Source organism: Acetobacterium wieringae, assembly GCF_026646375.1.
Lineage (GTDB): Bacteria > Bacillota > Clostridia > Eubacteriales > Eubacteriaceae > Acetobacterium > Acetobacterium wieringae_A.
In genome coordinates this window covers 1-57671 of record NZ_JAIPPU010000001.1, presented here as the reverse complement: position 1 = coordinate 57671, position 57671 = coordinate 1, and the positions used below count along the sequence as shown (strand labels likewise).

Sequence of the window (57671 nt, the reverse complement as noted above, 5' to 3'; positions counted from 1 at the left end):
AATATAAATGACCGGAATTCCCCGATTATCCGGGTCTTTGCGTAATTCTGAAAGGGTCTCGTAGCCGTCCATTCCCGGCATAATGATATCCATCAGAATTAAATCTGGCTGAATTCCCTTTTTAACCGAATGAAGCAACTCCGCTCCGGATTTATAAGCCCGAATCTGAAAAGAGGGACTCAGCAGTTTTTTTAAAATCATTAAATTGATGGGTTCATCATCGACAATTGCGATTTCATCCTTTTTCATACTTCCCTCTCAAAATTCTCATTAACGAATCCGTTTTTGTATGTGCGCGCCTGCAATGATCGGAGTAATCAAAAAATCTGATCATACGCCCAAACAAATGACCCGCATCACTTACTACAAATCACCCAACCTCGATGTGTTGCCAAAAGGACGTCACCGTTTTAGTGGTCTGGTCCTAAAATTTTGGCCAGATCCTGAAGATCCGCTGCATGAATGATTGCCAATACCTCATCAGCAGGCAATAACCGGGTATCCCCATGCGGAATCAGCAACTGACCGTTTCTGATAATGGCCACCAACACCGATTCAGTGGGTAAACCAAGCTCCCTGACCATCTTTCCTGCTGCCCGGGATGACGGATGAACCTTTTCTTCGACCAACGAAAACTGTCCCTGGTTAAGCTTAAGCAAAGTCATCATATCTCCCACTGACATTTCTTCAGCCACCAGCGTCGCCATCAGCTCAGCCTGATTTAACGCCACATCCACGCCCATTTCCGGGGTGAACAGCCAGGCGTTTTTGGGATTTTTGATCCGGGCCAGAATTCGTGGCACCTGATATTCCAACCGGGCAATCGTCGCCGCCACCAGATTAATCTCATCGGCACCAGTCACCACTGCCAGCACATCCGCCGAACGAATCCCGGCGGCTTCCAGCACCTCAGGATCGGTGCCACTTCCTGATATCAGCACGTCTTTGGGCAAATCACAGACCAACCGTTCCAGCTGATGGGTTCTGATTTCAATCAGCTGGACCTGATGGCCACCGTTTATCAACAATGATGCCAGATAACACCCCACCTTGCCGCCACCTACAATTATTACTTTCATGATCGGCTCCTCTTTTCTATCCTAATCCCAACAGCATCTTTAGCCGGTCTCCTGAAGTCGCAGCTACTGCCAGATGAACCAGATCGCGATTTTCAAATACCATATTAATCGCCGGTATAATCGAGCGGTTCCCGCGGCTGATCGATACCACGCTGATTTCTCCGGGAATCGTCAGCTCCCCAACCCGGCGTCCGACTAACAAGGCTGGAACCTCGATTTCCATAATATCCACATCACCATTGCCAATACTCATCGCCACATTAACCGGTGCAAAACTAAGCAGATCTGCCACCCGGTTGACGCCCCAGGACATCGGATCGAAGACCTGCAGTCCCAAGCGCCGATAAATCTCGGCTTTCCGGGGCTCATGAAGTGCCGAAACCACTCGGGGCACTCCAAAGATCTGACTGGCGATTCGGGCGGTGAGCGCGTTGGCCTCATCATTGGAGGTCACCGCCGCTAACGAGTCCGTCCGCTTTATCCCGGCGGCAAGCAGCACCTCCCGATCAAATCCCACTCCAGCAATGGTTTTTCCTGTGAATCCGGTGCCCAAATGCTTAAACGTCAGCGGTTCATGATCGATAACAACGATTTCATTGTCACCTTGGCTTAGCTTCATGGCTAGACCGGAACCAATTCGACCACAACCGACGATAATGATTTTCATTTAGCTCTCCCCTTTCATCATTTCAGTTTTTCGTTGCGACTGGCGCCGATCCCAATATCGTAGGAATGCTTTGCGCAGTTCATCAATCAGAATCATTACCGGTACCCACATAAACAAATATGCCCAATCAATCAAATCGATTGGGGCAGTATTAAAGATCTCATGCAAAAATGGAGTGTAGACCAGAATCGAGAAGACCGTCAATTCACAAACAATCCCGATTAGGATCATATGGTTACTGAACAGTCCCACCTTAAATACCGAAGCACGTTCGGTTCGGCAATTAAATACAATCCCGATTTGTGTTACCACAATGGCACCCAAGGTCATGGTCGTGGCCATCCGGTAAATCTCTCCGGAATCTGCCATCGGGACCCCCGGCCAGCCATTTTGCCAATACAGAAAGAAAAAGGCAGACATCGCAATGGCACCTTCCATAATCCCATAGAATAAAAATGCCCGAATCAGCAGGGGACGATTGAGCAAATGTTCTTTTCGGGAGCGCGGTGGCCGCTGCATGACACCTTCCTCGGGGAGTTCGACCCCCAGGGCGATCGCCGGAATCATATCCGTCCCCAGATCCACTGCCAGAATCTGCATCACTGTCAGTGGCAGCGGGATCTGACCTTTGGCAAATAAAAATACAATAAACGGTACCGCCTCGGGAACATTACTGTTTAAAATATAGGTCGCAAATTTGCGAATATTGTTATAAACCCCCCGGCCTTCTTCAACCGCATTAACAATCGAGGCAAAATTATCATCAGTAAGAATCATATCGGCGGCTTCCTTGGCCACATCGGTTCCGGATATCCCCATGGCAATACCAATATCAGCTTTTTTAAGGGCTGGCGAATCATTGACTCCATCACCGGTAACTGCCACCACATTGCCCATTTCCTGAAGGGCGGAAACGACCCGCAGTTTTTGTTCCGGGGCCACCCGGGCAAAAATAATCTCCTCGGACAAGGCCTTTTTAAGGTCTGCGTCATTAATTTCATCCAACTCAACGCCAGTGAGAATTCGGGGCTGAGCACCATGAATAATGCCAATCCGCCGGGCAATGCTTTCGGCCGTCAAGCCATAATCCCCAGTAATCATAATAATTTTTATCCCGGCCTGATGACATTTTTCGACCGCTGCTGCCACTTCCACCCGGGGTGGATCAGCCATCACAGTCAGACCTAAAAAGATCATGTCATTTTCAATCAACTCCGGAGTATAATCACTGAGGCGCTCCGGCAAACCCATGTCAGTGGTTAATCTTCGCATTGCCACTGCCAAAACCCGGAGTCCTTTGCGAGCATAATCGTCATTGGCTCCCATGATTTTTTTTCGAATCTCTCCATCCATCATCACCGCTTCGCCGTTGCTAAGATAATAACTGCACAAATCCAACACTTCTTTGGGTGCTCCTTTGATATAGGCCAGCTTTTCCAAATCTGAACGTTCTCCAGCAACCTTGTGAATCGTCGTCATTCGCTTGCGCTGGGATTCAAAGGGCAACTCCCGGAGCCGGGGGCTTAATTTTAGTTCCTGATCCAGATCAATTTTCCCCTTCCGAGCGGCCACCACCAGCGCCGCCTCGGTGGGATCCCCCAGAATATTCCAATGATTGACTTCCGGTGATGGCGGCAATAAGCGGGAATTATTGCAAAAACTGGCTGCTACCAATAAGGTACGCATGTCGCTATTTTCGGCCAGCGAAATCGGAACATCGCCTGACAGCATTTCCCCTTCCGGAGCATAGCCAACCCCGGTTACCTTAATCTGTTGATTGACCATCCAGCAGTCGCTGACCGTCATTTCATTCTGGGTCAGGGTTCCGGTTTTATCCGTACAGATCACCGTGGTACACCCCAGCGTTTCGACTGCCGACAAACGCTTGATTAAAGCATTACGTTTGGCCATTCGTTTGACGCCCATCGCCAGAGACAGGGTCACGGTTGGTAATAAGCCCTCAGGGATAAAGGCCACAATCATCCCCATGGCGAAAATAAAGCTTTCCGTCACATTGACATGGGCAAGCAATACCGCCAGCACAAAAAAGATGATCCCCATACTGATGGCCATGGCTGAAACCAGCCGGGTAATCCGCCCCATTTCAATTTGTAGTGGACTGGGTACTTCGACCATGTTCTGGGTCAAATCGGCAATTTTACCAAACTCGGTAGTCATACCAGTCGCAAAAACCACTGCCTTACAGGCCCCTGAAGCCGCATTGGTTCCGGCAAAAATCAGGTTGGGCTGCTCAGCCCGCCCCAGATCGGTACGGTGTCTGGCCTCTTTTGTTTTATGGGCCGGATGGGATTCCCCAGTCAATACCGATTGATCAGCTCTAAAATCATTATCCTCAACCAGTCGGCTATCAGCCGAGATCCGATCGCCTTCGGCTAATATAATCAGATCCCCCGGCACCAGTTCTTCAGCCAGAATTTTTACTTCCGTGCCATCGCGAATCACGCGAGCATAGCTCGGCAACAATTGTCCCAGAGCTTCTACCGCCTTTTCGGCCTGAAACTCCTGCCAGAAACTGAAAAGCCCATTAATAACATTAACCAGCCAGATGGCAATCGCCAGTTGGGGCAGCTGAGCCATCAGGGCAACGACCCCGCCAATCCATAAAAGAATGGCCATCAGGTGGGTAAAATTCGCTAAAAACTTCCAAATCAGTGGCTTCCCCTTCTTCTTCTGAATGCTGTTTTCGCCAAAAAAAGTCCGTCGCGCTGCCGCTTCTTCTGTTGTCAGCCCATCTGCACTCGATTTTAACGCTTCATAAACTTCAGCAACGGATAAGCCTTCAATGGGTTTTTCCGGAGCCGCTTCCATTGATTTATAATCAATCTGCTGCATCATCATTCACCCTCTTTTGTATTTACTTCTGCAATTTTTTTAAATCTTTTGGAAAGATTAACTTTCTTTTTCAATATACCCAAGATTTCAGCGATCCAATCAAATTTTTTTAGCTTCATTCTGATCCTATTGATTTTTATGTTTTTGACACTTTCTATAACATCACTTATCCCTTACAATAATGATCACTCTTGTTTGAAGGAATAATTATAGAGGAGCGATGATCACATGAATAACCGTTATGAATTAAACAAGAACCTGGCTCAAATGTTAAAAGGTGGCGTAATTATGGATGTAACCACTGCCGAGCAGGCGCGTATTGCCCAGGAAGCCGGAGCCTGCGCTGTGATGGCGTTGGAACGGATTCCTGCTGACATCCGTTCGGCTGGCGGAGTTTCCCGAATGAGTGATCCAAAAATGATTAAAACAATCCAAGCTGCGGTTTCCATTCCAGTAATGGCCAAAGTACGGATTGGTCATTTTGCCGAAGCCCAGATTCTGGAAGCTATCGAAATTGATTATATTGATGAGAGTGAAGTTCTTTCTCCTGCTGATGATACCTACCACATTGATAAGAGACACTTCTCCGTACCTTTTGTGTGTGGTGCCAAAGATTTGGGCGAAGCGCTCCGACGAATCAGCGAAGGCGCTTCAATGATTCGGACAAAAGGTGAACCGGGAACCGGCGATGTCGTGCAGGCGGTACGTCATATGCGCCTGATTAACCAGCAGATCCGCACCATCCAAAACACCAGAACTGATGAACTTTATCAGATCGCCAAAGATTTGCAGATACCTTATGACCTGGTAAAATCTGTTTTTGAAACTGGCAAACTGCCAGTTGTTAATTTTGCTGCCGGCGGTATTGCCACTCCGGCAGATGCCGCTCTGATGATGCAGCTTGGAGCGGAAGGTGTCTTTGTCGGCTCAGGTATCTTCAAATCTGGCAATCCGGCCAAGCGGGCTCATTCGATTGTCAAAGCTGTTACCAACTTCAATGACGCAAAACTGTTAGCTGAACTTTCGGAAGATTTAGGCGAAGCCATGGTCGGGATAAATGAACAGGAAATAGAATTATTAATGGCCCAACGCGGCATTTAAAGGGGATCTTATGACAAAAAAAATTGGTGTACTGGCTGTTCAGGGGGCATTTTACGAGCACATCCGCACCTTGGAAAAATGCGGTGTTCAGTGTATCGAAATCAGAAAAAAATCGGATTTAACCGCGCTTCCCCTGGATGGCCTGGTTTTACCCGGTGGTGAGAGTACTGTCATGGGAAAGCTCATGGGCGAGCTGGAACTCCTTGAACCGATCAGAGCTCTGATTGAAGAAGGTTTGCCGGTTCTTGGCACCTGTGCCGGTCTGATTCTCCTGGCTAAAGAAATTGCTGCAGACCCGGTGGTTCATTTAGGAACCATGGCCATCGTTGCCCGACGCAATGCCTATGGCCGCCAGCTGGGCAGCTTTCAAACGATAGCTGAATTTACCGGTGGCAGAAAAATTCCCATGGTTTTTATCCGGGCCCCCTTTATCGATGCTGTTAGCGCTGACGTTGAAATTCTGGCTCAGGTCGATGGCCACATCGTCGCCGCCAGACAAAATAACATGGTAGTGACCGCTTTTCATCCGGAGCTGACCGATGATCTCACCGTCCACTATTACTTTTTAACACTTGTCGATAAAGCTTTGCAAAAAAAGAAAAACCTGCATCGCTTAACAGCAATACAGGTTTCAGACTGTCGATAATGGTGGCAAAATCCGGCTGCCCCGTAATCGGGCAGAGACTTGTAAACTCCGGAGCGTTAAATTTGACAAAATAGTCATTCTCCTGATACTTATTGATAAATGTTTCCAGAATTTCAGGATTATAATCAAAGCTGTAGGCTACCTTCTGGTTTCCAAGCAGTGAGATATTTTCCATTCTTTTTTCATTATCCGAATTCTGTTGTTGCCAGTGTTACACCATTAGACCTGGCCTTTATTTTGTCAAGAAGATCTTTGGCTAAGGTAGAATTAAATATCGGCTTCAGGCAGACATAGGTTTTATCAGTTTTGCAATGGCCGCATTTTCCCACAATGCAGGATATTTTCCGCTCGAAGGATACCCCGATCTGATCAGATTCCATTTTTTAAATGATTTAATCTGCAAGCAACGGACTCGGTTGACCTTCCCACAGCAGATACAACCGATGCAGAGCCCGGGTACAGCTGATATAAAGCAGTCGGGCATCTGCCGCACTCTGGTAATTGGCCTGGTTGACATCACAAATAAACACAGCATCAAACTCCAGCCCTTTGGACAGATACACCGGCATGATCGAGACCCCCGCAATCTCCGCCACCGTTTCATGGCGAATCAGATTGACTTGCATTTTTTTTGATAAGGCATCAAAAAGCACGGTGGTATTTTTCTGGGTTTTTACAATCAGCCCAATTGATTGGTAGCCTTCTTGTTGGCACTGACAGATCGCTTCCCCAAGCCGGTCAACCAGCTCCGTAAAACTGGTTGCTCCCAGCAACACTGGTTCTGCGCCACTGCGGTTAAAACTCTCCACCGGAATTGCATCATCAATAAATTTCTTACTAAAACGCAAAATTTCACTGGTACAACGATAACTCTTGTTCATTGTCACCAGGGCACTTTTCTTGCGGTTTAAACGCTTTATGACCTGCTGATAAAAGCTGAGATCTTCACTTTTTTGCAGGGTCTGGTTGATATCTCCTAAAATAGTGAGCTTTGATTTTAAAAACAACCGGTTAATAATTTCATAGTGAAGGGGATAATAATCCTGGCCTTCATCGATGATCACCTGTTTGATACTACTGTATTCTTTGGCACCAAATAACCGTAAGCTTAAGTAACCCAGGGCTAGGGCATCATCATAGTTCAGGTTTTTAAAAGCCAGGTTCCGTTTTGTTCCCGTTAAAATTTTATTGATGCCATCCGGCAGCTTAATCCCGGTGGCCATTTTAGAAAAGGTGCCCTCGTTTTCATAAAGCTGTTGATACAGATAAAATGCGTCAATTTCGGCAAAACGCATCATTTCACTGCGCAGCGAACTTTTAAGGGGACGGCGCCATTTTTGATAGACTTTTTCATTAATGGCTTCTTCCAGATAACCCAGTTTGGTTTTTAAGGGCGTATCGGGATTAATTTGCAGACGGCTGATTATTTCGGCCCGGGTAAATATTATTTCACCTTTATAGTTGATATCCCGAATGTTCATAAAACACTCAGGGATTTCGGCAATAAAACGATCAAGAATTGTGATAAAATCGGCCGACCCTTTAAAGGCCATCACTTCCTTTTTTAACCAACTCTGCGAACCATTTGACAAGACCCGTTCCAAAAATATATTCCTGGTTTCAAATTTTCTGTTGATCAGATCCTTAAGAATTTCATCAAAGAGAAACGTTCGAACATTTTCTTCACCCAACTCTGGAATCACGTTAGCGATGTACTGCTCAAAAAGTTTATGCGGCGAAATAATCAAAATTTCCCGACCTTCCAGCCGATCTGACAATCCCTGATACATCAGATAGGCCGCCCGATGCAGGGCAATCGACGTTTTGCCACTACCCGCCACGCCCTGAACAATCAACAGGTCATTTTCCATATCCCGAATGACCAAATCCTGATCCCGCTGAATCGATTCCACAATGGTTTTCATTTTGGGAGAAGTATTGTGAGATAACAATTTTCGCAGAAAATCATCAAAAACCTGCAGATCCGCATCAAAAAAATATTCCAGCTGGCCCTCCTTTATTTCAAACTGTCGTTTTAACAGTAGTTTGCCCTCAATCCGCCCAACCGGCGCATTATAATAGGCATTCCCCGGTGCAAAACGGTAAAAAACACTGGCAACCGGTGACCGCCAGTCATGGATAAGCAGTTTGTAGACATTTTCTTTTTTGAGTGAATGGTGGCCAATATAGATTTGTTCGGTATGGTTCTCCTCACTGAAGCAGAAGTCAATGCGGGCAAAATAGGGCGTTTCCATTATGCTTTGGAGTTTATTAATCTTGGCTTCAGTAAATTCGTATATAGCCGTTCGTTCGGTCACCGGATTCATCGCCTGACTTAATTCAACCAACGCTTCAAAGCCATCAGATCCCCAAAGATTGCCAATACTATGGGAGGTGTTTTCGCGTATTTCTTTTTTTGCCGCCTGAATCATTTCCCGGTTTTTATCGTTTGCATTGATAGCATCATCCAACTGAAGTCTGGCCTCCGCCAAGGTTTCCTTCAGTTTTTCTTCTTCAATCGGCCAATCTTTTTGTTTTTCGTTCATCTCGATACCCCTTTTTATGAATCGGCAATGCTCATGCAGCAGCTTAGATTGGTAGTTTACCATAATCAGGCTATTTAGAACAGTCTTGTAGTTTTTGAGGTTTCATGCTATCATATAAGTGAAGAAAAGTTGGCCTACCGCAATAACTTTTTTTGATCTCAGTCCAAAGCAACCGTGACAAGCCTGATAGTTTTGCCAAGCCAACGTTGCGTGAAAAAAATTAAACCCTGGATCGCCAATCTAAATGCGATCCAGGGTTTTTTTTATGCGCTTATTTAAAACAGTTCCTTGCTCATTTCATCGATACATTCATCGATATAAGCAATAACGCCTTCAAAGTTTTCAATTGGCAGACCAGATGTCTGGCACGGAATGAAGTATTTATGGCCATTGGCTTTACAGGTTTCTTCAACCTGTTTTTTAACCACTTCTTTTTCCCAGCCGGGATAATCAACGGTACCGCTGTGAAGGCCGCCCATGAACGTGATCTTTTCGCCGTATTTTTCAATCAGTTCAGGAATATTATTGGTGTTCATGACTCCCTGCCAGATATCAATGCCTACTTCGATCATGTATGGCACTAAATTAGCTGCGTAGGAGTCACTATGGTGGATAATCAGTTCCACTCCGTTGTCTTTATAAAACTTATATATTTTTTTATATGAAGGTACAAAGAACTCTTCAAACATCTCTGGCGAAATAAAGGAAGAAATCTGGCTGCCCCAGTCATCATGATGCAAAATCGCTTCTGGCTTCAATTTTTCCATCATAACAGCGGCAAATTCCAGTTCATATTCGGTCAGATAGTCAATCAACTCCTGCATCGCTTCTGGCTCTTCGTAAAGGGCCATCAGGGCGTTTTCCATGCCCATCAGGTGATGCGTCATTTCAAAGAGGCCCGGTGCAAAGAATGCCGTTGCATACTTTTCTTTACGGTCAACTGCATTGGCGTGGGCAATGGCTGGCGCCCAGGCTTCATCTGAGGTGGCAATGGCTGGTTTTTTGACGACACTTTTCCACTCGGTAATATCCTGAATGACCGCCAGGCCGTCATGATGAACCGGGAACATACCGAGCTGTCCTTCTGGCCATTGCCAGGTGATCCCCCAATGATCTTTCCATGTTTGGCCATATTTAAATTCAATACCAGTTGGTACTTCCATGATCAGATCAATGAATTCATATTGTTTGACAAAACGATCCGGGTTGCCACCCTTCATTGTTTCCAGTAAATTTTCTCTGATTGTTAACATAATTTCTCCTTTGTCTGCTATTTTTAGCAACTACTCAATTAATTAAGCTTTGATGTGTATTTAAATTAAGCGCCAATCAGTTCTTTGGCTTTGGCTGCGGAGCTACCAGCGTCTGGAGCATAACCGTCCGCACCGATTTCAGTGGCATATTCCTGAGTAACTGGCGCACCACCAACAATGACCTTCATGTCAGGATAAGCCGCTTTAATGGTTTGGACTGCTTCTTTTAACGCTGGCATGGTGGTTGTTAACAGACCTGAACAGGCAACCAGAACCACATTGTTATTTTCTTTTACAGCTTCAACAAACTTATCTGCTGGTACGTCGACGCCCAGGTCAACCATATCAAATCCGGCACTTTCAAGCATCATCACAACCAGGTTTTTGCCGATATCGTGAAGGTCTCCAGCAACGGTTCCCATAATACAGGTACCCAGTGAGCTGGATCCATCTCCAGCCATGACTGGTTTTAATACTTCGACGCCTTTTGACATCGCTTTAGCAGCAATTAACATTTCTGGAACAAAGATTTCGCCAGATGAGAATTTATCCCCAACCACACCCATGGAAGCGATCATTGCATCCAGAATATCCTGCGCTTTATCACCAGCATCCAGTGCTTCCTGAACGGCTGCAGCAACCTTCTTCGATTTACCTGTTTCGACCAATACTTTTACATCTTCAATTTTTGACATCTTCAATTTCTCCTTGATTTTTGATTTAAATGCAATGCACTTATTTTTATTTAACCACCCGGAACCTGTGTGAGTAACGGGTTTTGTTGTAACCTGTTTTAGCTGTTATTTATTTTACGAAAATACCTTCACGGAACGCGCCAATATATTCCATACAGTATTCATCTTCACCCATCATTGCTTCAGTGGCATAGAGCATTCCCATCATATCCTTGTTCAGGGGATCGAGAATAAAGCTGTCCATTCCGGCACTCATGGCCAAAACCGCAAAGGCCTGATTGGCAATCCGACGGGCTGGCAGGTTGAAGGAAATATTGCTGACGGCACCGGTGACATGAATGGTTGGATATTGTTTTTTAATTTCGCGGATTACTTCAGTAACCATGGTAATACCATCTTCTGATGTACACAGCATTTCAATCAAAGGATCGATGTGCATGCGGGATGGATCGATATTGTATTCTTTGCATTTTGCCATTAAGTCACCAAACACTTCCAGACGATCCTTGGCGGTTTTAGGGATACCCTTGTCACTGTTAAGCAAAGCCACGCATTCCCATTTGGTATCAGCCAACACCTTAAAAGCCACATCGACTTTGTCACCTTCTAATGAAACCGAGTTGAACAGTCCTGGCTTATTGCAGTATTTCATTGATTCAATGCAAGTATAGACATTCGGGCTATCCACCGCAATTGGTGTGTCCACGGCATCCTGAACGATGTCAATTAACCATTTCATCGTTTCCAGTTCGATGTCATCATCCACTGAGGCACAGACATCGATAAAATCAGCTCCGGCTTCCGCCTGCTTGATGGCCAGGTTTCGGATAAACTCGGCATCTTTTTCCGCAATTGCCTTCCCGGTTGAGGGAATGGCGCCGTTAATTTTTTCGCCAATAATAATCATTTTTTACTCCTTCTTTAACGTGCTGGTTTTTTACTCGAAACCGATTTCACACGTTCTAAAAATTTCCCGGGTGATCAACGTTTACAACCCTATTATGATGCCTACTCTCCGCCACGTTTCACTGTCCGCTTTATTTTGCACCATTCTTTTTTTGATCCGTTTGAATTTAACCGGTAAAGTAATTGCAGTATAGTATTATTTTTACGAATTGTCAATCATTATTTTACCGGTAAAGTTTTTTTCTTCACTTTCTAGTTTTGCCTTGATCTCCCCATGATTAAACGCTACAATAAATTAATCAAACAAAGAGAGACGCCAATGAAAAATCAAAAAGAAAACATCCTCCAGACTGCCACCAAACTTTTCTATGAGCAAGGCTATACGGCTACCTATCTGGATCAAATCGCAGATATCTGCAAAATTACCAAACCCTTAATAACCTATCATTTCAAATCAAAATCGAATTTAGCCCGGGAAGTGACTGAAAAATTTCTAATTGAGCACAAAAATAATGTGGCATTAAAACTTTATTTGGAATATTTTCGAGAAAGAGAAACTGATTTACAGGTGAGTACCGCAGTGGAAATTCGTTTATATGATCGGCTACACCTGTGTGATCCTAATGTCATGCGCTTTGTTAGGGAGCACGCCGATGAAAAGCATGAAGATACCTTTGCCCGAAGTGCTGTTCATCTTTATAAAATCCACGACCGCCACTATGGCTTGAAACTAAAACGCTGTCCCGATGAAATATCAATGATTGCCCGATCGGCCATGGCTTCCTCCTTAGCGGTTAAATTAGCTTATGCCAATGGTGAGTTTAACTGTTCTCTGGAAGAATGCCTGGACTATCTGACCAGCCTTCATTTTGTCCTGATGCACATTGAAGAAAACCGTATTGATGAGATCATTGCTGAAAGCAAACGCATTTTGCAATTAATCCCTTTTGAGATTAAACCATATTTCCGGGTTGTTTAATTGATTATTTATATCTCCTGCAAATAAAAAACTTAGCCATGGCTGCTACTCGCAGAATGGCTAAGTTTTTTTGTGTAGTTTAATAACACTTTTCCGGTAACTTTAATGCAAATGCCGATGATGCACATCCGGCAGATGGCAATGGCTGTGTACCGTATTATTGTGGGTATGCTCATGACAATGCTCGCCTTTAACCGGCGGATGATCCGTATGAAGATGGTGCTCATCATCATGGTTATGACTGTGATCATGCGTCTCTTCAAGATGCGTATGGGCATGTTCGTGATCTTCTGACAAGGCCAGCCAGGTTCCCAGAAGCATAATAGCCAGGGCCATTAGAAACGAAACAGTGATCGGTTCCTTAAGTACCAGCCAGGATATCAGAACCCCCATAAACGGAGCCGCCGCATAGTAGGCACTGGTTCTGGAGGCTCCCAGCCCCCGCTGGGCTTTGACATAGAAAAAAATACTCAAACCATACGCAACAAAGCCTAAGGACATGGCCAGAATGATATAAAGAAGGGAGCCTGACAGCTCGCCCCAGATTGCGGCAATCAGCAGCGCACCCAGCCCTGAACCGAACCCTTTAAGGACAACCACCTGAACCGGATCTTTGATTGATAAATTCCGGGTACAGTTATTTTCAAATCCCCAACAGATACACGCAAGAATCACAAAAACTGCCCCAATCGATAAGTTAATCGTCGTCGCATCACTTATTGTCAGGATGATGCTGGCCAGGGAAATAAAGCCAATGGCCATCCACATCCGTTTACCAATGGCTTCTTTAAAGAAAATCATCGCAATTATTGAGGTTGCGGCAATCTCAAAATTACCAAGCAGGGCAGCCGTACTGGAATTGGTCAGACTGATTCCCAGCAATAATAATATCGGTGCCGCAATATCCAGTAAAATCATCATAATGACCGCTGGCAGTTCCTTTTTTGTGAGTCTGGCTTCTTTGGACGCTGTTCGCCGGGTTTTGTTTAAGGCTGTCAGAATGGTCATCCCCAGCCCTGCGCCCAGATATAAAAGCGCCGCCAGAAACAAAGGATCTATTTCTTCCAGCAAGAGCTTTGAAAAAGGCGCATTCATCCCAAAAAGCAGCGCTGCCAGAATGGCATACACCACCGCAGTATTTTTTTTCATCGATCACTAAACCTCCTAACGCTTTTTTTTAAACAGACCAATGGCTGAAAAAACGCTAAACATCAGCAAATTGATCACGACCACGCTGGCACCAGTAGGAAAAGAGAAAATAAAGGACAGGACAATTCCCACCACAAAACAGATCACCGATAAAATAGCTGAACTGATTACCACCTGCTTAAAGGTTTTAAACAAGCGCATTGATGTCAGCGCCGGAAAGATTATCAGACTGGAAATTAACAGCGCACCCATCATCCGCATTCCCACCACGATCGTCATTGCCGTTAACAAAGCAATCAGGGTATTATAACGGCTGGCATTGGTGCCGGTGGCTCGAGTGAAACTTTCATCAAAGGTGACGGCAAAAATTTTATTGTAAAACAATACATACAATACGATTACCACAATCGAAACCGCCACACTGAGAATGACATCGCTTTTGCTCATCGCCAGAATACTCCCAAACATATAATTGCTGGTATCGGCATTCATCCCTGATGTGTAGGAAATGATCATCACCCCAATGGCCAGTGAACTGCTGGAAATCAGGGCAATCGCCGCATCGCCTTTGATCCGGCTATTTTCACTGATACGTAGCAGCACAAAGGCGGCCACCGCCACCACCGGAATTGCCACTTCCAGGGGCGACAGATTTAACGCCATCGCCAGGGCCAGAGCTCCAAAACCGACATGGGACAAACCATCCCCGATCATTGAATAGCGTTTTAGCACCAGGCTGACACCCAACAGGGCGGCACACAGCGACACCAAAACCCCAACAATCAGGGCTCTGACTACAAAGGTGTAAGACAATAATCCAGTCAGCAATTCAATCATAGCTTAGCCCCCATCATCCGCTGGCACAGCTCCGTTTTAAGGTAATCGGCAGTTGAACCAAAGAAAGCCGTTTCGGTTTTCATATGCAATATTTTATTGCCATACTCAAGGGCACTTTCCAGATCATGAGAAACCATTAAGACCGTGATTCCCCGGGTTTGATTAAGCTCTGCTACCAGTTGATACAAATCGGCGGTCATCACCGGATCCAGACCGGAAACCGGCTCATCCAACAGCAGCAGTTTTTCAGTGGCACAGAGGGCCCGGGCCAGCAACACCCGCTGCTGCTGGCCGCCTGACAAGTCCCGATAGGATTTCTTTTGAATCTCGGTGATACTCAGCTGCTTCATTTTATCCGCAGCCCGATCTTTTTCGGCCCGGGAGTAAAACGGCAACAGCCCGCGCCGATTAAGGCAGCCGGAAATTACCACCTCACCAACGCTGGCCGGAAAGTCCCGCTGAATCACCGTCTGTTGCGGCAAATAGCCGATTTCATTTGGCGCAATGCCATTAAAGGTGATGCTGCCCTCCTGAGGTTTAATCAACCCCAACAGACCTTTTACTAGGGTACTTTTTCCGGAACCATTTTCGCCCACAATACAAAGATAGTCACCCTGCTCCAGATCAAAGCTGACCTTGTTTACAGCCCGTTGTCCATCATATCCGATGGTGACCCCTTCACAGGAAATTAGTTTCATTGGTTGGTCAACCCCTTTCGCAGGTTTTCGACATTTTGCTGCATAATTGAAACATAGGTTGCACCAGCATCAAAATCGTCCTTTGTCACATTATGAGCCGAATGCAGTTGCAGCAGCCCAGCTCCGGTTTGTTCGCTGATGGCTTTGGCAATGTTCTGATTGCTGAGCTCGATATAATAAACATACTTAATATTATTCTCTTTGATGGTGTTCATCAGATAAGCCAAGGTGCCCGCACTGGCCTCGGTATCGATACTACAACCGGGAAATGCGGCTTTATAGTCAAGCCCGAATTCATCAACAAAGTATCGGAACGGAAAGCGATCCCCAAAGACCAGCAGTTTATTGGGAGCGGCTGCCACAATTCCAGCGATTTCATCATCCACGGCCTGAATCTGGGCCGTATAGTTATCGGCATTTTGGGTATAGACAGCAGCATTTTGGGTATCAATTTCAGCCAGTGCAGCAGCAATTTCATTAACCATTAAGATGGCATTTTTAGGTGAGGTCCAAATATGTTCGTCATACTCAATTTCTTCTGTTGAGGCGGTTTTATTCGTTTCAGCAACCACTTCCTCTTCTTCAGCCTCCATCCCTTCCACCGTTTCCTCTTCAACCGGGTTAACCGCATCCATCAGCCGAATAATTTTCTTATTGCTGGTATCCATGGATTCCAAAATGCTATTGACCCAGGCATCATTTTCGCCGCCAATGTAGATAAATACATCCGCTTCCTGAATTTTTATTATATCTGCCGGTGACGGATCATAGGAATGGACTTCTGCCGCAGGTTTTACCAGCATCGTCAACTCAGCCTGATCCCCGGCAATCGCTCTGGCAAAATCATAAACGGGAAAAATAGTCGTGACAATGCTGAGCTTTCCTGCACGATCAACATTTTTTGCCGACGTATTCTGGGTACAGCCGGTTACACCCACTGCCAAAATTAGTAGGACAATAAAAGCAACAATCCTTTTTCGCATCATAATGCCTCCGTATGGTTTTTTTTATCTGAACAGCTTTTACATAAACCATAAAAAACTGTTTTGAATGAATTAATATCAAAGGCGTGGTGGTTTAGCACATGGGTGTAGAGATCATTCATATAGCCACATTCCAGATGAATCAGGGTTCCACAGTTTTCGCATTTCAAATGAAAATGTTCATGGCAATGGGTTTCATCGCCGATATACTGAAAACAGGCGCTGGTTACTCCATCGATGATATATTTTTGCAGTTCGCCCTGTTCCACCAACTTGTCAAGATGGCGATAAATGGTCGTCACACCCACCGGTGTGCCCTGCTTTTCTAAAAATTCGGCTATCATATTGACGGTAATGTGCTGATTTTTTTTGGAAATTAAATATTTCAGGATCGTATCCTGTTGCTTCGTTTTGTAGTAAGACGGTTTTACCATTTCATCCCCCGCATAAAATGAATTTGAAAATCATTTTCATATTACAGCAAAATCCCACTGCTGTCAAAGTAATTTGAAAATCATTTTCATATTAGCATTTTTGATGATCGATGTTTCTTTTTATCAAATCGGGATATAATAATCATTAATAATCCTTTTTTAAAATGCGGGCATCTGTCGTTACACGTGATCCGTCTTCATCCAATGAGAGGCAACTATGAATATCGATCTGGCTACCATTGCCCTGATTTTAGTTATTTCCAGCATTTTTCAGGCAATCTTTATCTTTTTTTTGTCTTCCAAATATCCTGGCGTTGATCACTTTGGAGCCAGCTGCTCCTTTTTTGCCCTGGGGTTTCTTTTTGTGATGCTTCAGGGCAATAGCGCCAATGTTCTGGTCACAGTTGTGATTGGAAACGCTTTGCTTCTACTGGCGCTGATTTTTCAGTATCTGGGCCTGGTGAATTATTTAGGTCTGCCGGAAAATAAATGGCTTCCGCCTATTGTTTTTGGATTTTGTCTGGTCTCGCTTATCTATTTTGCGTTTGTATTTAACAGCATTTCGCTACGCATCTTTTTTCTTTATTTATCTTTTGGTACAATTGCTCTGCTGATTGCTGCTACGCTTTTCACTATTCGAAAGCCTCCGTTCCCCCGCCAAATTTCGCTGCTCTTTATGATGTTTACGATAATCAGTGTTTTTTCCGGGTTAAGAGGCATTTATGCATTGTTTTCCCCACCGATAAATAATGCCCTGACGCCAACGCTTTTTCAAATTCTTTCTTTTTCCGGAGCCTTTATTATTAACATCATTGTGACCTTCACTTTTATTGTTATGAACAATGAACGGATGAGTGCCGATATTCGCACTGCCAAGGAACAGTTTGAGCAAATCTTTAACCTCAGTCCCGATGCCAGCCTGATCACCAGTCTGCCCAACGGCAAAATTATCAATTTCAATCTTGGCTTTTTAAATTTTACGGGTTTCTCCCGGGAAGAAGTTGAAAACAAGAGTTTATTGGAGCTAAATCTATACGAACAGCCTACCGACCGGGAAAAGCTGCTCAAAGCCATCACCGACAATCAGTCCGTTGATGACTACGAACTGAATTTTCGAACCAAAAATAAAGATATCCGCATTTGTTCCGTTTCTGCCAAAATTATCATGATGAACAACACCCCTCACATCATCAGCATTATTAACGATATCACCGACCGCAAAAACGCTGAATTGGCGCTGATTAAGAGCGAAGAAAAATACCGTTTTCTGACGGAGTTCGCCTCTGATGTGATTTGGCTTTTCAATCTTACCCATAACACATTTACCTATATGAGCCCCTCAATTTTTCAGCTGCGGGGTCTTACGCCCGAAGAGGCGATGGCCGAAAATTTGGCTGACTCAATGACGGCCGACTCGCTTCAACGCGTCCGGGCGGATCTGCAGAAAAATGTCAAAACGTTTATTGCCAACCCCACAGCCCCCAATACCTACCTGATTGAAATCCAACAGCCGTGTAAAAATGGCAGTCTGATCTGGGTCGAGGTTTCGACCAAATACCGCTACCACAGTAGCGGCGATATTGAGCTGGTCGGGGTCAGCCGCAATATTGAAAAACGTAAAAAAGCTGAAGAAAAAGTGCTTTACTTAAGCTATCATGATCAGTTAACCGGACTCTACAATCGTCGTTTTTATGAAGAAGAGCTTCTTCGTCTGGACACCCTGCGCAACCTGCCAATTGCCCTGATTATGGCAGATGTGAACGGGCTCAAGCTGATTAATGATGCCTATGGCCACCAAATGGGGGACAAGATTTTAATAGAATTTGCCCAGATCTTAAAAAGTGAATGCCGCCACGATGAAATTGCCTCACGGGTGGGCGGTGATGAGTTTGTGATCCTCTTTTCAAAAACTGACCGCAACAGTGTCGAAAGTATAATCAAGCGACTCAATGCTGCGATCAGCAAGGTCCGAATTGATAACATCATCCTCTCTGTTTCGATGGGCTATGCCATTAAAACCGATCCGCATGATGATCTGAATGATGTTTTTAAGCGCGCCGAAGATGCCATGTATCAACATAAACTGACCATCAGTCCCAGCATCAAAAAAGCCACCATCGAACTGATTGTCAACTCTATTTACGAACGCAACCACCAGGAGGTGATTCATTCCCAATTAGTCTGTGATTACTGCCAGGCCATTGGCCAGGAACTGGGTTTCGAATCGGAAGCGCTCAATCAGCTTGGTCTGGCCGGATTGCGTCATGATATTGGTGAAATTGCCATCGATACCGCCATTTTAAACAAGTCTGAAAAACTAAGCGATGCCGAATGGGCCGAAATCAAGCGCCACCCTGAAATCGGCTATCATATTCTCCGTTCTGTCAATGAATTGGCTGAGATTGCCAAATTTGTGCTGGAGCACCATGAGCGCTGGGATGGCAAGGGCTACCCCAAAGGCCTGAAAGCCAATGAAATAACCTTGCAAGGTCGGATCATTGCCATTGCTGATGCCTATTGCACGATGACCACCGAACGTCCCTACTGCCGGGCCTTGACTGATGAAGAGGCGATCATCGAAATTAAAAAATGCGCCGGCCAGCAATTTGACGAGCAGCTGGCCCGAACTTTTGTAGAAAAAGTCCTTAAGAAAGAATGGCCAACATTTTAAAAAGCCAATTGCTTACCATCAAGATGACTAAACAATTGGCTTTTATTTATTTGCAGATAGTTTTATAAAAAACGTCGGGATTTTTTTACGGTTCCCGAATCATCCAAAAACCATGATCCAGAGGGCCGCTGCCTGCTCCCAAATCGAGGTTGGCTGCCAGTGCTCCAGATACATAGTCTTTGGCTTTTTTTACAGCCTCTTTTAAATCCTCGCCAGCGGCCAGATTACAGGCAATTGCCGTGGAAAGGGTGCAACCAGTGCCGTGAGTATTGGGATTCTTTATTCTTTCCCCAGGCAACCAGATTTCAGATCGTTGATTACCATTCTGAAGCAACAAAAAATCATCAGCGGACTCAACCAGATGTCCACCCTTAATCAGAATGTTACCAGTATAGGTTGTGGCAATTTTTTTTGCGGCGCTAACCATCTCGGCTTTCGAGCGAATGTCAAAGCCACATAAGCATTGGGCCTCGGGAATATTCGGCGTGATCAGATTAGCCAACGGCATCAGCTCGGTTTTTAATGCTTCAATGGCATCATTACTCAACAGTTTTCCCCCACTGGTGGCCACCATCACCGGATCAAGAACAACATTTCCGGCCTGGTGTTGCTTTAGTTTTCTGGCAATACTTCCGATGATTTCGGCACTATATACCATCCCAATTTTAACGGCATCCGGAAAAATATCAGTAAAGATACAGTCCAGTTGTTGTTCCACAAATTCACTGGCTACTTCGGCGATCCCATACACTCCGGTGGTATTTTGGGCGGTCAACACGGTAATTGCCGTCATCGCATAGCTACCATGAGCCATGATCGTTTTGATATCGGCCTGGATACCAGCGCCACCGCTGCAATCCGATCCGGCGATGGATAAAACTTTCTTTTTCACAGCAACTCCTTGAAACTCATAATACTCAAATCCGAAAGCTTCCGGATCTCATCCCAATCATTTTTTGAGGCTTCATCATAAACCCCCACCAACTGGCAGCCGGTCGCTCTGGCAGCCCGGATACAATACAGAGCATCTTCAAAAATGGCGATCTGTTGAGCCGGTATGTTTAGCTGTGACACCGCCCGATGGTAAATCTCCGGCTGACTTTTGGGTAAACCAGTCATCCCGGAAGTCAGAATAAAAGCAAAATGATCCAACAGACCAAAGCGCTCCAAAATCAGTTCTGTCAAGGACTTGTGAGTAGCGGTTAGAATTCCCATTTTGATGCCTTGATTAAAATACTGATCGAGCACTTCCCGGACAAAGGGTTTTAGTTTGATGTGTCTGGCATAGTTATCCCGGATCATCGCATTTATTTCATCCCCCACCTGTTCTTCGGTCATGGCGATCCCATAAACTTCAATAAAATACCGGGCTGATTCGGCAAAACTCATGATCTTGATGGTCTCATTTAAATCATCCGGGGGAGTAATTCCATGTTTTCTTAAAAAATCACTGCCAATGTTTTCCCAGGCTGACATCGAGTCAATCAAGGTGCCGTCCAGATCAAAGATGATCCCCTGAGTGTTGATACTTACCTGATTCATGTCCTGGTCATCGCCTCAGATAATTGTCGAAGTTCTCTGGTTGCCTTCTGGATATCCGCTTTTGAAAAAATCGCCGATACCAGGGCAACCCCGTCCACCCCCGTACCAGCTAAGCGATGAATATTGGTTTCGTTGAGACCACCGATGGCTACCACCGGAATTGACACCGCCTGACAGATCGCCGCAATCGTATCAAACGCCACCACCGTTGCATCGGCTTTGGTGTCCGTCGCATAGATGGCCCCGACCCCGATATAATCCGCTCCATCGGCTTCAGCTTTTAATGCCAGCTCCACCGTATCTGCCGAAACGCCGATGATTTTATCCCCGATCCGTTTTCTAAGCTCTCCGGCATCCAGATCGTCCTGGCCGACATGTACCCCGTCAGCATCCACCGCCAGAGCCACCTCAACGGCATCATTAATAACAAAGGGAATTTTGTAAGCATCGGTCAGTTTTTTAATCGCCCGGGCTTCCCGGATAAAGTCCTCAGCTTCCAGCTCCTTTTCCCGCAGCTGAATAAAGGTGGCCCCACCTTTTAAGGTTTCTTCCACCTGCTGAACCAGGGTTTGATCACCCAGCCAACTGCGGTCAGTAACTGCATAGAGTAACATTGATTGCTTATCGAGTTTCAATCTTGATTCCTCCTGCTAATGATTGGGCGTCCATTCGGCTCATGGCATCGATCAGGTAGGTGCGGAAAGATGCCGTTCCAGCTTGAGCGGCCTCAACCTTGGCAAAGGCCAGCTCACCACACAAGCCCATGCAACTAACAGCAGCAGCGGTAGCCAGCAGCAGACTATCAGGATTGGCGCCACAATAACTGCCAATCACCGTGGTCAGCATACAACCGGTGCCGGTAATCCGGGACATCATCGGGTGGCCGTTGCGAATCACCATGGCTTGTTGGCTGTCGGCAACAATATCGATGGCACCAGTGATGGCAATAACCGCCCCCGTTTTTTGGCTGAGGGCGTTGGCAAAAGCGACCATCCCGTCCAGATTATCATCACTGATGGCATCGCTGATATCAGCATCGACTCCTTTGGTTCTGCCACTGCCCTGATCGATGGTCTTAATTTCTGAGACATTGCCTCGGATTACACTAAACTGGACTTCCTTTAACAACTTAAAGACTGTCTTTGTTCGCAGCGTCGAAGCACCCGCACCGACCGGATCGAGAATCACCGGCCGACCAAGACGGTTGGCTTCTTTCCCGGCCTTAATCATTGATGCCACCGTCCGTTCGTTAAGGGTGCCAATATTAATAACCAGAGCATTGCAGATGGCAATAATTTCTTCCACCTCATTGATATCGTCAGCCATAATCGGGGCCCCACCACAGGCCAACACGATGTTGGCGCAGTCGTTCACGGTCACATAGTTGGTGATGGAATGAACCAGCGGCGGCTGATTACTGACATTTTTAAGGATTTTTTCAAACATAAGCTTACCTCTTTCTATTCATTAGGTTTTTGTGAGAATAAAAAACATCGAACAATCATTGCTTTGGGTGCAGTTTCCACAAACAATTTCGTAACGTGTAGGCGAACAGTTCATCGAACTGTCCGCCGTACAGTGTAGAAATTCGCGAAGGCAACGAGCCAATCACAAGCTTGCTTGTAGTTGGCGACTGCCCGCGACCTTGAAGAAATTCGCATAGCGATTTCTTCTGGTGTTTCGTGCGAAACTGGGCCCAAAGCTCACGGAACTTTCGCAATGAAGTATTAATTAAATCAGTTTCCTGATCGTGGCGATCCTGATTTAAACAAAAAAAACTGTACACGAATGCACAGCAGTTTGACATAAATTCCCTACGCCGGCATTATCCGTATCAGGTACATGGGTCGAAGCAGCGATTTACTTCCTCTCAGCCTAAATGCATAAGCTCCCCAACTCTTTAATTGTGATAAAGGTTATCATACCGGCTGATTTTTGTCAACGGGATTCCAGTCTGATTTAACTGTTTAAATCAATCCATTCAATTCTTAATTTAACTTAAACTTAACCTCTTTCAAAGTTTGGCTAAAGGTTCAAGGCCTAAGATAAGCACAAGAGATAAACATCTCCTCTTTTTCTTTTCATTCCTAATATAAAAAAACAGCACGGTCATTCGGGCCGGCTGTTTTTTTATGCCCGGGTTATTAAAATTTGATTAATTCTGCGCTTTTTTCAAATTAAAATTGCATCTCGTCACACCCTGGTTAGTGCTTTCATCAGGCTCACCAGTCTACTTTTTAAATTAAGATTCAATTGTCATAATATAATAAATGTGATCTGATCACGGATTCTAAAATGAGCTTTTGATAAAATTAAAAGAATTAATTGCTCTATATTATTAAGGTTACACTGATCCTAACAAGGAGGTTTCATGGATTATTTTATCGCCTTTCTGGAAGGCATTATCACCTTTATATCACCCTGTCTCTTGCCCATGCTGCCCATTTATATCTCCTATTTCGCCGGTCAAACCCCTGGCAACAATAACCGCAATGTTATCATCAATGCCCTGGGCTTTGTGCTCGGCTTTACAGTGGTCTTTGTTTTGCTTGGCGCGTTTGCCGGAAAACTTGGCAGTATCCTGATTGAATACAGCACCATTGTCAATGTGGTCGGCGGCATTATCATTATCCTGTTTGGCCTGAATTTTATGGATCTGCTGAGCATCCCGTTTCTGAATACCAATCGTCAGATGAACCTCGATCATTCGCATCCCGGTTTTTTTTCGGCTCTGCTTTTGGGGATCGTCTTTTCCATCGGCTGGACACCCTGTGTTGGCGCTTTTTTAGGCTCGGCCCTAATGATGGCGGCCTCCAGCGGCGATACGCTCACGGGTATTTTGATGTTGTTGTCATTTTCCCTCGGCCTGGGAATTCCCTTTGTGATTTCAGCTATTTTGATTGAGCGGATGAAATCCACCTTTGATTTTATCAAACGGCATTATCTGATCATCAATCGTATTTCCGGCGGACTGCTGGTTGTCATCGGCCTACTGATGGCCTCCGGACTGTTGGGAACTTTTCTATCACTTTTAACATTTTAAGGAGCTTATTATGACTAAACAAACGAAAACAATTATCGCCATCGTCGTCTTTGCGGCTTTTCTGACCATCGTTTATTGGGGGTACACGGCCTTATCGCAACGGTTTAAGCCACAAACGCCAGCCGCTAACAGCAGCAACTCAGGGCAAACTGAAGAACTCCAGACAGCTCCAGATTTCACCGTCTTTGATGAAAACGGCAACCCCGTCAAGCTGTCCGATTTCGCCGGGAAACCCGTGGTTCTGAATTTCTGGGCCTCCTGGTGCCCGCCCTGTAAAAGCGAAATGCCTCATTTCAACATGGTCTATCAGGATCAAAAAGATGCGGTTATCTTTCTGATGATTGATCAGACTGATGGACAACGGGAAACCAAAGAAAAGGGGCTTCAATACGTCGCCAATCAGGGCTTCGTCTTCCCCGTTTATTTTGATACCCAACTGGAAGCCAGTACCGCTTATGGCATCTCATCGATTCCCACCACCCTGTTTATTAACCCCGAAGGTAAAATTGTCACCGGTTATCGTGGTGCCATTGATGAAGCTACCCTGCGATCCGGAATTGAAGCGATTAAAAATTAGGAGACTCTATGTATTTAAGAATAATCATCGGAACAATTATGGGAGCTGCTTTCGGCCTGCTCTATTACAAACTGGTCGGCTGCCAAAGCGGGAGCTGCCCGATTACCGCCAAACCCCATCGTACTGCCATTTACGGAGCGATTCTTGGTTTTATGATCAGTTCTTCATTTTAGGACAAACAAAAAAACGATTGATTATCAACCGTTTCAGAATGTTAAAGATAACCCAGTACCGACAATTGTTATATCATGTTGTGTGCCTCAAGGCGAACAGTTGCGGCGAAATGCTTAGTTAGCCGAATCTTCTATTGCAACTGTACGAATTGCGCGCATACAGCAGATTAACAATTGTTCGGTACGGTAGTTTATCGACAACCGTTTTTTTATTTAAATATAATCCGAGAAATAAATTTTCTCATTGGCAATAACACTCTCCAGAATCGCCACCGTTTTTTTGCTGGCCTCCAGCCGTTCAATTTGCTGCAGGTAGGTGGGCCGCTTATAACCCAGCAGCATACAGGTTAAAATCCCGATTTCTAGCTTGACCCGGTTTTCTGAAGGTTCATCAACTAAAACCGGGTCCTGACCAGGACTGAACTTGACGGTAAAGCTGCGATTATTCCACTCTAATACGGTGTCGATAATCTCAAAGGTCACCGCTTCATTGATATCGGTATTGGAAAAGTGATACTGCCTGAAAAACCCTTCGAAGTCCACAATCCGGGCCATAATATAAGGACGGATGGTTTCTTTCATATCACTGTCACCAAACAAAAACGAAACGGTATGGTTGTTGTAATTGCTGCCAACCACCTCGTTGATCATTGATTCATGGGCCGCAATATAGCCCCACAACCCTTTTCGGGCCTCCTGGTTTAAATAAACCATTTCTTTGACATGAAAGACATCATTTTCGATCAGGTACACCAGATAGCCCAAAGGGCGATCATCTTCGCCATAATAAATCGCTACCGTGACATCTTCAACATCCCAGCGCCAGTATTCCTCCCAGACCAGTTCATTGCGAATCAGACAACCATGGGTCTGCCGGGCAAAGGTGTCATGAAGGGTAATGAGATCCGGGCTGTTTTCCTTAACCCGTTTCACTCGTCCCGGCACATCAATATCCCGGGGCAACTGGTTGTCCCGGATCTGATAGGTCATCTTGTCCGAGACCACCTCCCAACCTTTATGCCGATAGAGGGGATGCGAATAGGGATACAAAAAGGATATACACTGATTGCGTCCATACATGGTTTCCAGACTTTTTTTCATCAGTCCGGACATGAGCCCCAAACCCATATATTCCGGATAGGTAGCCACTCCAGTAATATAGCCCATCTCGTAGATACTGCCGCTGATATTGACCTGTAGCGGGTAAACGGCGATCTGGGCTGCCAGCCGCTCATCCTCAAACCAGCCGATGACCTCGGCTTTTTCCAGAATCGGAAATTTTGACCGCTTAATCTCGTCATGCTTCCAACCGACCTTTAGCAGCTGTTCATCCGTCACCTGAAAGGCATATCTCAAAATGTCATTAAACTGAGTTAAATCCTTTGCTTCCAGCCGCTTAAGATGCAAATCTCTTTTTATCGCTTTATTCATCAGACACTCCTTAGTGTTATCATATTATTTTATTCTATACCCAAAATATTAATTTAGACTCAAAGTCAACTATGATATACTAGAAAATATTCGATTAAGCGAGGTATCAACATGCTAAAAGAACACGATCAGAAATTCCTTCAATCCGTTCTGAGTTTTTGGGATCATTTAACGCCACAACAACAGTCTCAGCTAACTGATAGCGCCATCCCCATAAAATACCGCCGGGGTGAAAACATCCATCGTGGCGAAAATGATTGTGTCGGGGTACTTCTGATTAAAAGCGGTGAATTGCGCACCTATATTTTATCCGAAGACGGCCGGGATATCACCCTTTACCGTTTGGGCCCTGATGAGGTCTGTATCTTATCGGCTTCCTGTATCCTGGAGAATATCACCTTTGATGTACATATTGATGCCGAAACAGATTGTGAAGTCCTCCTGATTAACGCCTCGGTCTTTCAGCAGATCTGCACCGAAAATGTCCATGCCGAGAATTTTTCCTGTAAATCAATGATTGATCGTTTTTCAGATGTGATGTGGGCGATGCAGCAAATTCTCTTTATGAGTTTTGATAAGCGGCTGACCATCTTTCTGCTGGACGAGGTCGCCCGAACCGGTTCTACTACCATTGTGATGACCCATGAGCAAATTGCCAAATACGTCGGTTCTGCCCGGGAAGTCGTCTCCCGGATGCTTAAATATTTTGAGAATGAGGGTTATGTACACCTGTCCCGGGGTAAAATTGAAGTGATTGATAAGGTGCAATTAAAAGAAATTATTTAGCTTACTGCCTTGTAACCAAACGATGGCAATACCATCATATGAACATTTCTCTCGAAAATTGTGATGCTGTTGCGATTTGTCTTTTGGTGCATTCAAAGAAATAATACGATTCAATCAGATGTTTTAGAGGGATATTTGCTGATAATTAAAGTTGTGATCAACCACAACAGCGAAAAAATACTCAGCATGAAGATCCCGATATAGAGACTAACCGGCGCCCAAAGCCACATTCCCAGCCAATCACTCTTGAAAATTGTCGGTAATACAATGATTACTCCAGCCGTGACTATCAAAAGTAGCCCCGGAATGATATTCCCTGTAAATCGCTTTCGGTTTATCGTTGTTTTTTTTCGATCGTTGTTTTTTATCTGTCTGCTTATTACAAACAGCCTGGCAATCAGAAAGCCCGTCAGCAGTGCACAAATAAATGTAATCGTCGAAAAAACGGCGTCGATGATGAACCAGATATCATGCTGATACGGAGTAGTTTCTTTACCTTCAAGCATCAATAATATATTATCCGCAAGATAGTTTGTATTGGCTGAAGCATTCAGATTGGTTAATACACATACCCCGATCCCATCACTAAGTTTCATGGCTATTTTCGCGGAATAATTTGGCGTCCCGCCCGAGTGATAGATGACGGAGTTTAAATCATCGATAAACCAACCACTGGCATAACAGGTTTTCTCGTCAACAACACTCGCTGGATTGGCGATGTGGGACTTTTCAATGATTCTGGTAAACTGCGGTGATATTTCAATGATACCCATTTGTATTTGAAGCCACCGCCCCATATCGGATGCGTTCGATATCATATATCCTGAAGGAACCAGACCTTTTATTGCCGGTGTCTCAAGTAAATAGGTATTCCCAAAAGAGAGTTTGCGCCCGGTTACCATTCTTTCCTTTACCTCGCTAGTATAGCAGTCCGTATGGATTAACCCCATTGGTTGTAAGATCCGTTCCTTTATAAAACTCTGGTAATCCTGCTTGGCAACTGTTTCGATAATCAGACCCAGTAAATTATAGTTTGTATTGGCATAAAAAAATTGCTGCCCTGGCGCTGATGCCAATTCACGATTACTCAAATTTTGGATATTTTCCGCTAACGTCATTTCTGCGGTTGCACTGGGATAGTTACGCTCATCATTGGTGTATCCACTTGTCTGATACAGACAATCAGCAATTGTCAAGTCTTCAGCCGCGATTGTTTCACCCTGATAAGTTGCCGTAAACCAGGGAATATAGCAGCTCACCGGATCACTTAATGCTAGTTTCCCTTCGTCTTCCAATAGCAGGATTCCCAGCCCCGTAAAGGCTTTGGTTGTCGATCCAAGCTGAAATAAGGAATGCTCATTTATTTTTACATGATTACTTTCATCTCCAAAACCCAAAGACAAATATTCTATTTCATCACCACGAACCATTGCAATGCCGGCACTGGGAATCCGGGATTTTTCCATCACATCTTTTACCATACTATTTATTTCTACCTGCTGCTGCGGGTCTATACTGTGTTTAGCAATAACACAACCTGGTATTAACGACGCTGTCACGCATAAAACAATCATAAAACACAGCTGGCGGCATTTACTTTTTTTTAACTTCATATTGTTTCGCTTCGTCCATTTTAACGTTTAACCGTTCCTTTCTAAACTGGATTTGTTGATTGATGAATGCCACATCCTGTCTCATTTTAATTATATCCAATACATTGCCGACGAGATATGCCGGTATCACCATCGCCGGTATGATCCAAATATATTCCAGCGTGTACCATTTAAATAGCCATCCGAAGAAAAAAACGACTGTCAGCAGCATCAACAGCTCCAGTCCGATTTCTAAAAAACGATGGACATTGAGATATTTATTGATCAGCAAAAGTCCTGAGCGTGCGATAACCGTTATCAATAAGAATTCTAGAATAACGATGAAATCATCCCACTTGTTAGACACAATCGCCGGAACTAAAAATGCAACAATGATAATCAGCGAAAAAATCATAAGACACTGTTTAACGAAATTTTTCAATTGTTTTCCTCCTTATTGAATGCTTTTTTTATATTGGGAATATACGTTCTTGTGGCATTTAGTTTTTCCCCGTTTTGGAGGGTTACCTGAATTCTGCTATTGGCTAACATTTGCATGCTTTCAAGGACATTTATGTTTACAATAACAGACTTATTTATTTGCACAAAATCATGAGATTTTAATTCTTCCAATATTTGGTATAACTTTTTTTCGGTTCGAAAAACCTGCTTGGTCGAGTATATAAAAGTTTTTCGATCAACACTCTCAATATAAAAAATATCGTCAACATTAATATTATAGATTCGACCACTGTCATTACCACAAATGCTATAACGATAGTTTTCCAGTCGCTTCACTAGTTGATTCACTGTATTGTTCATTTCACAATATTTTATTTCAACTTCTATTTCGTTTTGTTCTTTTTGTTGGGTCAGTTTTATTTTCACTTAGCCTCCTACTTTACCACTTATCATAGCTTATTTCCTCAACAAATCAAGTGATGCTGACCTATGTTACAATTTTTCGTTCTCAAACTACATCAAAATTATAATTTTCAGTCATATCTGATGACAGGTGTCATGATCTTAACGCAATAAAAAAAGAGCAATCACCTTAGTGATTGCTCCTATTTTTGTTGCTATTGAGCCACTAAATCTAAAATGTCAGCTTTAGATTTAGCTCCGACGGCTTTTTTAACGACGACTCCACCCTTGACGACGGCCAAAGTCGGGATACTCATAACCTTGAATTCGGCGGCCAGTTCCTGTTGTTCATCGACGTTTATTTTTCCGACCTTTAAAGTGAACACCTCATCGGCGATTTCGTCGATGATCGGCGATACCATCTTGCAAGGGCCACACCAAGGTGCCCAAAAATCGAGTAATACCGGTTTATCTGAGTTGATGACTTCCTGTTGAAAATTATCTTTAGTGATTATTACTGCGCTCATATCTTTAATCTCCTTAATCGTTAATTGGTATGTCTTTATTATAACCATTTTAGATTAATACTCCGTAACTTGATCACAGAGCAACAAACTTCTTAACGTTACTTAATTTCACAAACCCCTGATTAATGCCCCCGATGTTTCTGCTTTTTCTTTTCCTGCCGCAGTTCAAATTGGCGTTGCTTTTCTTCCTCCGTTTTCTGGCGGTTAAACGCTTTCCGGGTGATCTTTTTGTTTTCTTGCTCTTCTTTTAAGGCCTGCTGCGCCTTGGTTCCAATGCTTTTTGCGGCCATTTGCCGATTGATATCCCGCCTCATCCGCTTGGGATTGATCCGCTTCTCGGGCGCTTTTTCATCAGTAATCGGCTGACTGAATTGGAGTCGATTATAATTTTTAAGCAGAAAATCATAGATTTCCCCGTCTTTGGGTTCCGCTCCGAAGGTCACCTTGGCGACTTTCAGAGTTTTTTCATCTGCGCTTTCAAAGACACCCACCCAAAAGGGGTCGTCAAAAAAAATCGTCAACTTGCCAGTTACTTTGTCCATATTCAATTCCTCCTAGAAAATAGTAACAAAGAACGGACAACCTTAGGAGGCAGGTTACTGACGGCATCAACCGCGTCTGGACTACCAACCAGAACTGTGTTTTTATCTTATGGAGTTATTATAACACGATGGCCGAATTCATCAAGTGTTTTAACTTGATAAATCCGGCCATCAACAACTTGTTTTCTTACTGTACAAATTTACCAAAGGCTCCGTAGTCTGCTACCATCTGATCATAGACCTTAGTTCCCAGCAATTCTTCTGAAACCTCATCCATAATTTTACCCGGATCAACATCTTTAAACTGGTCTGGATAGAGAACCTTGCCAATCGAATAGGCATCGGCAATCGCCACTTCAATATTGGTTCCATATAAAATATAGGGAAGAATCATATCCACTTGATTTGTTTTGAAGGCATCCAGACTTGTATAATACTCCGGATTGGCTGTCATATCCGCTTTTACTTTTTCAATCCCATCGTAATCAATAAAGATTTTAGCAGGATTCCACTGCAACAATTGTTCTTTATCAATCATCATGCTGCCAGGTTTACCGGTTTGATCTGCAACGTTGATAGCATCAACGGCAACGAAAGGCGGATATTGCGCACGCGTACTTTCAATTCCCTGAGCGCCTTTTGACCCCAAAGCGCCAACATATGAGGTTTGCTTGGTACTATCGTTAATTCCTTCAGTCCGTTTTTTCAGATCCGCTTCATACCCTTTAATAAACTCAATCACTTCGGCTGAACGCTCCTCATTACTCATAACCTGTCCTATCACAGATAATGAATTATACAGGGTCTCATCAAATAATCCTGTCGAACCACTACTTAAGGCAACAACTGGTATCCCCGTTTTGTTTTGAAGTTCATCCGCAGCAGCTGTGTCAGTGGCAAGCGTCGTAAAAATGACATCCGGCTCAACTTTCAAAATTTGTTCCGGATCTGGTGTACTATTTGGACCGCCAGCCCCAATTGTAGTCAGACTAACAAAACTGGGATTTGCAATCACATATGGTTTTCCTTGCGATGATTTTTGATCAATCTCTTCAATCCCGACAATTTTTTCCACATCACCAACATAGGTAAACAAACGCAGCGCTCCTACGCCAACAGCCACTACTTTTTCTGGTGCGCTTTCAAACTCCACCGTTCGTCCAAGACTGTCGGTGATACTGATCTTTTCATCTGTTTTTGAGGTCGTAGCCCCTTGAGCCGAACACCCAACCATGGTTATGACCAAAAAAATGGCCAACAATAACACTAAAATCTGTTTTCTTTTCATATCTTTCTCCTCGTAAAATTGTTTTAAACTGGAACCACAACCGAACGGTCGTTAACCTGTTCAACTGTTACGTCAACACCATAAACCTGCTTTATGTTCGTTTCGGTAATAACCTCCTTTCCGCCGGCGGCATGGATGACGCCGTTTTTTAATAAGATGTATTTATCAGCAAAACGCAGTGCCAGATTCAAATCATGAATTGTTACCACGGCAGTGATATTTTTCAGGCTGGCAATTTCCTTTATCAATTGTAGTACTTCCAGCTGATTCTTCAGATCCAAACTACTGGTTGGCTCATCCAGCATCAACACATCAGTTTCCTGGGCTAGCGCCCGACCAATTAACACCTTCTGATACTCGCCGCCACTTAATTCATCTACATTTTTAAGCACAAATTTTTCCAGACTCAACATTTTGATGGTCTCATTGACAATATTCAAATCGTTTTTACTCACATCCCATTTGATATAGGGCTTTCTACCGATCAGAATGGAATCAAAAACCGTGGTGGCTGTACTGTGGTTGCTTTGAGATACGTAGGCCACTTTTTTTGCCAGCTCAACCTGTCTGAAATCTTTGATGTTTTCCTGTTCGATCAGGACGCTTCCACCCTGGGGCCTTAATATTTTATTGATACATTTGAGCAGCGTGGATTTTCCAGCGCCATTTGTTCCCAATATGGCCAGACACTCTCCCCTTTTCATTGAAAAAGAAATACCTTTCAACACCTCGTGACAAGGATAATTAAAAGACAGTCCATCGACTTGTAAATTCAACTGCGTTTTCCTCCTTTAATCAAGAGATATAAAAACAGGGGAGCTCCCAAAAATGATGTGACCGCCCCAACGGGCAAAACAATAGGTGAAATAATGGTACGTGCAAAGGTATCCGAAACCAGCAGCAGCAACGATCCCATCAAAGCCGAGATGGGGATAAGAAAACGATGATCCCCACCAATCAAACGTCTGACCATTTGAGGTGCCACCAGTCCAACAAACCCTATAACCCCAAGGAAGGAAACCGTAACCGCCGTGATCATTGATGAGACCAGTAGACCAAAAAATCGGGTTCTTTCCACATTGACCCCCAAGCTTTTAGCGGCATCAGGTCCATTATCCAGAGCATTATAATCCCAGCGTTTCATCATAAAATAAATCATCGACAATCCCACCACGATAGCCATGATAGAAACCTCCGTCCAGGCCGCCCGTCCCAGATCTCCAAAGGTCCAGAACACGGCTGCGGCAATCTGCACAGATTCAGCAAAATATTGAATAAGGGTGGTGCCAGCTCCAAAAAGTGAGCTTAATGCCACCCCTGCCAGAATAATGGCCTCCGGTGAAAAATTGCGCATTCGTGCTAACATCAGGATCACCATGGTTGCCCCCATTGAAAAGACAAAGGCAAAGATTGTGACCAGATAAGGGTTGTTTACAATGATCGGCTGGACTGCTGAGCTCTGAACCGTTCCCGCTCCCAAAACAATAATCGCAATATTAGCGCCAAAAGCTGCTGCACTGGAAATCCCCAGGGTGGATGGAGATGCCAGGGGATTTCTCAAATTATTCTGCATCACACATCCGGCCACCGCCAAACCGGCACCGGCTATCACAGCTGCCAAAATTCGGGGCAGGCGAATCCGCCATACTACCACACTGGAAATCTCAGACCCGATACTCATCAGGGTTTTAATGATATCGGTGGGATCCAATTCCATGGCACCACTGTTCATAGCCAAAATCGAAACAATCAGCAACAGCATACAGAGGATGATAATCAATCCTGTTTTTTTACTGTTGAATTTCTGATACAATTCCAGACTGTCGCCATCCACCTCAATGACTGCATTTGGTTTTTTAAGCATTATTATCTCCCTTCTATTTGAAGGGATTCAACAGACCACAGCAATTGGCCATTTTTCGAATAATTCACATCTTCAATCTGGCCGTTATCACTTTTTTTGTCAAGATAATCCCGAATTGCCTGTTTGGTTTCTTCATCGGTGGCTCTTAGCATATGCTCATAATAGTTTGCTGCTTTTTCCACATCCCAGACCTTAACCCGCTGATTCTCACGATGTCTAAACTCCGGAAAACAACCCATTTCCCAGAGCATATTAAAGGCGTAGTACAAGGTGTTGCGATAGTCTGCGGCACGGTTCTCCTGATTCAGTACCGCTCTTAATTCGGCCCCGATTTTGTCCTCTTTAATCAGATGACTGCTCATAAAACAATAACCTTTGGAAGCCTGGATCATTTTTCGGACTTCCTCCGGGCCGCTGATGGCCGGACTCATGGAAGCAAAAACCAGATCGAAATAACCTTCCCATCCTTCTGCGACCAGATCCGCCTGTTCCCAGGGCAGAACCTTGAAGGTGAAATGATCAGCATTTAGACTGGCCGTATTATCCTTTGAGAAATCAATCATATTGGGGGAAATATCAATGCCCACTACCTCACAGCCCATTTCCAGAAAGGCTTTGGAATAGCGGCCGGCACCACAGCCGACATCGAGCACCCGGGCTCCCGGAAAGATGGCACCTTTGCTTTTTAAAAGCGTGATCACCGGGTCATCGTCCATTTGTCTTTTTCCCATTTCATTAAACTCCACCGCCCGAATATCCCAGAACTGTTGGGTTTCATTCAGATCGGTCCGCTTCTTTTTTGCAATCCATCGCTCTTCAAAATTCATAACTTCTCCTCTTTTCTATCTTGTTATTATTTTAAACGTTGCTAATTTTTCTCCTGACTTAATCAGGGCAAATAAAAAAAGAGCTCCTTTTATAAATAAAAGAAACCCTTCCCATCTCAAGGTATTCTAAATCAAGCGCCATCTATCCCCTGGCATTTTTTTCACATCAAGGCAGGTCTCCTGACTAACAGTTCATCCTATTCTCCCCTTCCCAAGCTTTAGCTCAGTGGTAATTGAGAATTCGTCCCTGTTCACAGTGGTGGGTCCGTGCTTTCTAAGCTTCCCTATTCTCCGATCGCCATGATCGGCACCTTGAATTATTCTATTTAAACGCATTTAAAAAGTCGCCGCCCAAAATCTGCCGGACTAACACTTATAATTAAGTTATCTGTTTTTCATGTTATAAATCACTAACATGTTTTTGACATAATACCATTATAATTTTTTCATGTCAATCACAAAATATGATTCGCAGAGCGGCCTATAAAAATTTAATTTGTGAAAAATCGATGCAACCATCGTCACTGACCATTTTTGAATCGGCGTGGACATATTCAATTTTTCCGACAAACATTTCATGCGATCCGGTGACGATTGAATCCACAATGGTACATTCAATATTGACTGGGCAATCGGAAAGAATCGGCGCCTTTACGAATTTAGCTTCTTCCAGATTGACTTTCATCACCGCCAGCTTATCTTCGTCCCGTTTACTGTGGCTGCCCAAATAATTAAATGTTTCCTCATATGCTTGATCAACCAGATTCACCACAAAACAGCCCGATTCTTTAATCAGATGATAGGAATACCGGGATGGCACAATCCCCACCATTACCATCGGCGGATCATAACTGCAATTCCCGCAATAGCCCACCGCCAGAGCGTTATTTTCACCATTTAATCCCCGACAAGATACCAATACCTTTGCCACCGGATTTAAACACGTCCGCATATTTCCTTTTACTTTGTTCATTATTATCTCCTCATTTTTTAAATATTAACCTGGCTACCAGTTGCTAAATAATTAACCTGATCGCCCAACATGGTTTTCAACATTTGATAAGGCTCTTCGCCAGTACAATGGCAGGTATAATACCTTGATTCGGACCCCAAGAGCTCATTGCCAATGCTCTCGATCAGCTCTTTCGACTCTGATTTTTTTTGGGAGCGGTTATAAAGATGAAACCCGCCAATGACAACGGTCGGTTGCAGATCATAGTTTAATGCCATATGATCGAGAATATTGATAATACCCCGATGAGCACAGCCCGCCACCAGCACCAGCTGATTTTTTTCGCGGATGATCAGATTCTGCTCGTGGCCAAAATCATCGGCCATCCGTTGCCCATCTTTTTCCATCAGCAGGTCAGCATTGGCCGAGGCGCAACAGCGTTCTCCCTGAACATTTGAAAAGATGCATAATTCATCATCAATCACAAAATCCTGCTCCAAAAAGACAAAACGGGGGTTGGCAAACAGTTCTTGATCAAGGCCAATATAGGTCTCGCCATTGGTGCGTTTTGAAAAATGATTTTCAAAGGCTTTACCATTGATATAGATGGCCGCCTGATCATTGATTTCCAGAAATTTTTTCAAACCGCCCCCATGATCATAATGACCATGACTGATGATCAACGTATCAACCTGGGAAAGATTCACCCCCAGTTTTTCGGCATTTTCAGCAAACAGACTGCTGGCCCCCACATCAAACAGCAGTTTATGGGTTTCCGTTTCAATGAAAAAACTAAGACCGTGTTCGTTCTGAAAAGCATCAGATATCGATGTGTTTTCTGCCAATGTTACAATTTTCATTTTACCACCCGCACCTATTCCTGATTCATTTCGATTGCTTCAATTCCGTCAAACGGTTTTACCGCTTCATCCGTTTGATTTAGCTTGCTTTTTTGAAACCTTTTCTTATTGCTTCGTCCGCAGCCACAACCTTTTCCAAATCCATAAGCATTTATTCCTGAACAACGTCCTAATCCTTTTCCACTACCAGAGCCCCGTCCGTTGGGACCGGTTCGATCTCTTCCTGGCATTTTGGCACCTCCTGCAGATTAATGACATATGTTATTTATAGTATCATTATATACTATCTCAATCATCTGTCAATCACTATTTTGAGTCCGGCTCATTGCGTGTTGTATTTGTCGATCAAACGACGTTTTTATCTTTAAGCTTGACTAAAATTTCCTCCTGCGGATTACCACATTTGTATTAATAACCTTGACCTTAGCTCAGTCAGTGAGAAAAACCTCCACCTTTTACAATAGTGATATCTTTATTGCTATAATTGAGCTGTTAAACCAACGCCTCACACTTTGATCTCACATTACTCACCTATTGAACTAATGAATCGCTCCTTCCCACTCTAAAATCAATGCGTATCCAATCGATAAACCCGATCACAACCGGCAACCGTTGAGGCCCTATGTGACACGGTAATAATGGTCCGATCTTTGAACTCGGTGTACAGGGTTTTTAGAATACTCTTTTCATTCAAGGTATCCAATGAGCTGGTTGGTTCATCTAAAATCATGATCGGCGTATCTCTGAGACAAACCCGGGCAATCCCAATCCGTTGCCGTTCGCCCCCCGACAGCCGTGAGCCCATTTCTCCGGCATTACTCTGATAACCATCCGGCAGATTCTCAATAAATTCGTGAATGCAGGCCCGTTTGGCGGCCTCGACCACCTCCTCGTGGCTGGCGTCAGGATTACCAATTTTGATATTTTCTTCAATGGTGTCATTCATCAACCAGGTATCCTGGGATAACATGGCATAATGGTTGCGACAATCCTTGAGGCTGACATCCTTTATGTTCGTCCCGCCAACACGAATTTCTCCCTTATCCGGATCCCAGTAGCGAAGCAGCAAATGCAGTGCCGTCGATTTGCCACTGCCACTCTCGCCGATAAATGCAATTTTCTCCCCATTTTTGGCTTCCATGGTAAAGTCTCGAATGATCTGATTGGGGCGTGATGGATAGGCAAAATCAATGTTACTAATGCAAATTTCCCCAGATTTTTGGCCAATTTTGCGGGGTTTCGCCGGCTCTGCGACCTGGGGCGCTTCATCTTCCAGAGCAAAAACCCGCTCTGCTGCCGCAAAAGTCTGAAGCAGGCTGCCCGACAAACTGCTGATGGCAATGACCGGTGTAAAGGAGGATGCCAAGACGACCATCAACACCGCCGCACCACCAATGCCAACCTCGCCAATCATCATGCCATAGGAGCAGATCGCCATTACTGCTACCCGGGACAGGGTTCGCCCAAAATCCGGCAAGGCCATTACAAAATTACGATGGCGAATCAGCTTATGGAGCACCTCATTAATGGCTCTGCCCTTTTTGTCAATGGTACTCAGTTGCTGCTCGCCTTTGCCGAAGACGATAACCTCTTTTATCCCCTTTAAGCTGTCAATCAGGCAGGATTTCAAGTCACCCAATAAGGAGCGGTATGCCCGACCCGTATCCCGACCCGAACGAGCCGAAAAAATGGGGATGACGATCCCGATAATTACATAAAAAGGCAGCATCACCAGTGCAACCATCGGCCAGATCACTGCGCAAAGAATCAGCGACAGACAGGTAATGACAATGGCGATGACAATTGGTGCCACCGTATGGGCAAAAAAAATCTCGATGCACTCAATATCCGAAATGGCCGTTGAAACCACATCACCATTCTTCTTATCGAGCATTTTTGCAGGCGAGAGCTTTCTTAAATTATCATACAGATCGACCCGCATAATTGCCAGCAGCTTATAGGCCACGTGATGTCCAAAATACTGTTCCAGATAGCGACTGGGCCCTCTGAGCAACGCACAGGCAAAAAGCACAATCATCCATTGACCGGTATTTAAGATCATTTCAATCCCAGCTAAACTGCAGATGATCCCCACTCCGGCCACCAGCGTTCCCAGAATTGTCAATTGCCCAAGAATTCCCCCGGTAATACACAGGCCCATGTAACCGGAAACCGGTTTAATCTGTCTGGCCAGCCGTTTCATGATTTGATAACCACTCATTTTTCCGTTATTCTTCTCAACTGACACAGAGCTCACCTCCCTCAAACAAACCTTCTAATGACTCCTGTTCGTTAACCATATAAGAATAGAGCCCCCGCTTTTTCATCAGACTGTTATGGCTGCCACTTTCTTTGATTTCACCCTTATCCATCACATAAATGCAATCCGCCTTCCGGATGGTTGACAAACGGTGTGAAATCACCACCAGGGTATTATTTCTGGCCAGTTTTCCAATGCATTCCCAGATATCATCTTCACTTTCCACATCAACATTAGAGGTTGCTTCATCAAAGATATAAATATCGGCATCCATCAGAATGGCTCTGGCAATTCCCAGCTTCTGCTTTTGACCGCCCGACAGCTTGCCTCCCCTTTCGCCAATGTTCGTGTCCAAGCCCTCCGGTTGTAGGTTTACAAAACTGGACAGATTCACCATATCTAAGGCCTTCATCATTTCTTCGACGGTAGCATCTGTTTTGGCCATTTTTAAATTGTCCAAAATGGTTCCGGTAAAAATATAGGTATTCTGCGGGACAATGCAAACCTTCTTATGAATCTGCTGAGGATCCTGGGTTTTTATATCCTGCCCATCCAGATAAACGGTTCCGCTGTTGGCATCATAAAAGCGCATTAACAGATTGGCAATGGTACTTTTCCCACAGCCGGATTGACCGACAATCGCCGTTACCTTGCCTCGTTCCACCTTCATTGAAATATTTTTTAAGATTTGCCGATCTTGCCCGTACTGGAAACCAACCTGATCTAAAACAAAACCCGACTTTTCAGAAGTGCCTTGAACATCAGTCGACACCAGGTTTTCCCGATCTGATTTTAGTTTCAGCAGTCCAAAAACATTTTCGGCTGCCGCAACCCCGTTCATGGCTGAGTGACCGGTACTCATCAGATCCCGGACTGGCGCAAAAAAGGTGTCGGCAAGAAGCAATAAAAAGATTGCCCGACCAAAGCCAAACCCACCCGCTACAAAGTTCTGCGAAATAAAGACAATGGCGATGGCACTGCTGATGTAAATAATCATTTCTGATATGATCACAGAATTGAAATTCAACCGTAGCACCTTCATAGTGATATCTCTGAAGTCCCAGCATTTTTTACTTAAGTCTTCCCGTCTTTTTTCGTCTGAATCGTAAAGAACAAAAGTATTTAAACCTTCCAGACTGTCATAATAATAGGTATTTAGCTTATTGAATCTTGACCAGTATTCACCTTTAAGCAGTCTGACAACCTTCCTGAACAGCTGATTAATGGGCAGCACAATCAGCGATGCCACCAGCAGTACCCAGGCGGCTTCCGGTGCCGATCCGGTCATTCTAAAAAAAAGCACAAAGGGCGCAATAAAGCAATAAATCAAGGCCGGTAAATATTTACTGAAATAGGTTTCCAGCGCTTCAATCCCATCCACACTGGCAGTAACTGCATTCGTTGTCCCCATGCGTTCAGAGTAGCCAATACCAAGCTCCAGCATTTTTTTATAAATCTTGTGTCTTAAATCAATTCTCAGATCGGCCGAGCATTTATAGGCCAGTTCACCATCAATCAGATTGCCGATAAAGCGTACCAAAGCAATCAGTGACATCACCATGATGGCATTAAACAACAGCTGCGGTGTCAACTCCTGGGTATAAAGTAAACCTTGCACTTTTCCGGTGATTCCAAAAATATACATGACGGTAAATAATAAAGCCAGCTTGACAAACACCATGGCAAAAATCCATTTGGCTGATGGCTTGGCCAGCTCAATCAATTTTCTGTTTATTAGTAACACGTGTTACACCTCTCTTTTTTATGAAACCTGCTTCCCAACCTCATCCAACTCAACATAAAAATCAGAATAGTAGTTATTCATCAGCGCTTTGGTAAATTCTGTTTTCGGAGAATCTATCACCTCATCCGTGACTCCTGATTCGAGTATCACACCTTCATTCATTACCGCAATGCGATCACTGACGGCCTTCACCACACCAATGTTGTGTGAAATAAAAAGACAGGCAAAGTGGTATTCTTTCTGCGCTGTTTTTAAAATTTTAAGAATCTGCGCCTGTACCGAAACATCGAGCATTGATGTCGGTTCATCGGCCACAATAAATTTTGGATCAATCGATAATACCCGGGCCAAAACCGCCCGTTGCACCTGACCGCCACTGAGTTCGCCTGGATATCTTACCAGGTGTTCTTCCTGCAGGCCAACAATCTCAATCAATTCTTTGACTTTTTTCCGTTCTTCGCTTGAGTTCTTTTGATGAATTTTATGAATCCGCATAATTTCAGCAATGCTATCGTAGATTTTAATCCGAGGATTAAGTGCCGATTCAGGATTTTGGAACATAATCTGAACATGCTGCCGCATTTTCCGCATTTCTGCTTCCTTAATTGCGGTAATATCCGCGCCATCAAATTTTATCTGTCCCGTTGTTGGCTTAATCAGCCGCGTTGCGATTTTTGCCAGGGTGGTTTTTCCGCAACCACTGGCCCCAATCAAACCCAGGGTTTCACCCGCCTTAATCCTAAACGATACGTCCTTAACAATCTCGATTCGCTGACCTCCGAAAATATTTTTCCGATAGGATTTTGAAACATCAACTAATTCAATCATGGATTCCAGCACCTCACTTCATGGGTTAATGTCAATTTTTTCATTTGGGGATGGAAATGTCTGCATTTTTCAGATGCTTTTTCGCATCGCTCGTGAAAACGGCAACCCTGAGGAAGATTTATCAAACTGGGACTGGTGCCTTCGATGGGGACTAAACCATTTTCTGGCTGCGCCATAAATAAACCCATTAAATACGGATGAATGGGTTTATTATAAATCTCACTGCACGAACCCATCTCAATCAGTTCACCGGCATACATCACCGCAATGCGGTCGCATACCTTTACTGCAAAGTTGAGATCATGGGTAATGAGCATCATGGCAGTTCCAGTATTTTCTTTAAAAAGCATCAAGGTTTCAATCACCTGACTGCGAACAATGGCATCAAGACCTTTGGTTGGTTCATCAGCAATCAGCAGACTGGGATTTCCACATAAACCCATGGCTGCCAGAACCCGCTGCTTCATTCCACCACTTAGGCGGTGTGGGTAGGAATCCAATACCTGACCCGGTTCTTTAAAATGCATTTTCTTTAACAGACCGATCGCCTGTTTCTTTTTATCACTGCCTAATTGTTTCTGGTTATGATCAATGGCTTCAAAAATTTGCTTTTTATTTTTGATTAACGGATTTAAGGCTTCCGACGGGTTCTGCGGAATCACTGCAATTTTTCGACCCCGAATCTCCCGCATCCGTTTTTGTTGTAAATCCATCAGCTCTTCGTTCTGAAAGAGAATGCTTCCCGTTGAAACTGCATTTTCCGGTAACACTTTTAATACCGACTCACCCAGCACCGATTTTCCGCACCCCGTTTCACCAATGAGCCCGACAATTTCACCCTTTTTAATCTCAATATCGACATCACAAACCGCTAAAACATTGCCATCCGGGGTTTGAAAATAGGTGTTCAAGTTCGAAATTTTTAGTACACTTTCTGTTTTCATATTCTCTCCCTATAATTCCACCATCTGCTGCTGCGGATCTAATTTATCGCGGATTGCATCCCCTAACGCATTAATCAGAGCCACCACCATTGCCAAAACCAGACCCGGTCCGACTAAAAGCCAAGGGGCACGATTAATAAACATCGCCGAATCTTTCAGCATCAGTCCGATTTCCGCATTCGGCGGCTGCACCCCAAAGCCGAGAAAGCTCAAACTTGCAATCGCCATAATCCCATGACCAATCATGAGTGTTGCCAGCGGCAGCACCGGTAATAGAACATTGGGACAAATGTGTTTTCCCAGAATATAGACACTGTTCGCCCCCGATGCCCGGGCCCCCAGAACAAAATCCCGTTCCTTAAAAATCAGCGTTTCACTGCGGACAATCCGGGCGTAAGCAACCCATCCCATAACCGATAACACCACAATCAGGGTCAGATCACTGGTGCCCAACACAGCAATTAGAGCAATGGCCGCAACGGTTGTCGGGAAGGCCTGAAAAACATTCATGATGTAACTGAAAAATCCATCAATTCTGCCACCCATGTAACCGGAAACAAGCCCAACCATCAGACCAATCCCTAATGCGATGGCTTCAATAATCAACGAATAGAGCAGTGATGTCCGCATCCCGTTAAAAACCCGGGACAACAAATCTCTACCAAACTCATCAGTTCCAAACCAGTGCTGCAAACTTGGTTTCTGCAGTTGTCTGGCATAATCAATCGTGTTGGATTCCGGGAAAATGACTGGTGCAAAAATGATCAAAACCAGCAGCAATGCCAGTAATCCCCACCATAACCAGATAAGCTGCTGGTGCTGTTTTTTTGTTTTTAGTTTAAATTTCCGCATTGGCACAGTCCCTCACTCTCGGATCGACAAATTGATAAAGGATGTCGATAAATAAATTGATAAAGACAATGATGACCCCGTAAGCAAAAAGAAATCCCATCGAAACCGGATAGTCCTTGGCCATAATCGCTGAAACCAGATAGGTTCCGATTCCCGGTAGCCCAAAAATATTTTCAATGATCAGACTTCCCCCAATCATACTCACCAGACTGACCCCGGTTAAGGTAATAATTGGCAGGGTAATGTTTTTGAGGATGTGTCTAAAAAAAATCTGGTTTTCACTCAAGCCTTTCACCCGGGCTGTATAGACATAACCACTGCCCTTTTCTTCAAGGATACAGGTTCGCACCAGTCGCACCATCCGGCTGGAATTGCTTAAACCCAGTACCAGACCCGGCAGAATCAGATCCTTGGGACTGTTGTAACCAAAGGCACTAAACCATCTTAACTGAGTCGAAAAAATATAGATAAAGAATAGTGCCAACCAGAAGCTGGGGATCGACATTTTAATCGATTGAGTCAAGCGCAGTAAATTATCGAGCCAGGAATCTTTGAACTCCGCTGAAATAAATCCCAGGGTAATGCCAATGATCAGCGAAAAAAACAAACCCGTTAAAGATAACATCAGGGTGTAGCCAATCCGATAAAAAAACTCTTCGGCAACTGGATTTCCGGTTTTAAAGGATTCCCCAAAATCGCCGCTGACAATCCCGGTAAACCAGTTTTGAAATTGGGTTAAAAAAGGATCATCCAGACCCAGCATTTCTTCATAATGGGCCAGTGCCGCCGGGTCTGTACCTCCTTCCGGATTTCGGTAGTGCATTAAAATCTCAGCCGGATTGCCCGGTGAAAAATACATAATACTGAACGCCAGAAAGGCAATCGTGATTACCGTCGGTATCAGCATCACAATGCGGTTGATTATGATTTTCTTCATTTTTCCTCCAATCTGATTGATTCGCCTACAAAACCATAAAAATTGCCAATAAAGCCGGCAGAACCTCTGATTCTGCCGACCCTGATGGTATTATTTATTTGATTACGACGTCACTTAAATCAACTTCGGACGTATTTGGACAGAATTTGAGACCTTCAATATTTTTTTGCGACACAAAAATTCGTTGTGAGAAATAAAGTGGTACGCCAGCTATCGAATCATTTTGAATTTTCCAAATTTTGTCAAATTCTGCTTCTCTGACCTTGTCATCACCCGTCACACTGACTGCTTCGGTGAGCGTATTCATTTCTTCATTAACGCCATAACCAATCCCATAGTCATCATAGGCACTGGAGTTACCTCGCCAGTAAAGATACGATACAACCGTGCCCGTCCAGGGATGCGAAGTGGACATATCAAAGTCACCGGCTTTTAAGGTCGTTTTTGTGGTGGTTGCATCCAATACCTGCAGATCAACTGCGATCCCGATTTTCTTTAAGGCATCCTGTAGAAAGACCCCAACACTCCGATTAACCTGAGAATCACTCACCACCATTTTTAGACTAAGCTTCTGGCCATCTTTTTCGACTATGCCATCCCCATCGCTGTCTTTATAACCCGATACTTCAAGAGCAGCCTTGGCCTTGGTGAGATCATATTTAAGCACTTCATCTTTTTGAGAGAATTTGTAGCTCGCCAACACATAGCGGGATGTCGGCACAGGGATTCCGTAAAGCACCGTGCTGGTAAGCATATCCCGGTCAATCCCAAGGGCAATCGCTTTTCTGACATTGGGATCCGAACAGACGCCTTTGGCCCAATTCAAACTGTAGGTGGTAATGGTACCATAATCTTCGCAAACGCTTACATTTAAATCTTTATTTGCCTGTAAATCCGGTACATCGGCAAATGGCAACACGGTATAGTGTTCGGTTAAGCCAATTACGTCCACATCGCCACTTTTAACGGCCATAACACGGGAGTTTTCATCGGTGATGACCTTATAATCAATTTTTGTAATGCCTGGCATTTTATCGGTTCGCCAGTACGTCTCATTTCTGATCAGCGTCGCACTCATATCTGCCTGGTAGTCCTGCAACACATATGGCCCCGTTCCGATCCAATCGGTAATATTTCCTTTGGCATCAACTGCAGTCGGAAGTGTTACCCAGATTTTTGAGAGTTCATCAATAAAATTCCCATAGCTTTCGGTAAAATTTACTTTTAAGGTTTTATCATCAACAATATCAACATTCTTTATCTTTTTGATATAACCACAGTCCCGATATACCGGCCAATATTCAATATTGAACTTGGCGACCTCAGCGGTAAATTTTTCACCATTTGAAAAGGTGACCCCTTCTTTCAGTTTTAAGGTAAATTCGGTAAAATCTCCATTATTCTGCCATTCTGTTACCAACCGTGGGCCGCTGGACATATCCTCCAGCGAATCCATCAGCGAATCAAAAATCAATGTTTTAGGCTCACTACCATTTTTAAAATCTTTAGCGCCACCAACAACCAGGGTTTGTTCAACGGCAGATGCTTTATCATCCGCTTTTGCGCCTGTACACCCTGTAAAACCTGTGACCAGAACTGCCACAATCACCAACAGAGCCAGTGCCCTTATCCCTTTTTTCATAACTTTCCTCCATCAAAAATATTTTTCTATATAAAAAAACCGCAAAAGCTATGTCCTACTGCAGTAAGACAATCAACCTTCACGGTTTCAGTTTATAATATGCTATTTTTTTACTGAATCTCAACGGTTTACTGTAATTTGATCAATTCTGATATTTTTAACCGTTTGTCAATACTCGGTGTCCAGATATTGACATATTAGCGTTCTTCAACTGCTCTGATTACTCTATCCATGTTATCTCTATTACTGCAAATATTGCAAAGATTTCATTCTCCTGATTAATAAAAAAACCGTGAAAATTGATCTCCACTACTGTAGAGCGATCAACCTTCACGGTTAATTTTCTGTATTTATCCATATTGTAAGCGTTATCGACTTGTGAATCTTTCATATAATACTACACTTAACTAGACTTGTCAATAGTTGTATATACGTAATTTCCAATGTTTTAAGATGCCCGTACTTTTCCATCACTCAAACTGCGCCTGATACATCTGCCAATAATGTCCCTGCTGCTTCATCAGTTCTTCATGGGTGCCCTGTTCCACCACATCCCCCTGATTCACCACCAGAATCAAATCGGCATTCTGGATCGTGGAGAGCCGATGGGCAATGACAAAACAGGTTTTATCTTTCATCAACTGGCGCATGGCTTCCTGAATCTTTTTCTCGGTGCGGGTATCGACGTTGGAGGTGGCCTCATCGAGGATCAGCATCTTGGCGTCTAACAGCATCGCCCGGGCAATAGTTAAAAGCTGCTTCTGACCCTTGGAAATATTGGTGCCATCATCACTTAAAATCGTATCGTATCCCTGAGGCAGATGCGCAATAAACGAATGGATGCGGGCCGCTTTAGCCGCCTCCACCACCTCTGCCATGGTGGCATTTTCTTTACCATAGGTCAGATTTTCATAGATGGTTCCATGAAAAAGCCAGGTATCCTGAAGCACCATGGCAAAGGACTTTCGCAGACTGTCGCGGGTCAGCCCTTGAACTGCATTGCCATCCACATAGATATTACCGGCTTCAGTATCGTAAAAGCGCATCAGCAGATTGATGATCGTGGTTTTTCCGGCTCCGGTAGGGCCGACGATGGCAATCAGCTTGCCTGCTTCGGCATTAAGACTGAAGTTGTTAATGATCACCTGATTGGCATCATAGCTGAAGCGGACGTTTTCCATCACAATGTCGCCCTTCACACTGGCCAGGTCGATCATCTTATCGGTGTCTTTGGCTTCGGACAGCTCATTCAGTAACGAAAAAACCCGCTCGGCTGCTGCCAACGATGATTGCAGGTCGTTCATGATGTTGGCCATTTCATTAATCGGCCCGGAAAATTTGCGGGAGTACAACACAAAGGATGAAATCTGCCCAATCGACATCGCTCCCACCAGATATAACAGCGCCCCAAAGACACTGATACAGGCCAGCGAAATGTTGTTGATAAAATTAATCGTCGGATAAATCATACTGCCATAGTATTCGGCATTGTAGTAGGCATCCACCGCCTGCTTGTTTTTTACATTAAATTTCTTGATGGTGTTTTCTTCCAGATCATAGATTTTTAAGGTCTTCTGGCCCGATACCATTTCCTCCACAAAGCCATTAAGTTCGCCCAACTTGCGGGAGCGTCGGCTAAACAGTGGCCGGGTTCTTTTAACCAGATAACGGGACATCAAGATTGAAGCCGGTACCGTCGCCGCAAATATCAGCACCAGTTGGGGAGAAATCGCAACCATCATAAAAAACGAGCCCAGAACGGTAATCACCGCTGAGGATACCTGAATCAGGTCGCTGGAAATGGAGCTGTTGACCGTATCAATGTCATAGGTGATCCGGCTGATGACATCCCCAGTCTGATGGACATCAAAATAACCAACGGGTAAATCCATCAATTTATTAAAGACATCCCGACGCATGGCAAAGGTAACCTGACGGCTGATCCGGATCATTAACACTTCCAGGACATAGGTCAGTCCGGCTGAGCCAATATAAAAAACCACCATCCAGGCGGCGTAATAAAAAACCCGACTAAAATCAACCCGACCCGTACCCAGCTCAATGGCATCAATGGCGTAGCCAGAAAGTAGTGGCCCCACCAGGGCCAGCAAATTACTCCCGATGGTTAAGACGATGGCGGCCAGCAAGCGCCATTTATAGCGCATCAGATACCCCCCCAACTGGATCAGAGTACCTTTGCGGTTTTGCGGTTTTTCAAATTTTTGTGATCGTCGCATCTCAGGATACCCCCATCTGGGAATGGCTGATTTCCCGATAAATTTCGCAGCTCTTCATTAAATGTTTATGCTTGCCATAGCCGATGGCCACACCATCTTCCAAAACCAGTATACGATCGGCGTGTTTAATGGAGCTGATCCGCTGGGCGACAATAATAATGGTGGTGTCACCAAAGTTTTCTTTAATCGCCTTGCGAAAAGCAGCATCGGTTTGATAATCCAGGGCGCTTGATGCGTCATCCATCACCAGAATTTCCGGATCGGCTGCCAACGCCCGGGCAATCAGAATCCGCTGTTTCTGACCGCCACTGAGATTGGCCCCTTTAATGGTTAACTGCTCACCGGATTTATTGGCTTTCTCATCCACAAATGCTTTGGCACCGGCACAGACAATCGCCTTTTTTATGGCTTCTTTTGAGAGATTTCGACCCAGATCGATGTTCTCCTCTATGGTAGCTTCAAAAATGATATCATTCTGAAAGACAACGCCAAATTTTTGATGCAATTCCCGGGGATCCATGGACCGGATATCCCGACCATCGATTGAAATTTTTCCCTTATCCACATCATAAAGCCGCATCAGCAGATTTAACAACGTCGTTTTTCCAGCCCCGGTTTCACCAATGATCCCCAGGGTTTCGCCCTTTTTTAAGGCAAACGAAATATTGCTCAGATTGGGTTCTTCTTTGTTATAGGAAAAGGTGACGTTCTCAAATTTCACAAACGCCTCCGCATCCGTCTCAAGGTCTTCGGGTCGTTCCAGTACTGCCAAGGCATCCACACGATCCAGCGCCTGGGTGATGCGCTCGGCTGAAGCCGTGGCCTTTGGCCACATCTCAAACAATTTTGAAAGCGCTAAAACCGCATGAAGAATAATCGTGAAATACGTCATAAAAGCCAGGATAATGCCCACTTCCGAGATGCCGTTATTGACGCCATAGGCTCCCACCACAACCACCAATACCAAACCCAAATTGAGACAGATGTTCATGGCCGGCGAAATCACTGCCACCGTCATCCGGGCTTTTTTCTCCCGGTTCACCACGTCAGTATTAATGGTATCAAAGCGGTTTTTCTCATAGTCGGTTTTGGACAGTGCTTTAATGACCCGAATCCCGTTGATGTCTTCCCGAACCACTCGGACAAAGCCATCCAAGGCCTGTTGCAGTCCGGCAAAGAGTGGCATGCTTTTTCGGGAAACCAGGATGATAATCAGTATCATGACCGGCATAATCCCAATTAGTACCATTGCCAACCCCGGATCCAGGGTCATTGTGATAATGATCCCGCCGACCAGCATAATCGGAGCCCGTACCCCCAACCGCTGAATCCGGATGATCATCTGATGAACAATGTAGGTGTCGGCGGTTAAACGGGAGATTACCGAGGGCCTGGTCAGGCTATCCATCTGCCAATTGGAAAAATACATCACCCGGGCAAACAGGTCGTGGCGGATTATTTCGGTGGCATCACTGGCCACCCGGGCAGCCATCCGATTGGCAATAATGTTAAAGACCATTCCAATGATGGCGCAGACCACCATTACCCCGCCCCAATAAAATATCGGTGCAGGTTGCTTTAAGGGAATGATCTGGTCAATAATCAAGGCCAGAATTGAGGGAATAATCAGATCCATGATCGACCCGGTAAATTTAAAAAATACACCAATCGCCATTCGACGATAAAATGGTTTTAAATATGTGGTGATGATTCGCTTCATTATTACCTCCTCTCTTGCCGCAGACACATTATAAGTTAGTTTACACGCTTATCATTTTAACCGTTTTTGATCGTTAATCCAACTTTTTGAGCAATTTTAGTTGCTGTTCGATCAAACAAAAAAAGCAACCCTAACTGTACAGATTGCTTTTAGCCTGTTATTTTAAATCTTGTTGGCCAATTAAATGCCGGATCATTGCCTCATCACCAAGCGGACGGCTAAACAGATAGCCCTGGATCAAATCGCACTGCTTATTTTTTAAAAACTCGTACTGTGGTATTTCTTCGACGCCTTCAGCGACTACAACAATGTTGAGACTGTGAACCATTTCGATGATGCTTCCCACGATTTGACTGTTCTTCTGGCCGTTTTCAAGTGATTTGATAAAAGACCGATCAATTTTAAGAATATCAATCGGCAGCTGCATCAGATAGCTCAAGGATGAATAACCGGTTCCAAAATCATCAAGGGAAACGGTCACCCCTAAGGCTTTCAAATCTTTGATGATCGCAACCGATTGCTCCATGTTGTCAATAAAAACGGTTTCGGTGATCTCAAAGGTCAGGCATTCCGGTGAAACCCTTTCTTCACGGATCACGGTTTTGACCCCTTCCAAAAAACCCGGTCGTTTCATCTGAACCGCTGACACATTGACAGCAATGTGAATAGCAACCTGCAGACGCTTGTTGATCTCGATGATTTTTTTGCAGGCCTGCCGCAGCACCCATTCCCCCAACTCCCCGATCAGCCCGATTTCTTCGGCCAGGGGAATAAATTCGGCTGGCGAAACAAGACCCCGATCCGGCGCACGCCAGCGTAGCAGGGCTTCAAAACTGACGGTCTTTTTATCGGCGGCACACACAATTGGCTGATATTCAAGAAAAAACGCTTCGTTTTCAAAGGCTTCGAGCATCTGGTTTTCCAACGCCATCTTATAGAGAACTTCCGTTTTCATCTCTTTCTGGTAAAATTGAATGGAATTTTTGCCCAACTCCTTCGCTTTATACATGGCGGTATCCGCCGCTTTTAGCAAATCACTGCTGCTTTTGGCATCAATCGGCCAGATAGCAATCCCAAAACTGGCGGTAATCATCACCGATTTATCCCCCAGCTTCAGCGGGTTTGCCAGCAGGTTTAGAAGGTTCTGTGTATAGCCGAGCAAGGCCTCATCGGTAATCTGACGACGAATCAGCATGGCCAGTTCGTCCCCACCCAGTCGCCCCAGCAGATCCTTTTCGTGGATGGCATTTTTTAACCGCGCAGTTACCTGTATCAGCAAGTCATCGCCAGCATCATGTCCCATTGAATCATTAATCTTTTTAAAATTATCGAGATCGATAAATACAATCGCAAAGCGATGGGGATTCTCCTGATTCAGATCAATTAAAAGCTCCACCTGCTCCAAAAATTTCTTCCGGTTGGGAATCCCGGTCAGGGTGTCGGTATACGCCAAGAATTCCAGCCGCTTCTGATTATCTTCAATTTCCGCATTATAATGCAGCAACAGCTCGTTTTGGGCTTCCAGCTGTTGCTGATGCGCCAATACTTCATCATACAAATTGTTCAGACTTTCCTTCTGACTGGCCGTATTGGCATACATCAATGATTTTTTTTTAATAATCTGCTGATAGATCCGGTTGGTGACAATGCTGGCCAGAACAATGCATATAAACACTGCCACCAGTGTCAGATTAAATGCATAATCCATCCGGATCGTCAGAACCGGATAGGTGACAACACTATCCACAAAAAACAGTACTCCAGCCAGCAGCATATAATAAAAAAGCGTTCGGTCGATCATCATATTTGACATGATCATCATGATCACAATGATCATCCAGAAGATAACAGTAAACCGCTGATAGTAAGCCAGATAGGTGGCCAACAACCCAAACAGCAAGGTTATGCTCATTACATGCAAAGCCAGCCGGTGCGGCAATTTAAGATGCAAAAGGAGTAAAATAAAGACACCACAAAATAACAGAACACCGCTGACGGTCAGGACTTGATCCCAGCTTTCCTGCCAATAAGAGCCAGCGAACATACTGACCACTGCGGCCAGCAGCAGCATCGGCCCCAGCATTGCCATCATCAATCTTCCTTCGTTTTCTTTGATCTTCTCCAAATCATCGGATTCGGCGATGCGATTGAGAATTTTTGAAAGATTCGCTCTAATTTTTTTGATAAGCACCATCATATCATTCTCCCTTACTTCGCAGTGATGACCACTGGTGGAGCCGATTCCTCAAGATATTTGTCATCTAATAATAAATATACCCACATTGATCCATAACTAGTAAAAATTTCAGATCTCTTTCGCACCTCTGGTTTCCAGTTCCAGCAGCTGTTTTTTTATTGCCAGGCCGCACCCATACCCGACCAAACTGCCATTGGCCCCAATTACCCGGTGACACGGTATGATGATGGCAATGGGATTCTTGTTGTTGGCACCCCCCACCGCTCGACAGGCTTTTTCATTGCCGATGGCCAATGCGACATCTTTATAGCTGCAGACCGCTCCGTAGGGAATGTCCCGAAGGGCTTTCCAGACCTTTTGCTGAAAGTCGGTGCCCTGCGGACAAAGCGGCAAATCAAAGCTGTGGCGTTTTCCCTGCAGATACTGCTCCAGCTGATGGCTGGCTTCTTTTAGCAATGGTGTCTCCTGGTTATTGACCTGACCCGGCAACACTTTTTCAAAGCTTAAGCCGGTAATGGCTTCGCCGTTTTCAGTGATTACGATTTTCCCCAAGGGGGTTTGATAACAAAAACCATTTTCCATCACGTTCACCTTTTACCACATTCATCCTATTCATTTAGTTCAATTGCCGATATTGCTGTTCTTGCATCATTTCCCAGACCTTTGGTTCTTTGGCATCAAGATCTTCGTTAAACAGGCAGGCCCGGCCGATCTGATTATTATCATAGGTCTTGAAATAATAGGTGCCGCTATTACAGACCATGCAGGCCGTATATTGGGTAAAATCGATGCCCTCATCGGTGATCACACTGCCCTTGGGAATATCGACCGATGCCAAAATGTGAAACGCAGCGTTAATGCAGTCTTCTTCGGTTTCGATGGGATTAATGGCCTCCCGACCAAACAGTGCCCGTAAAAACCGCGATGGCGGGGTGTAATCTCCCGGCAGACCAACGCTTCCGGAACCACCGCCAAAGGGGCTAAAGGTCAGGCCATTTAACTGAATCGAACCAGTTTTATTCGGTGAAACCCCAATATAATTGCGGATGTTGGTTAAATGCCAATTGAAGTCCGGACTGTTGGTCATCACCCCCAGGGGATTATCATGGATCACAATACCCTCTTTCATTGGTTCAATCACCAGGGTTCGCCCGGTTTTATCGGTAATGATCCAATGCAGTGGGGTAATAACGTTCATCATCTTAAGGGGTGTACTGACAATATTGAGCTGTGGGATTGCCGCCTTGACTTCTTCGAGGGTTGCAAAATTGGTCAACAGCCAGCCGACAATTTCGTGAGGCGCCAAATTAATGCGACCCGGGATGACCGTATCACTATACTCGGCATAACCCGGAAAATATAAACTGGCACAGGCCAGTCCAGCTTCATTGAGACCATCGGCAAAAAGATAAGTGCCCAAATTTCGACCGATACCCATCATCGCATACTTGACCGCTCTTTGGGTTTGATCCACCTCTGACTCAAGTAAAAACTTCCTTGGTACACAGATCAGCTCCGGATCCAGTAAAAAAGCGAAATCCATGGTTCTGGCCAACGTATTTATCTGGTTTGTTGTCATCAGAGTAAGGCTTGTACACATTAAGAATTACCTTCTTTCTTTTTAACCATTATATCTGGTTTATTAGAAATAGTAAATCATTAAGAACGTTTAATTCGCAACGGTTGTCGAATCGCATCAAACCGTTGTTGCGGGTGTGCTGGTCGTTAATATTTAATCACGCCCATGGCCTCCAAAATTGAACTGATCAGAATCGCTACAATGCAAAGTGGAGCGATGTATTTGACCATAATAATAAACAGCTTTTCCCGTTTAAACGGTGAGGACAGCTTGACCTCGTCGGTGATGATTGTTGTTTCCAGCACATGACCCACAAGGATACAGGTAAAAAAGGCCCCAACCGGCATCAATACGGAGTTCGTTATGAAATCAAAAAAGTCCAGAAAATTAAAGCCAAAAATGAGCACCTCACTCCAGACTCCCTGTCCCAAAGAAGAGGGTATCCCAATCAAAATTGCCAGCACTGTAACAATCAGCACCCCTTTTTTGCGTTCCCACTTAAACTGATCGCAGACTGTTGCCACCACTGCTTCCATTAACGAAATGGAAGAGGTCAGCGCCGCAAACAATACCAGCAAGAAAAAAACGCCGCCCATCACATTGCCAAAGCCCATCGTTTCAAATACCTTGGGCAGGGTGACAAACATTAAACCGGGCCCCTTATTAAGCGCTGTCGGATCACCACCGGAGAAAGCAAAAACCGCCGGAATGATCATAAAACCCGCCAGAATAGCAATCCCGGCATCAAACAGCTCAATTTGCTTGACCGATGTTTCGAGGTCATCTTTTTTGCTGAGATAGGAACCATAGGTAACCATAATCCCCATGGCCAGAGACAACGAGTAAAACATTTGGCCCATGGCGGCCAAGACTGCCTGAAAACTAAAATTAGCCAAATCCGGATACAGAAAATACCAAACCCCGGCCATCGCCCCAGGCTGCATAATTGAATAAATTGATATAAAAACCGATAAGACAATCAGTACCGGCATTAAGATCTTACTGGCTTTCTCGATGCCGTTCTTAACCCCTCGGATCACCACAAAGGTGGTGGCCAGAACAAAAATAGCCTGCCAGATAATCGGTTCAATGGGTCGGGCGATATAGCTTGAAAAATAATCGGCGCCGGTGGTGGTCATCCCGCCACCAGTAACAAAAACTAAAAAATATTTGACTACCCAGCCCCCGATTACACTGTAATAGGGCAAAATCAGAAACGCCACTAGGGAGGCAATCACCCCCACAAAACCGAATCGTTTATCCAGGGCCCGATAAGCACCCATGGGACTCAGTTGCGATTTACGGCCAATTGCCAACTCAGCCATCATGATTGTAAAACCCAGGGTCAACACAAAAATCAGGTAGATGACCAGAAACAGACCACCCCCATATTTGGCTGCCAGATAGGGAAACCGCCAGATATTCCCCAGCCCCACTGCTGAGCCGGCAGCTGCCAGCACAAAACCTATTTTACTTGAAAACTCACTTCGTTTCTCCACACAATTCCTCCAACTGTTTCGATCGCAAATTTCATTTTGCTTTTTTTACGCTTTTTTGTCCGTCATTCCCGAACAAATTCGCACCTTTACTATTTTAACCGTTTTGACATTTTTTGCCACTACTTTTTATCGTCACTGCAAAAAAACCTCGATCCAACGCTTTTTGATCCACAAACCCAGCATGTTGGCCGATTTTAATTGCTCTGACTAACTGGTTGTATTATACTAATCTTATAACAGTTTGAATCAGTCTTCTTGCCACATTAAAACACATCACTTGGAAAACAGTTGTTTTTTTTAGCGATTGAAAGGATGAACGGATGACGAACTTCAGAAGAATTTTTAAGTTTATTTTAAAGGGACTTTACTATGCTCAGTTGCTTATTTTTTTTGCCGCTGTTGTACTGGGTGTTTACCTTTTTGTTGACACTGACCGTTTCGTTGAAGCGTTTGCCAAATATCTGGTGGTTGAAAAAAACATCCAGCGCGCCGATGTGATCATCGTCACTAGCGGTGAAGAAGATGCCCTGCGAATCGCCGAAGGTATCCGACTTTTTCAAGAGGGCTATAGTAACTATATTATCTTTTCCGGATATTCTAAAGACAACCAGATGATTCAAAAGGCCATGACCGCCGCTGGACTCCCTGAGACGTGCTACACCATTGATGATAAAGCAACATCAACCATTGAAAACGCCACCTGTCAACAGACCTATGTCAACGAACATCAGGTTCAGTCGCTGCTGGTTGTCTTTTCGCCCCCCCAATCAAGAAGAGGCCTATTGGCCTTTCGCCATACCTTTAAAGATCTACCCGTCTACGTCAGCTACTCCGACCGCTCCAGCTACCACCCGGATGCGCTTTTTAGCAGTAAGGAAACCCGGGAAATGTTCACTACACAGGCACCCAAGTTTGTGTATTATTTCTTCCGATACGTGTAAAATTCTTATCTCAGATAAAAAAATGAAAATTCACTTGACAAATTGAGAATGATGCATTAATATTATTTTAATAGAATATTTTTGGCAAACTTATCGAAAGATAGGGACGCAAAGCTTTAGGGGCCTAACCGTATGGAAAGCCAGCCAGTTGCAAAACACATCAAAATGATGATCTTATAGCAACGTGCCTGTGCGTTGCTTTTTTTATTCTGAACTATTCTTTTCTAAGATTTAATATTTGGCAAACTTATCGAAAGATAAGGACGCAAAGCTTTAGGGGCCTAACCATATGGAAAGCCAGCCAGTTGCGATCAATCACGAGATGATCTTATAAGCAACGTGCCTGCGCGTTGCTTTTTTTATTTCTAACCGTTCTTTCTTAAGATTCAATATTTGGCAAACTCATCGAAAGATGAGGACGCAAAGCTTTAGGGGCCTAACCGTATGGAAAGCCAGCCAGCTGCATTAATACCGTACAGAAGAAATGTGCGACGTGCTGATGCGTTGCACATTTTTTTATTTAAACTAAAAAATTAATATTTGGCAAACTCACTGAAAAGTGAGGACGCAAAGCTTTAGGGCCTAAGTAGTTTTATATGGCAGCCAGTTGCAAATCCGTCTTTATTTTAAGGACATTTTGAGCAACGTGGCAAACGTTGCTTTTTTTATTTAAAGCAACCTATTTGGAAAGACAAAATGAATGTGACTGCTTTTCGTGATTTAGTCACCGAATATACGTGATTTGGTTACAGAAGATTAGAATGATTCTAATTAAAATAGTATCAAGAAACGATGATCTATTGATCTGAAAGGGGAAAATAAAATGAAAGCAAGTAAGAAATTAGCAAGTATCATAGTCAGTGCCACATTTATTTTGACGAATCTTTCAACCGGCCTAGTTTATGCCGCAAATAATGATAAATATCCGAATGACCCTTACCTGGGAACTACCTGGCAGTATGCAAAGGCCGGAATTGATGATACCTGGAACGCAGTTGATACCGAGAATGAAATTGTCGTGGCCGTTCTGGATACCGGATTGGATGTTAATCTGGCTGATTTAGAAGGTCGAATTACAAATGGCTATGATTTTATCAACGATACTTCCAATATGACCGATACCCAGGGACATGGCACAATGGTGAGCAGCACCATTGCCGCAGTAACTGATAACGGAATCGGAATTGCCGGAGCAGCCGGACTGGCCAATGTCAAAATTGCCCCCTATCGGATTGGTGATAAAACCCTTAATAACAATGCAATCACAGCAGCCATTATGGATGCTGCAAACCGGGAAGACGTTCGAATTATCAATTTAAGCGTTGGCTCCTACGAATATAATCAGAGTCATGCCGATGCAATTGCCTATGCTATCAGCAAGGGCAAGATCATCATTGCCGCAGCCGGAAATCACGGTGCCGAACAGGAAGGCGACGATCCTTACTATTATCCAGCATCTTATCCCGGAGTTATCTCAGTCGGTTCGATTGGTTTAAACGGAAAGGTTGCATCTTTTTCTCAGTATAATGATGAGGTCGATATATATGCACCGGGCGAAAGCCTGGTTGTGCTACAACCGAACAACAGCTCCGGCTGGCAGGATGGAACATCTTTTTCAGCAGGAATTGTATCTGGTATTAGTGCCACTTTACTGGCTCAGGATCCTTCCTTGACACCAGCTGAAGTCGAGACTTTACTACGGGAAACCACACAAAGTTTAGGTGAAAACGGCCAAGTATACGGTTCTGGTTTGGTTCAGGGGGATAAAGCACTGGAAGCATTGAAGAGTCAAACCCCTTCGGACAAGGCTCAAGAACCGACTAATCTGGCAATGAGTTTGGGGAGTTTTTTAACAATGAGCTTTAGATAATTTGTAAGCGCTTAAATACAAGGTGCCACAAAAAATAAAAAAGAACCGGCGCTAGC

The 57671-nt window shown here is 44.4% G+C and carries 53 protein-coding genes, 2 pseudogenes and 6 riboswitches (1 of these 61 running past the window's edge); of the genes and pseudogenes, 10 read left to right on the top strand and 45 right to left on the bottom strand.

Translation table 11 applies throughout. The annotated features are described in order from the left end of the window. The 4 genes from Q7P33_RS00275 to Q7P33_RS00260 all read right to left on the bottom strand — a co-directional run. On the bottom strand, positions 1 to 249 hold the beginning of the coding sequence (locus Q7P33_RS00275; protein WP_303866143.1) for an HD-GYP domain-containing protein. Its footprint begins 873 nt before the window's first position; 249 of the gene's 1122 nt are visible here — the first part of the coding sequence; the start codon lies at positions 247 to 249; its stop codon lies beyond the left edge, outside the window. Between the two features lie 161 nt (positions 250 to 410). Beyond that, on the bottom strand, positions 411 to 1079 hold the full coding sequence (locus tag Q7P33_RS00270; RefSeq protein ID WP_303866141.1) for a TrkA family potassium uptake protein: 669 nt from the start codon (positions 1077 to 1079) through the stop codon (positions 411 to 413). A gap of 16 nt (positions 1080 to 1095) precedes the next feature. Then, entirely contained in the window at positions 1096 to 1746 is a 651-nt protein-coding gene (locus Q7P33_RS00265; RefSeq protein ID WP_303866139.1) for a TrkA family potassium uptake protein, read from the bottom strand. Continuing rightward, entirely contained in the window at positions 1747 to 4605 is a 2859-nt protein-coding gene (locus Q7P33_RS00260; RefSeq protein WP_303866137.1) for a cation-transporting P-type ATPase, read from the bottom strand. A gap of 222 nt (positions 4606 to 4827) precedes the next feature. On the opposite strand from Q7P33_RS00260, the gene pdxS reads away from it, so the two are divergent. Then, entirely contained in the window at positions 4828 to 5700 is an 873-nt protein-coding gene (pdxS, locus tag Q7P33_RS00255) for a pyridoxal 5'-phosphate synthase lyase subunit PdxS (protein ID WP_303866135.1), read from the top strand. A 10-nt stretch (positions 5701 to 5710) separates the two neighbouring features. After that, positions 5711 to 6346: a pyridoxal 5'-phosphate synthase glutaminase subunit PdxT gene (pdxT, locus tag Q7P33_RS00250; protein ID WP_303866133.1), complete on the top strand. Its 636-nt coding sequence runs from the start codon at positions 5711 to 5713 to the stop codon at positions 6344 to 6346. Here the strand turns inward: pdxT and Q7P33_RS00245 are convergent. From Q7P33_RS00245 to Q7P33_RS00220, 6 genes and pseudogenes are all read right to left on the bottom strand, one after another. Beyond that, positions 6345 to 6521, bottom strand: a pseudogene (locus Q7P33_RS00245) (NADPH-dependent 7-cyano-7-deazaguanine reductase QueF); the annotation flags it as partial. The gene pdxT and the pseudogene Q7P33_RS00245 overlap by 2 nt on opposite strands. 10 nt (positions 6522 to 6531) lie before the next feature. After that, positions 6532 to 6717, bottom strand: a pseudogene (locus tag Q7P33_RS00240) (hypothetical protein); the annotation flags it as partial. 21 nt (positions 6718 to 6738) lie between these two features. Next, entirely contained in the window at positions 6739 to 8892 is a 2154-nt protein-coding gene (locus Q7P33_RS00235; protein ID WP_303866131.1) for a 3'-5' exonuclease, read from the bottom strand. A 275-nt stretch (positions 8893 to 9167) separates the two neighbouring features. Next, complete coding sequence (locus Q7P33_RS00230; protein WP_303866129.1) at positions 9168 to 10145, bottom strand: uroporphyrinogen decarboxylase family protein; 978 nt, start codon at positions 10143 to 10145, stop codon at positions 9168 to 9170. Between the two features lie 65 nt (positions 10146 to 10210). Next, the gene (locus Q7P33_RS00225; protein ID WP_303866127.1) at positions 10211 to 10840 is read right to left on the bottom strand and encodes a corrinoid protein; all 630 of its coding nucleotides are present in this window, start codon (positions 10838 to 10840) and stop codon (positions 10211 to 10213) included. Between the two features lie 109 nt (positions 10841 to 10949). After that, complete coding sequence (locus Q7P33_RS00220; protein ID WP_303866124.1) at positions 10950 to 11747, bottom strand: methyltetrahydrofolate cobalamin methyltransferase; 798 nt, start codon at positions 11745 to 11747, stop codon at positions 10950 to 10952. Positions 11748 to 12065: 318 nt separating this feature from the next. Between Q7P33_RS00220 and Q7P33_RS00215 the strand changes: the two genes are divergently transcribed. Beyond that, positions 12066 to 12725 carry a TetR/AcrR family transcriptional regulator gene (locus tag Q7P33_RS00215; protein WP_303866120.1) on the top strand — a complete coding sequence of 220 codons (660 nt, stop codon included), beginning with the start codon at positions 12066 to 12068 and terminating at the stop codon, positions 12723 to 12725. 102 nt (positions 12726 to 12827) lie between these two features. On the opposite strand, the gene Q7P33_RS00210 is transcribed toward Q7P33_RS00215, so the two are convergent. The 5 genes from Q7P33_RS00210 to Q7P33_RS00190 are packed head-to-tail and all read right to left on the bottom strand — an operon-like array spanning position 12828 to position 16826. Beyond that, positions 12828 to 13874, bottom strand: a complete 1047-nt coding sequence (locus tag Q7P33_RS00210) for a DMT family transporter (protein ID WP_303866119.1) — start codon at positions 13872 to 13874, stop codon at positions 12828 to 12830. 15 nt (positions 13875 to 13889) lie between these two features. Next, positions 13890 to 14711, bottom strand: a complete 822-nt coding sequence (locus Q7P33_RS00205; protein WP_303866117.1) for a metal ABC transporter permease — start codon at positions 14709 to 14711, stop codon at positions 13890 to 13892. Further along, positions 14708 to 15409 (bottom strand): metal ABC transporter ATP-binding protein, encoded by a 702-nt coding sequence (locus Q7P33_RS00200; protein WP_303866116.1) that lies wholly within the window; start codon positions 15407 to 15409, stop codon positions 14708 to 14710. Before Q7P33_RS00200 ends, Q7P33_RS00205 begins: the two co-directional genes overlap by 4 nt. Next, positions 15406 to 16395, bottom strand: coding sequence for a metal ABC transporter substrate-binding protein (locus Q7P33_RS00195; protein ID WP_303866113.1), 990 nt, complete (start codon positions 16393 to 16395; stop codon positions 15406 to 15408). The genes Q7P33_RS00200 and Q7P33_RS00195 overlap by 4 nt, the downstream gene beginning before the upstream one ends. Further along, positions 16392 to 16826: a Fur family transcriptional regulator gene (locus Q7P33_RS00190; RefSeq protein WP_303866111.1), complete on the bottom strand. Its 435-nt coding sequence runs from the start codon at positions 16824 to 16826 to the stop codon at positions 16392 to 16394. The genes Q7P33_RS00195 and Q7P33_RS00190 overlap by 4 nt, the downstream gene beginning before the upstream one ends. A gap of 217 nt (positions 16827 to 17043) precedes the next feature. Between Q7P33_RS00190 and Q7P33_RS00185 the strand changes: the two genes are divergently transcribed. Further along, on the top strand, positions 17044 to 19497 hold the full coding sequence (locus Q7P33_RS00185) for an HD domain-containing phosphohydrolase (protein WP_303866108.1): 2454 nt from the start codon (positions 17044 to 17046) through the stop codon (positions 19495 to 19497). 85 nt (positions 19498 to 19582) lie between these two features. Here the strand turns inward: Q7P33_RS00185 and thiD are convergent, their stop codons facing one another. From thiD to thiM, 4 genes are read right to left on the bottom strand one after another with little or no spacing between them, the layout of a single operon-like run. Continuing rightward, on the bottom strand, positions 19583 to 20389 hold the full coding sequence (gene thiD / locus Q7P33_RS00180) for a bifunctional hydroxymethylpyrimidine kinase/phosphomethylpyrimidine kinase (RefSeq protein ID WP_303866106.1): 807 nt from the start codon (positions 20387 to 20389) through the stop codon (positions 19583 to 19585). Beyond that, entirely contained in the window at positions 20386 to 21039 is a 654-nt protein-coding gene (locus Q7P33_RS00175; protein ID WP_303866103.1) for an HAD family phosphatase, read from the bottom strand. The genes thiD and Q7P33_RS00175 overlap by 4 nt, the downstream gene beginning before the upstream one ends. Next, a complete protein-coding gene (gene thiE / locus Q7P33_RS00170; RefSeq protein WP_303866100.1) occupies positions 21036 to 21674 on the bottom strand; it encodes a thiamine phosphate synthase in 639 nt (212 codons plus the stop codon). Before thiE ends, Q7P33_RS00175 begins: the two co-directional genes overlap by 4 nt. After that, positions 21661 to 22485, bottom strand: coding sequence for a hydroxyethylthiazole kinase (gene thiM, locus Q7P33_RS00165; RefSeq protein ID WP_303866099.1), 825 nt, complete (start codon positions 22483 to 22485; stop codon positions 21661 to 21663). Before thiM ends, thiE begins: the two co-directional genes overlap by 14 nt. A gap of 348 nt (positions 22486 to 22833) precedes the next feature. Beyond that, positions 22834 to 22944: riboswitch (TPP riboswitch) on the bottom strand. A 466-nt stretch (positions 22945 to 23410) separates the two neighbouring features. On the opposite strand from thiM, the gene Q7P33_RS00160 reads away from it, so the two are divergent. Genes Q7P33_RS00160 through Q7P33_RS00150 form a run of 3 tightly spaced genes read left to right on the top strand, consistent with a single transcriptional unit; the run spans position 23411 to position 24832 of the window. Then, positions 23411 to 24082, top strand: a complete 672-nt coding sequence (locus Q7P33_RS00160) for a cytochrome c biogenesis CcdA family protein (RefSeq protein ID WP_303866097.1) — start codon at positions 23411 to 23413, stop codon at positions 24080 to 24082. A gap of 10 nt (positions 24083 to 24092) precedes the next feature. Further along, a complete protein-coding gene (locus tag Q7P33_RS00155; RefSeq protein ID WP_303866096.1) occupies positions 24093 to 24659 on the top strand; it encodes a TlpA disulfide reductase family protein in 567 nt (188 codons plus the stop codon). Positions 24660 to 24667: 8 nt separating this feature from the next. Then, on the top strand, positions 24668 to 24832 hold the full coding sequence (locus Q7P33_RS00150) for a DUF6132 family protein (RefSeq protein WP_303866094.1): 165 nt from the start codon (positions 24668 to 24670) through the stop codon (positions 24830 to 24832). 213 nt (positions 24833 to 25045) lie between these two features. On the opposite strand, the gene eis is transcribed toward Q7P33_RS00150, so the two are convergent. Next, positions 25046 to 26263, bottom strand: coding sequence for an enhanced intracellular survival protein Eis (gene eis, locus Q7P33_RS00145; protein ID WP_303866092.1), 1218 nt, complete (start codon positions 26261 to 26263; stop codon positions 25046 to 25048). A 111-nt stretch (positions 26264 to 26374) separates the two neighbouring features. Between eis and Q7P33_RS00140 the strand changes: the two genes are divergently transcribed. After that, the gene (locus Q7P33_RS00140; RefSeq protein WP_303866089.1) at positions 26375 to 27049 is read left to right on the top strand and encodes a Crp/Fnr family transcriptional regulator; all 675 of its coding nucleotides are present in this window, start codon (positions 26375 to 26377) and stop codon (positions 27047 to 27049) included. A gap of 110 nt (positions 27050 to 27159) precedes the next feature. On the opposite strand, the gene Q7P33_RS00135 is transcribed toward Q7P33_RS00140, so the two are convergent. The 25 genes from Q7P33_RS00135 to Q7P33_RS00015 form a co-directional block, all read right to left on the bottom strand. Further along, positions 27160 to 28662, bottom strand: coding sequence for a serine hydrolase (locus Q7P33_RS00135; RefSeq protein WP_303866086.1), 1503 nt, complete (start codon positions 28660 to 28662; stop codon positions 27160 to 27162). Continuing rightward, positions 28643 to 29083, bottom strand: a complete 441-nt coding sequence (locus tag Q7P33_RS00130; protein ID WP_303866083.1) for a hypothetical protein — start codon at positions 29081 to 29083, stop codon at positions 28643 to 28645. The genes Q7P33_RS00135 and Q7P33_RS00130 overlap by 20 nt, the downstream gene beginning before the upstream one ends. Then, positions 29080 to 29529, bottom strand: coding sequence for a LytTR family DNA-binding domain-containing protein (locus Q7P33_RS00125; RefSeq protein WP_303866081.1), 450 nt, complete (start codon positions 29527 to 29529; stop codon positions 29080 to 29082). The genes Q7P33_RS00130 and Q7P33_RS00125 overlap by 4 nt, the downstream gene beginning before the upstream one ends. A gap of 191 nt (positions 29530 to 29720) precedes the next feature. Beyond that, on the bottom strand, positions 29721 to 30032 hold the full coding sequence (gene trxA, locus Q7P33_RS00120; RefSeq protein WP_303866076.1) for a thioredoxin: 312 nt from the start codon (positions 30030 to 30032) through the stop codon (positions 29721 to 29723). A gap of 122 nt (positions 30033 to 30154) precedes the next feature. After that, entirely contained in the window at positions 30155 to 30574 is a 420-nt protein-coding gene (locus Q7P33_RS00115; RefSeq protein WP_303866074.1) for a YjdF family protein, read from the bottom strand. A 187-nt stretch (positions 30575 to 30761) separates the two neighbouring features. Further along, on the bottom strand, positions 30762 to 31862 hold the full coding sequence (locus Q7P33_RS00110) for an iron ABC transporter substrate-binding protein (RefSeq protein ID WP_303866073.1): 1101 nt from the start codon (positions 31860 to 31862) through the stop codon (positions 30762 to 30764). A gap of 23 nt (positions 31863 to 31885) precedes the next feature. Further along, complete coding sequence (locus Q7P33_RS00105; RefSeq protein WP_303866071.1) at positions 31886 to 32638, bottom strand: ABC transporter ATP-binding protein; 753 nt, start codon at positions 32636 to 32638, stop codon at positions 31886 to 31888. Next, entirely contained in the window at positions 32635 to 33726 is a 1092-nt protein-coding gene (locus Q7P33_RS00100) for an iron ABC transporter permease (RefSeq protein WP_303866068.1), read from the bottom strand. The genes Q7P33_RS00105 and Q7P33_RS00100 overlap by 4 nt, the downstream gene beginning before the upstream one ends. Before the next feature lie 2 nt (positions 33727 to 33728). Then, a complete protein-coding gene (locus tag Q7P33_RS00095) occupies positions 33729 to 34553 on the bottom strand; it encodes a bifunctional 2-polyprenyl-6-hydroxyphenol methylase/3-demethylubiquinol 3-O-methyltransferase UbiG (protein ID WP_303866065.1) in 825 nt (274 codons plus the stop codon). Positions 34554 to 34705: 152 nt separating this feature from the next. Continuing rightward, a riboswitch (cobalamin riboswitch) is annotated at positions 34706 to 34883 on the bottom strand. Between the two features lie 151 nt (positions 34884 to 35034). After that, positions 35035 to 35526 (bottom strand): flavin reductase family protein, encoded by a 492-nt coding sequence (locus Q7P33_RS00090; protein ID WP_303866062.1) that lies wholly within the window; start codon positions 35524 to 35526, stop codon positions 35035 to 35037. A gap of 17 nt (positions 35527 to 35543) precedes the next feature. Further along, complete coding sequence (locus Q7P33_RS00085; RefSeq protein ID WP_303866060.1) at positions 35544 to 36365, bottom strand: MBL fold metallo-hydrolase; 822 nt, start codon at positions 36363 to 36365, stop codon at positions 35544 to 35546. Positions 36366 to 36379: 14 nt separating this feature from the next. After that, positions 36380 to 36595: a DUF5320 domain-containing protein gene (locus Q7P33_RS00080; protein ID WP_303866057.1), complete on the bottom strand. Its 216-nt coding sequence runs from the start codon at positions 36593 to 36595 to the stop codon at positions 36380 to 36382. Positions 36596 to 36933: 338 nt separating this feature from the next. Continuing rightward, entirely contained in the window at positions 36934 to 38613 is a 1680-nt protein-coding gene (locus Q7P33_RS00075) for an amino acid ABC transporter ATP-binding/permease protein (RefSeq protein WP_303866054.1), read from the bottom strand. Next, complete coding sequence (locus Q7P33_RS00070) at positions 38603 to 40369, bottom strand: ABC transporter ATP-binding protein/permease (protein WP_303866051.1); 1767 nt, start codon at positions 40367 to 40369, stop codon at positions 38603 to 38605. The genes Q7P33_RS00075 and Q7P33_RS00070 overlap by 11 nt, the downstream gene beginning before the upstream one ends. 18 nt (positions 40370 to 40387) lie before the next feature. After that, positions 40388 to 41197 carry an ABC transporter ATP-binding protein gene (locus Q7P33_RS00065; protein WP_303866049.1) on the bottom strand — a complete coding sequence of 270 codons (810 nt, stop codon included), beginning with the start codon at positions 41195 to 41197 and terminating at the stop codon, positions 40388 to 40390. Continuing rightward, positions 41194 to 42141, bottom strand: coding sequence for an ABC transporter ATP-binding protein (locus Q7P33_RS00060; protein WP_303866047.1), 948 nt, complete (start codon positions 42139 to 42141; stop codon positions 41194 to 41196). Before Q7P33_RS00060 ends, Q7P33_RS00065 begins: the two co-directional genes overlap by 4 nt. Before the next feature lie 9 nt (positions 42142 to 42150). After that, positions 42151 to 42993, bottom strand: a complete 843-nt coding sequence (locus tag Q7P33_RS00055) for an ABC transporter permease (protein WP_303866045.1) — start codon at positions 42991 to 42993, stop codon at positions 42151 to 42153. Next, entirely contained in the window at positions 42980 to 43930 is a 951-nt protein-coding gene (locus tag Q7P33_RS00050; protein WP_303866043.1) for an ABC transporter permease, read from the bottom strand. Before Q7P33_RS00050 ends, Q7P33_RS00055 begins: the two co-directional genes overlap by 14 nt. Positions 43931 to 44024: 94 nt before the next feature. Then, positions 44025 to 45572 carry an ABC transporter substrate-binding protein gene (locus Q7P33_RS00045; RefSeq protein ID WP_303866040.1) on the bottom strand — a complete coding sequence of 516 codons (1548 nt, stop codon included), beginning with the start codon at positions 45570 to 45572 and terminating at the stop codon, positions 44025 to 44027. A gap of 470 nt (positions 45573 to 46042) precedes the next feature. Continuing rightward, positions 46043 to 47809, bottom strand: a complete 1767-nt coding sequence (locus Q7P33_RS00040) for an ABC transporter ATP-binding protein (protein ID WP_303866038.1) — start codon at positions 47807 to 47809, stop codon at positions 46043 to 46045. 1 nt (position 47810) lies between these two features. Further along, the gene (locus tag Q7P33_RS00035; protein ID WP_303866036.1) at positions 47811 to 49529 is read right to left on the bottom strand and encodes an ABC transporter ATP-binding protein; all 1719 of its coding nucleotides are present in this window, start codon (positions 49527 to 49529) and stop codon (positions 47811 to 47813) included. A 157-nt stretch (positions 49530 to 49686) separates the two neighbouring features. Next, positions 49687 to 51726, bottom strand: coding sequence for a bifunctional diguanylate cyclase/phosphodiesterase (locus Q7P33_RS00030; RefSeq protein WP_303866034.1), 2040 nt, complete (start codon positions 51724 to 51726; stop codon positions 49687 to 49689). 108 nt (positions 51727 to 51834) lie between these two features. Then, positions 51835 to 52308 (bottom strand): methylated-DNA--[protein]-cysteine S-methyltransferase, encoded by a 474-nt coding sequence (locus tag Q7P33_RS00025; RefSeq protein WP_303866031.1) that lies wholly within the window; start codon positions 52306 to 52308, stop codon positions 51835 to 51837. Between the two features lie 34 nt (positions 52309 to 52342). Further along, positions 52343 to 53326 carry a choloylglycine hydrolase family protein gene (locus Q7P33_RS00020; RefSeq protein WP_303866028.1) on the bottom strand — a complete coding sequence of 328 codons (984 nt, stop codon included), beginning with the start codon at positions 53324 to 53326 and terminating at the stop codon, positions 52343 to 52345. A gap of 125 nt (positions 53327 to 53451) precedes the next feature. Further along, positions 53452 to 54804, bottom strand: a complete 1353-nt coding sequence (locus Q7P33_RS00015) for a sodium-dependent transporter (RefSeq protein ID WP_303866025.1) — start codon at positions 54802 to 54804, stop codon at positions 53452 to 53454. A 320-nt stretch (positions 54805 to 55124) separates the two neighbouring features. Between Q7P33_RS00015 and Q7P33_RS00010 the strand changes: the two genes are divergently transcribed. Together Q7P33_RS00010 and Q7P33_RS00005 are read left to right on the top strand one after the other, a co-directional pair. Continuing rightward, positions 55125 to 55745, top strand: coding sequence for a YdcF family protein (locus tag Q7P33_RS00010; RefSeq protein ID WP_303866023.1), 621 nt, complete (start codon positions 55125 to 55127; stop codon positions 55743 to 55745). 73 nt (positions 55746 to 55818) lie between these two features. Continuing rightward, positions 55819 to 55901, top strand: a riboswitch (cyclic di-GMP riboswitch). Between the two features lie 74 nt (positions 55902 to 55975). Next, positions 55976 to 56058, top strand: a riboswitch (cyclic di-GMP riboswitch). Between the two features lie 72 nt (positions 56059 to 56130). Then, positions 56131 to 56213, top strand: a riboswitch (cyclic di-GMP riboswitch). A 64-nt stretch (positions 56214 to 56277) separates the two neighbouring features. Next, a riboswitch (cyclic di-GMP riboswitch) is annotated at positions 56278 to 56360 on the top strand. A gap of 208 nt (positions 56361 to 56568) precedes the next feature. Then, the gene (locus tag Q7P33_RS00005; protein WP_303866020.1) at positions 56569 to 57615 is read left to right on the top strand and encodes a S8 family serine peptidase; all 1047 of its coding nucleotides are present in this window, start codon (positions 56569 to 56571) and stop codon (positions 57613 to 57615) included. Positions 57616 to 57671: the final 56 nt, after the last annotated feature.

Bases quoted from the DNA above. Each gene is read 5' to 3' on its own strand.
- Q7P33_RS00115 (WP_303866074.1), bottom strand. From the start codon at position 30,574: ATGGACAAAGTAACTGGCAAGTTGACGATTTTTTTTGACGACCCCTTT.
- Q7P33_RS00035 (WP_303866036.1), bottom strand. From the start codon at position 49,529: ATGAAGCGAATCATCACCACATATTTAAAACCATTTTATCGTCGAATG.
- Q7P33_RS00085 (WP_303866060.1), bottom strand. From the start codon at position 36,365: ATGAAAATTGTAACATTGGCAGAAAACACATCGATATCTGATGCTTTT.
- trxA (WP_303866076.1), bottom strand. From the start codon at position 30,032: ATGAGCGCAGTAATAATCACTAAAGATAATTTTCAACAGGAAGTCATC.
- Q7P33_RS00195 (WP_303866113.1), bottom strand. From the start codon at position 16,395: ATGATGCGAAAAAGGATTGTTGCTTTTATTGTCCTACTAATTTTGGCA.
- Q7P33_RS00140 (WP_303866089.1), top strand. From the start codon at position 26,375: ATGCTAAAAGAACACGATCAGAAATTCCTTCAATCCGTTCTGAGTTTT.
- pdxS (WP_303866135.1), top strand. From the start codon at position 4,828: ATGAATAACCGTTATGAATTAAACAAGAACCTGGCTCAAATGTTAAAA.
- Q7P33_RS00190 (WP_303866111.1), bottom strand. From the start codon at position 16,826: ATGGTAAAACCGTCTTACTACAAAACGAAGCAACAGGATACGATCCTG.
- Q7P33_RS00050 (WP_303866043.1), bottom strand. From the start codon at position 43,930: ATGAAGAAAATCATAATCAACCGCATTGTGATGCTGATACCGACGGTA.
- Q7P33_RS00010 (WP_303866023.1), top strand. From the start codon at position 55,125: ATGACGAACTTCAGAAGAATTTTTAAGTTTATTTTAAAGGGACTTTAC.
- Q7P33_RS00080 (WP_303866057.1), bottom strand. From the start codon at position 36,595: ATGCCAGGAAGAGATCGAACCGGTCCCAACGGACGGGGCTCTGGTAGT.
- Q7P33_RS00060 (WP_303866047.1), bottom strand. From the start codon at position 42,141: ATGAAAACAGAAAGTGTACTAAAAATTTCGAACTTGAACACCTATTTT.
- Q7P33_RS00030 (WP_303866034.1), bottom strand. From the start codon at position 51,726: ATGATGGTGCTTATCAAAAAAATTAGAGCGAATCTTTCAAAAATTCTC.
- Q7P33_RS00175 (WP_303866103.1), bottom strand. From the start codon at position 21,039: ATGAATCAGGTAAGTATCAACACTCAGGGGATCATCTTTGATCTGGAC.
- Q7P33_RS00210 (WP_303866119.1), bottom strand. From the start codon at position 13,874: ATGAAAAAAAATACTGCGGTGGTGTATGCCATTCTGGCAGCGCTGCTT.
- Q7P33_RS00160 (WP_303866097.1), top strand. From the start codon at position 23,411: ATGGATTATTTTATCGCCTTTCTGGAAGGCATTATCACCTTTATATCA.
- Q7P33_RS00055 (WP_303866045.1), bottom strand. From the start codon at position 42,993: ATGCGGAAATTTAAACTAAAAACAAAAAAACAGCACCAGCAGCTTATC.
- Q7P33_RS00215 (WP_303866120.1), top strand. From the start codon at position 12,066: ATGAAAAATCAAAAAGAAAACATCCTCCAGACTGCCACCAAACTTTTC.
- Q7P33_RS00230 (WP_303866129.1), bottom strand. From the start codon at position 10,145: ATGTTAACAATCAGAGAAAATTTACTGGAAACAATGAAGGGTGGCAAC.
- Q7P33_RS00260 (WP_303866137.1), bottom strand. From the start codon at position 4,605: ATGATGATGCAGCAGATTGATTATAAATCAATGGAAGCGGCTCCGGAA.
- Q7P33_RS00220 (WP_303866124.1), bottom strand. From the start codon at position 11,747: ATGATTATTATTGGCGAAAAAATTAACGGCGCCATTCCCTCAACCGGG.
- Q7P33_RS00005 (WP_303866020.1), top strand. From the start codon at position 56,569: ATGAAAGCAAGTAAGAAATTAGCAAGTATCATAGTCAGTGCCACATTT.
- Q7P33_RS00090 (WP_303866062.1), bottom strand. From the start codon at position 35,526: ATGAACAAAGTAAAAGGAAATATGCGGACGTGTTTAAATCCGGTGGCA.
- pdxT (WP_303866133.1), top strand. From the start codon at position 5,711: ATGACAAAAAAAATTGGTGTACTGGCTGTTCAGGGGGCATTTTACGAG.
- Q7P33_RS00205 (WP_303866117.1), bottom strand. From the start codon at position 14,711: ATGATTGAATTGCTGACTGGATTATTGTCTTACACCTTTGTAGTCAGA.
- Q7P33_RS00185 (WP_303866108.1), top strand. From the start codon at position 17,044: ATGAATATCGATCTGGCTACCATTGCCCTGATTTTAGTTATTTCCAGC.
- Q7P33_RS00110 (WP_303866073.1), bottom strand. From the start codon at position 31,862: ATGAAAAGAAAACAGATTTTAGTGTTATTGTTGGCCATTTTTTTGGTC.
- Q7P33_RS00155 (WP_303866096.1), top strand. From the start codon at position 24,093: ATGACTAAACAAACGAAAACAATTATCGCCATCGTCGTCTTTGCGGCT.
- Q7P33_RS00135 (WP_303866086.1), bottom strand. From the start codon at position 28,662: ATGAAGTTAAAAAAAAGTAAATGCCGCCAGCTGTGTTTTATGATTGTT.
- Q7P33_RS00270 (WP_303866141.1), bottom strand. From the start codon at position 1,079: ATGAAAGTAATAATTGTAGGTGGCGGCAAGGTGGGGTGTTATCTGGCA.
- Q7P33_RS00065 (WP_303866049.1), bottom strand. From the start codon at position 41,197: ATGATTGAATTAGTTGATGTTTCAAAATCCTATCGGAAAAATATTTTC.
- Q7P33_RS00040 (WP_303866038.1), bottom strand. From the start codon at position 47,809: ATGCGACGATCACAAAAATTTGAAAAACCGCAAAACCGCAAAGGTACT.
- Q7P33_RS00225 (WP_303866127.1), bottom strand. From the start codon at position 10,840: ATGTCAAAAATTGAAGATGTAAAAGTATTGGTCGAAACAGGTAAATCG.
- thiM (WP_303866099.1), bottom strand. From the start codon at position 22,485: ATGTTTGAAAAAATCCTTAAAAATGTCAGTAATCAGCCGCCGCTGGTT.
- Q7P33_RS00025 (WP_303866031.1), bottom strand. From the start codon at position 52,308: ATGGAAAATGGTTTTTGTTATCAAACCCCCTTGGGGAAAATCGTAATC.
- Q7P33_RS00095 (WP_303866065.1), bottom strand. From the start codon at position 34,553: ATGAATTTTGAAGAGCGATGGATTGCAAAAAAGAAGCGGACCGATCTG.
- Q7P33_RS00045 (WP_303866040.1), bottom strand. From the start codon at position 45,572: ATGAAAAAAGGGATAAGGGCACTGGCTCTGTTGGTGATTGTGGCAGTT.
- Q7P33_RS00235 (WP_303866131.1), bottom strand. From the start codon at position 8,892: ATGAACGAAAAACAAAAAGATTGGCCGATTGAAGAAGAAAAACTGAAG.
- Q7P33_RS00020 (WP_303866028.1), bottom strand. From the start codon at position 53,326: ATGTGTACAAGCCTTACTCTGATGACAACAAACCAGATAAATACGTTG.
- Q7P33_RS00265 (WP_303866139.1), bottom strand. From the start codon at position 1,746: ATGAAAATCATTATCGTCGGTTGTGGTCGAATTGGTTCCGGTCTAGCC.
- Q7P33_RS00200 (WP_303866116.1), bottom strand. From the start codon at position 15,409: ATGAAACTAATTTCCTGTGAAGGGGTCACCATCGGATATGATGGACAA.
- eis (WP_303866092.1), bottom strand. From the start codon at position 26,263: ATGAATAAAGCGATAAAAAGAGATTTGCATCTTAAGCGGCTGGAAGCA.
- Q7P33_RS00150 (WP_303866094.1), top strand. From the start codon at position 24,668: ATGTATTTAAGAATAATCATCGGAACAATTATGGGAGCTGCTTTCGGC.
- Q7P33_RS00100 (WP_303866068.1), bottom strand. From the start codon at position 33,726: ATGCTTAAAAAACCAAATGCAGTCATTGAGGTGGATGGCGACAGTCTG.